This window comes from Kitasatospora sp. NPDC085879, from assembly GCF_040686255.1.
GTDB lineage: Bacteria > Actinomycetota > Actinomycetes > Streptomycetales > Streptomycetaceae > Kitasatospora.
This window is the reverse complement of the sequence record NZ_JBFBJZ010000035.1, coordinates 1-55,750: the sequence shown is the minus strand read 5'-3', so window position 1 is coordinate 55,750 and position 55,750 is coordinate 1. Positions and strand designations below refer to the sequence as shown.

Annotated in this window: 53 protein-coding genes and 2 pseudogenes (1 of these 55 cut by a window edge); 30 read left to right on the top strand and 25 right to left on the bottom strand. The window is 75.5% G+C overall.

Going from position 1 to position 55,750, the window contains the following annotated elements; translation table 11 throughout:
* Positions 1 to 678: the 3' end of a M4 family metallopeptidase gene (locus AB0P35_RS25260; RefSeq protein WP_363514582.1), read on the top strand. The gene continues 954 nt to the left of window position 1, outside the view; only the last 678 of its 1,632 coding nucleotides appear in the window; its start codon lies off the left edge, out of view; the stop codon is at positions 676 to 678.
* Positions 679 to 756: 78 nt separating this feature from the next.
* Here AB0P35_RS25260 and AB0P35_RS25255 read toward each other — a convergent pair whose 3' ends face one another.
* Entirely contained in the window at positions 757 to 1,158 is a 402-nt protein-coding gene (locus tag AB0P35_RS25255) for a PPOX class F420-dependent oxidoreductase (protein WP_363514579.1), read from the bottom strand.
* 107 nt (positions 1,159 to 1,265) lie between these two features.
* Between AB0P35_RS25255 and AB0P35_RS25250 the strand changes: the two genes are divergently transcribed.
* The 3 genes from AB0P35_RS25250 to AB0P35_RS25240 all read left to right on the top strand — a co-directional run bounded on the left by AB0P35_RS25250 (position 1,266) and on the right by AB0P35_RS25240 (position 4,381).
* A complete protein-coding gene (locus AB0P35_RS25250; RefSeq protein WP_363514576.1) occupies positions 1,266 to 2,687 on the top strand; it encodes a DUF2252 domain-containing protein in 1,422 nt (473 codons plus the stop codon).
* 219 nt (positions 2,688 to 2,906) lie between these two features.
* Positions 2,907 to 4,109: a cytochrome P450 gene (locus AB0P35_RS25245; protein WP_363514573.1), complete on the top strand. Its 1,203-nt coding sequence runs from the start codon at positions 2,907 to 2,909 to the stop codon at positions 4,107 to 4,109.
* Entirely contained in the window at positions 4,106 to 4,381 is a 276-nt protein-coding gene (locus AB0P35_RS25240; protein WP_363514570.1) for a ferredoxin, read from the top strand. The genes AB0P35_RS25245 and AB0P35_RS25240 overlap by 4 nt, the downstream gene beginning before the upstream one ends.
* Before the next feature lie 49 nt (positions 4,382 to 4,430).
* Here the strand turns inward: AB0P35_RS25240 and AB0P35_RS25235 are convergent, their stop codons facing one another.
* Both AB0P35_RS25235 and AB0P35_RS25230 read right to left on the bottom strand, forming a co-directional pair.
* Complete coding sequence (locus AB0P35_RS25235) at positions 4,431 to 5,642, bottom strand: MFS transporter (RefSeq protein WP_363514567.1); 1,212 nt, start codon at positions 5,640 to 5,642, stop codon at positions 4,431 to 4,433.
* A 215-nt stretch (positions 5,643 to 5,857) separates the two neighbouring features.
* Positions 5,858 to 7,792 carry an FUSC family protein gene (locus AB0P35_RS25230; protein WP_363514564.1) on the bottom strand — a complete coding sequence of 645 codons (1,935 nt, stop codon included), beginning with the start codon at positions 7,790 to 7,792 and terminating at the stop codon, positions 5,858 to 5,860.
* A gap of 212 nt (positions 7,793 to 8,004) precedes the next feature.
* Here AB0P35_RS25230 and AB0P35_RS25225 point away from each other — a divergent pair, with 212 nt between their 5' ends.
* Together AB0P35_RS25225 and AB0P35_RS25220 are read left to right on the top strand one after the other, a co-directional pair.
* The gene (locus AB0P35_RS25225; protein WP_095876005.1) at positions 8,005 to 8,361 is read left to right on the top strand and encodes a DUF805 domain-containing protein; all 357 of its coding nucleotides are present in this window, start codon (positions 8,005 to 8,007) and stop codon (positions 8,359 to 8,361) included.
* Positions 8,362 to 8,637: 276 nt separating this feature from the next.
* Positions 8,638 to 8,916: an acylphosphatase gene (locus AB0P35_RS25220; RefSeq protein WP_363514561.1), complete on the top strand. Its 279-nt coding sequence runs from the start codon at positions 8,638 to 8,640 to the stop codon at positions 8,914 to 8,916.
* 52 nt (positions 8,917 to 8,968) lie between these two features.
* Here AB0P35_RS25220 and AB0P35_RS25215 read toward each other — a convergent pair whose 3' ends face one another.
* On the bottom strand, positions 8,969 to 9,778 hold the full coding sequence (locus tag AB0P35_RS25215; protein ID WP_363514558.1) for an alpha-L-glutamate ligase: 810 nt from the start codon (positions 9,776 to 9,778) through the stop codon (positions 8,969 to 8,971).
* Entirely contained in the window at positions 9,775 to 10,665 is an 891-nt protein-coding gene (locus tag AB0P35_RS25210; protein ID WP_363514555.1) for a hypothetical protein, read from the bottom strand. The genes AB0P35_RS25215 and AB0P35_RS25210 overlap by 4 nt, the downstream gene beginning before the upstream one ends.
* 404 nt (positions 10,666 to 11,069) lie before the next feature.
* Here AB0P35_RS25210 and AB0P35_RS25205 point away from each other — a divergent pair, with 404 nt between their 5' ends.
* Both AB0P35_RS25205 and AB0P35_RS25200 read left to right on the top strand, forming a co-directional pair.
* Positions 11,070 to 11,735: an AAA family ATPase gene (locus AB0P35_RS25205; RefSeq protein WP_363514552.1), complete on the top strand. Its 666-nt coding sequence runs from the start codon at positions 11,070 to 11,072 to the stop codon at positions 11,733 to 11,735.
* A 166-nt stretch (positions 11,736 to 11,901) separates the two neighbouring features.
* Positions 11,902 to 12,666 (top strand): hypothetical protein, encoded by a 765-nt coding sequence (locus tag AB0P35_RS25200; RefSeq protein ID WP_095876009.1) that lies wholly within the window; start codon positions 11,902 to 11,904, stop codon positions 12,664 to 12,666.
* A 23-nt stretch (positions 12,667 to 12,689) separates the two neighbouring features.
* Here AB0P35_RS25200 and AB0P35_RS25195 read toward each other — a convergent pair whose 3' ends face one another.
* The 5 genes from AB0P35_RS25195 to AB0P35_RS25175 all read right to left on the bottom strand — a co-directional run bounded on the left by AB0P35_RS25195 (position 12,690) and on the right by AB0P35_RS25175 (position 21,107).
* Positions 12,690 to 13,337 (bottom strand): response regulator transcription factor, encoded by a 648-nt coding sequence (locus tag AB0P35_RS25195; RefSeq protein ID WP_363514658.1) that lies wholly within the window; start codon positions 13,335 to 13,337, stop codon positions 12,690 to 12,692.
* 32 nt (positions 13,338 to 13,369) lie between these two features.
* Positions 13,370 to 15,043, bottom strand: a complete 1,674-nt coding sequence (locus AB0P35_RS25190; RefSeq protein WP_363514549.1) for a sensor histidine kinase — start codon at positions 15,041 to 15,043, stop codon at positions 13,370 to 13,372.
* A gap of 161 nt (positions 15,044 to 15,204) precedes the next feature.
* Positions 15,205 to 17,913, bottom strand: coding sequence for a SpoIIE family protein phosphatase (locus AB0P35_RS25185; protein ID WP_363514546.1), 2,709 nt, complete (start codon positions 17,911 to 17,913; stop codon positions 15,205 to 15,207).
* A 128-nt stretch (positions 17,914 to 18,041) separates the two neighbouring features.
* Complete coding sequence (locus AB0P35_RS25180) at positions 18,042 to 19,466, bottom strand: cellulose binding domain-containing protein (protein ID WP_363514543.1); 1,425 nt, start codon at positions 19,464 to 19,466, stop codon at positions 18,042 to 18,044.
* Between the two features lie 123 nt (positions 19,467 to 19,589).
* Entirely contained in the window at positions 19,590 to 21,107 is a 1,518-nt protein-coding gene (locus AB0P35_RS25175; protein ID WP_363514540.1) for a beta-N-acetylhexosaminidase, read from the bottom strand.
* A 211-nt stretch (positions 21,108 to 21,318) separates the two neighbouring features.
* Between AB0P35_RS25175 and AB0P35_RS25170 the strand changes: the two genes are divergently transcribed.
* From AB0P35_RS25170 to AB0P35_RS25155, 4 genes are all read left to right on the top strand, one after another.
* Entirely contained in the window at positions 21,319 to 22,200 is an 882-nt protein-coding gene (locus AB0P35_RS25170) for a GntR family transcriptional regulator (RefSeq protein ID WP_363514537.1), read from the top strand.
* 136 nt (positions 22,201 to 22,336) lie between these two features.
* The gene (locus AB0P35_RS25165; protein WP_363514534.1) at positions 22,337 to 23,272 is read left to right on the top strand and encodes a polysaccharide deacetylase family protein; all 936 of its coding nucleotides are present in this window, start codon (positions 22,337 to 22,339) and stop codon (positions 23,270 to 23,272) included.
* A 144-nt stretch (positions 23,273 to 23,416) separates the two neighbouring features.
* Complete coding sequence (locus AB0P35_RS25160) at positions 23,417 to 23,767, top strand: hypothetical protein (RefSeq protein ID WP_363514531.1); 351 nt, start codon at positions 23,417 to 23,419, stop codon at positions 23,765 to 23,767.
* 69 nt (positions 23,768 to 23,836) lie between these two features.
* Positions 23,837 to 24,403 (top strand): alpha/beta fold hydrolase, encoded by a 567-nt coding sequence (locus tag AB0P35_RS25155; RefSeq protein WP_363514528.1) that lies wholly within the window; start codon positions 23,837 to 23,839, stop codon positions 24,401 to 24,403.
* Here AB0P35_RS25155 and AB0P35_RS25150 read toward each other — a convergent pair.
* Positions 24,394 to 25,056 carry a methyltransferase domain-containing protein gene (locus AB0P35_RS25150; protein WP_363514525.1) on the bottom strand — a complete coding sequence of 221 codons (663 nt, stop codon included), beginning with the start codon at positions 25,054 to 25,056 and terminating at the stop codon, positions 24,394 to 24,396. The two genes, AB0P35_RS25155 and AB0P35_RS25150, sit on opposite strands and share 10 nt — an antisense overlap.
* Positions 25,049 to 25,678, bottom strand: coding sequence for a TetR family transcriptional regulator (locus tag AB0P35_RS25145; RefSeq protein ID WP_363514522.1), 630 nt, complete (start codon positions 25,676 to 25,678; stop codon positions 25,049 to 25,051). The genes AB0P35_RS25150 and AB0P35_RS25145 overlap by 8 nt, the downstream gene beginning before the upstream one ends.
* A 122-nt stretch (positions 25,679 to 25,800) precedes the next feature.
* Here AB0P35_RS25145 and AB0P35_RS25140 point away from each other — a divergent pair, with 122 nt between their 5' ends.
* The 5 genes from AB0P35_RS25140 (at position 25,801) to AB0P35_RS25120 (ending at position 30,395) form a co-directional block, all read left to right on the top strand.
* Positions 25,801 to 27,324: an APC family permease gene (locus AB0P35_RS25140; protein ID WP_363514519.1), complete on the top strand. Its 1,524-nt coding sequence runs from the start codon at positions 25,801 to 25,803 to the stop codon at positions 27,322 to 27,324.
* A gap of 3 nt (positions 27,325 to 27,327) precedes the next feature.
* Positions 27,328 to 28,185 carry a carbon-nitrogen hydrolase family protein gene (locus AB0P35_RS25135; RefSeq protein ID WP_363514516.1) on the top strand — a complete coding sequence of 286 codons (858 nt, stop codon included), beginning with the start codon at positions 27,328 to 27,330 and terminating at the stop codon, positions 28,183 to 28,185.
* 74 nt (positions 28,186 to 28,259) lie between these two features.
* The gene (locus AB0P35_RS25130; protein WP_363514513.1) at positions 28,260 to 28,988 is read left to right on the top strand and encodes a leucine-rich repeat domain-containing protein; all 729 of its coding nucleotides are present in this window, start codon (positions 28,260 to 28,262) and stop codon (positions 28,986 to 28,988) included.
* A 49-nt stretch (positions 28,989 to 29,037) separates the two neighbouring features.
* Entirely contained in the window at positions 29,038 to 29,883 is an 846-nt protein-coding gene (locus tag AB0P35_RS25125) for a hypothetical protein (protein WP_363514510.1), read from the top strand.
* A gap of 116 nt (positions 29,884 to 29,999) precedes the next feature.
* On the top strand, positions 30,000 to 30,395 hold the full coding sequence (locus AB0P35_RS25120) for a DUF3224 domain-containing protein (protein WP_363514507.1): 396 nt from the start codon (positions 30,000 to 30,002) through the stop codon (positions 30,393 to 30,395).
* Between the two features lie 112 nt (positions 30,396 to 30,507).
* On the opposite strand, the pseudogene AB0P35_RS25115 reads toward AB0P35_RS25120, so the two are convergent.
* A pseudogene (locus tag AB0P35_RS25115) lies at positions 30,508 to 30,894 on the bottom strand (transglycosylase family protein); the annotation flags it as partial.
* Between the two features lie 412 nt (positions 30,895 to 31,306).
* Positions 31,307 to 31,921, bottom strand: coding sequence for a LysE family transporter (locus AB0P35_RS25110; RefSeq protein ID WP_363514504.1), 615 nt, complete (start codon positions 31,919 to 31,921; stop codon positions 31,307 to 31,309).
* A gap of 284 nt (positions 31,922 to 32,205) precedes the next feature.
* Here AB0P35_RS25110 and AB0P35_RS25105 point away from each other — a divergent pair, with 284 nt between their 5' ends.
* Both AB0P35_RS25105 and AB0P35_RS25100 read left to right on the top strand, forming a co-directional pair.
* Positions 32,206 to 33,819 (top strand): sigma-70 family RNA polymerase sigma factor, encoded by a 1,614-nt coding sequence (locus AB0P35_RS25105; protein ID WP_363514501.1) that lies wholly within the window; start codon positions 32,206 to 32,208, stop codon positions 33,817 to 33,819.
* Positions 33,820 to 33,898: 79 nt separating this feature from the next.
* Positions 33,899 to 34,030: a DUF6126 family protein gene (locus AB0P35_RS25100; protein ID WP_257019380.1), complete on the top strand. Its 132-nt coding sequence runs from the start codon at positions 33,899 to 33,901 to the stop codon at positions 34,028 to 34,030.
* 100 nt (positions 34,031 to 34,130) lie between these two features.
* Here the strand turns inward: AB0P35_RS25100 and snpA are convergent, their stop codons facing one another.
* Positions 34,131 to 34,775 (bottom strand): snapalysin, encoded by a 645-nt coding sequence (gene snpA, locus AB0P35_RS25095; protein WP_363514497.1) that lies wholly within the window; start codon positions 34,773 to 34,775, stop codon positions 34,131 to 34,133.
* Positions 34,776 to 34,991: 216 nt separating this feature from the next.
* Between snpA and AB0P35_RS25090 the strand changes: the two genes are divergently transcribed.
* Positions 34,992 to 35,972, top strand: coding sequence for a LysR family transcriptional regulator (locus AB0P35_RS25090; protein WP_363514494.1), 981 nt, complete (start codon positions 34,992 to 34,994; stop codon positions 35,970 to 35,972).
* 24 nt (positions 35,973 to 35,996) lie between these two features.
* Here the strand turns inward: AB0P35_RS25090 and AB0P35_RS25085 are convergent, their stop codons facing one another.
* On the bottom strand, positions 35,997 to 39,605 hold the full coding sequence (locus tag AB0P35_RS25085; RefSeq protein ID WP_363514655.1) for a hydantoinase B/oxoprolinase family protein: 3,609 nt from the start codon (positions 39,603 to 39,605) through the stop codon (positions 35,997 to 35,999).
* Positions 39,606 to 39,742: 137 nt separating this feature from the next.
* Here AB0P35_RS25085 and AB0P35_RS25080 point away from each other — a divergent pair, with 137 nt between their 5' ends.
* Complete coding sequence (locus tag AB0P35_RS25080) at positions 39,743 to 40,822, top strand: NAD(P) transhydrogenase subunit alpha (RefSeq protein ID WP_363514491.1); 1,080 nt, start codon at positions 39,743 to 39,745, stop codon at positions 40,820 to 40,822.
* Between the two features lie 142 nt (positions 40,823 to 40,964).
* Positions 40,965 to 41,855, top strand: coding sequence for a hypothetical protein (locus AB0P35_RS25075; protein ID WP_363514488.1), 891 nt, complete (start codon positions 40,965 to 40,967; stop codon positions 41,853 to 41,855).
* Between the two features lie 51 nt (positions 41,856 to 41,906).
* Here the strand turns inward: AB0P35_RS25075 and AB0P35_RS25070 are convergent, their stop codons facing one another.
* The 7 genes from AB0P35_RS25070 to AB0P35_RS25040 all read right to left on the bottom strand — a co-directional run bounded on the left by AB0P35_RS25070 (position 41,907) and on the right by AB0P35_RS25040 (position 46,604).
* Entirely contained in the window at positions 41,907 to 42,533 is a 627-nt protein-coding gene (locus tag AB0P35_RS25070; RefSeq protein ID WP_363514485.1) for a hypothetical protein, read from the bottom strand.
* Between the two features lie 99 nt (positions 42,534 to 42,632).
* Positions 42,633 to 43,262, bottom strand: coding sequence for a hypothetical protein (locus AB0P35_RS25065; protein ID WP_363514482.1), 630 nt, complete (start codon positions 43,260 to 43,262; stop codon positions 42,633 to 42,635).
* Entirely contained in the window at positions 43,262 to 44,257 is a 996-nt protein-coding gene (locus tag AB0P35_RS25060; RefSeq protein ID WP_363514479.1) for a WXG100 family type VII secretion target, read from the bottom strand. Before AB0P35_RS25060 ends, AB0P35_RS25065 begins: the two co-directional genes overlap by 1 nt.
* A complete protein-coding gene (locus tag AB0P35_RS25055; protein ID WP_363514476.1) occupies positions 44,254 to 44,571 on the bottom strand; it encodes a hypothetical protein in 318 nt (105 codons plus the stop codon). The genes AB0P35_RS25060 and AB0P35_RS25055 overlap by 4 nt, the downstream gene beginning before the upstream one ends.
* 201 nt (positions 44,572 to 44,772) lie before the next feature.
* Positions 44,773 to 45,795, bottom strand: a complete 1,023-nt coding sequence (locus AB0P35_RS25050; protein WP_363514473.1) for a nitroreductase family protein — start codon at positions 45,793 to 45,795, stop codon at positions 44,773 to 44,775.
* Positions 45,796 to 45,922: 127 nt separating this feature from the next.
* Complete coding sequence (locus AB0P35_RS25045; RefSeq protein ID WP_363514470.1) at positions 45,923 to 46,279, bottom strand: S26 family signal peptidase; 357 nt, start codon at positions 46,277 to 46,279, stop codon at positions 45,923 to 45,925.
* 40 nt (positions 46,280 to 46,319) lie between these two features.
* Positions 46,320 to 46,604, bottom strand: coding sequence for a hypothetical protein (locus AB0P35_RS25040; protein ID WP_363514467.1), 285 nt, complete (start codon positions 46,602 to 46,604; stop codon positions 46,320 to 46,322).
* Positions 46,605 to 46,747: 143 nt separating this feature from the next.
* On the opposite strand from AB0P35_RS25040, the gene AB0P35_RS25035 reads away from it, so the two are divergent.
* Entirely contained in the window at positions 46,748 to 47,464 is a 717-nt protein-coding gene (locus AB0P35_RS25035; RefSeq protein ID WP_363514464.1) for a hypothetical protein, read from the top strand.
* A gap of 352 nt (positions 47,465 to 47,816) precedes the next feature.
* On the opposite strand, the gene AB0P35_RS25030 is transcribed toward AB0P35_RS25035, so the two are convergent.
* Positions 47,817 to 48,080 (bottom strand): hypothetical protein, encoded by a 264-nt coding sequence (locus AB0P35_RS25030; RefSeq protein ID WP_363514461.1) that lies wholly within the window; start codon positions 48,078 to 48,080, stop codon positions 47,817 to 47,819.
* A gap of 79 nt (positions 48,081 to 48,159) precedes the next feature.
* Here AB0P35_RS25030 and AB0P35_RS25025 point away from each other — a divergent pair, with 79 nt between their 5' ends.
* The 5 genes from AB0P35_RS25025 (at position 48,160) to AB0P35_RS25005 (ending at position 53,530) form a co-directional block, all read left to right on the top strand.
* On the top strand, positions 48,160 to 48,741 hold the full coding sequence (locus AB0P35_RS25025) for a sigma-70 family RNA polymerase sigma factor (protein ID WP_363514458.1): 582 nt from the start codon (positions 48,160 to 48,162) through the stop codon (positions 48,739 to 48,741).
* Between the two features lie 226 nt (positions 48,742 to 48,967).
* A complete protein-coding gene (locus AB0P35_RS25020; protein WP_363514455.1) occupies positions 48,968 to 50,308 on the top strand; it encodes an MFS transporter in 1,341 nt (446 codons plus the stop codon).
* 30 nt (positions 50,309 to 50,338) lie between these two features.
* Entirely contained in the window at positions 50,339 to 51,613 is a 1,275-nt protein-coding gene (locus tag AB0P35_RS25015; RefSeq protein ID WP_363514452.1) for a cytochrome P450, read from the top strand.
* A gap of 127 nt (positions 51,614 to 51,740) precedes the next feature.
* Positions 51,741 to 52,781, top strand: a complete 1,041-nt coding sequence (locus tag AB0P35_RS25010) for an isocyanide synthase family protein (RefSeq protein WP_363514449.1) — start codon at positions 51,741 to 51,743, stop codon at positions 52,779 to 52,781.
* A gap of 38 nt (positions 52,782 to 52,819) precedes the next feature.
* A complete protein-coding gene (locus AB0P35_RS25005) occupies positions 52,820 to 53,530 on the top strand; it encodes a DUF6215 domain-containing protein (protein ID WP_363514446.1) in 711 nt (236 codons plus the stop codon).
* Between the two features lie 20 nt (positions 53,531 to 53,550).
* On the opposite strand, the gene AB0P35_RS25000 is transcribed toward AB0P35_RS25005, so the two are convergent.
* Positions 53,551 to 54,501 (bottom strand): replication-relaxation family protein, encoded by a 951-nt coding sequence (locus tag AB0P35_RS25000; RefSeq protein ID WP_363514652.1) that lies wholly within the window; start codon positions 54,499 to 54,501, stop codon positions 53,551 to 53,553.
* Here AB0P35_RS25000 and AB0P35_RS24995 point away from each other — a divergent pair.
* A pseudogene (locus tag AB0P35_RS24995) lies at positions 54,455 to 54,580 on the top strand (IS5/IS1182 family transposase); the annotation flags it as partial. The gene AB0P35_RS25000 and the pseudogene AB0P35_RS24995 overlap by 47 nt on opposite strands.
* Positions 54,581 to 54,817: 237 nt before the next feature.
* Positions 54,818 to 55,750: IS110 family transposase (locus AB0P35_RS24990; protein ID WP_363514649.1), on the top strand; the 933-nt coding region annotated here is incomplete at its 3' end.

Below are 55,750 nucleotides of genomic sequence, written 5' to 3'. Positions count from 1 at the left end.
TACGGCAGCAACTACAACAACGCCTTCTGGCAGGACAGTTGCTTCTGCATGACGTACGGCGACGGCGACGGCTCGATCTTCGGGCCGCTGGTGTCGCTGGACGTGGCCGGGCACGAGATGTCGCACGGCGTGACCTCGCGCAGTGCCAAGCTCAACTACTCGGGCGAGTCCGGCGGTCTGAACGAGGCGACCTCCGACATCATGGGCACTCTCGTCGAGTGGTACGCGGCGAACGCCGCCGACCCGGGCGACTACCTGATCGGCGAGGAGATCGTGAAGTCCGGCTTCGGCAAGCCCGCGCTGCGCTTCATGGACCAGCCGTCCAGGGACACCAAGTCCGCGGACTGCTGGAGTTCGGGCGTCGGCAACCTGGACGTGCACTACTCCTCGGGCGTGGCCAACCACTTCGCGTACCTGCTCGCGGAGGGCAGCGGCGCCAAGGTGGTCAACGGGGTGTCGTACAACAGCCCGACCTGCAACGGCTCCACCGTCTCCGGCATCGGCCGGGACGCGCTGGGCAAGGTCTGGTACCGGGCGCTGACCGTCTACATGACGTCCACCACGAACTACTCCGGTGCCCGGACGGCCACCCTCAAGGCCGCGACCGACCTGTACGGCGCGGGCAGCACCGAGTACGCGGCGGTCGCCGCGGCCTGGTCGGCGGTCAACGTGGGCTGAGCAGCCGAGCAGGCAGGCGCCCCGCTCCCCCGGATCCTGGCCGGCGGAGCGGGGCGCCGCGCGTTCGGGGCGGCGCGCTCAGGCCCGGCCGAGCGCGCGGTCGACCCGGATCTCGATCACCACGCGGTCCGGGTTCACCCGCGGCGGACGGTACCGCTCGGTGTAGCGGGCCACCGCGTCGGCGACCGCGTCCGGGTCCTGGCTGACCGTCGCCACGCCCTCCAGGGTCGCCCAGCGCGCCCGGTCGACCTGGCAGAGCGCCACCCGCGCCCCGCCCTCGCCGGCCTCGGCCACATTGCGGGCCTTGCGGCTGGTCCGGCTGCTGATCACCCGGGCGGTCAGCGTCTCCGGGTCGAAGGTCGCGCCGACCGGCACCACGTGCGGCGTGCCGTCGGGGCGCAGCGTGGTGAGGGTGCACAGCTGGTACTCGCGCCAGAAGGCGAGGTAGGCGTCGTCGAGCGCGCGCAGGTCATGGGCCATGACCCGCATGTTACGGACCCGGTACGCCCTCGCTGCCTGCCGGGGAGCCTCCGGCGGTAGCGTGCTGGGCTGCAGTAGCGTGATCGACCAGAGGAAACGGAGTGCCGGTGGTGGGGTTGGCCGAGCAGACGGCGGGTGGGGCGATCTTCGGGCCGGTGGTGCCGGGCTTCGCGCCGTGGCCCCCGCAGGGGGACGGCAAGCAGCGCGGCAAGGCGCTCCGGGAGCGGGCGCCGCGGGCGGCGCACGCCCGGTTCGAGGTGTCGGCCGACCGGCCGACGGTGGCCGAGGCGGTGGCGGAGGCGAACATCGGGCGCCTGGAGCACCTGGTGCCGATAAGAGTGGGCCGGATGGCGGCCTCGCCGTTCGCCTTCCTGCGCGGATCGGCCGGGCTGATGGCCTTCGACCTGGCGGACAGCCCGGTGTCGGGGGTGGTGGCGCAGCTGTGCGGTGACGCGCATGCGGCGAATTTCGGCCTGTACGGGGACGCCCGCGGCCGGCTGGTGATCGACATCAACGACTTCGACGAGACCGCGCCGGGCCCGTGGGAGTGGGACCTGAAGCGGCTGGCGGCGAGCCTGGTGCTGGCGGGCCGGCAGGCCGGCGCGTCGGAGGACGTGTGCCGGCAGGCGGCGTTCCACGCCTCGTCCTCGTACCGGAGGACGGTGCGCAAGCTGGCGAAGCTGCCCGCGCTGGACGCCTGGAACGCGATCGCCGACGAGCACCTGGTGGCCTTCGCCGAGGCGCACGACCTGGCGGGGGTGCTGGAGGCGGTGGCGGAGAAGGCTCTGCGCAACACCAGTGCCCGGTTCGCGGCGAAGTCGACGGTCCGTCAGGAGGACGGCAGCTGGCGGTTCACGCCGGCGCCGCCGGTGCTGAGCCGGGTGCCGGAGGCGGAGGCCGCGGCGGTGGCGGGCTCGCTGGCGGCGTACCTGTCGACAGTGGCGCCGGAGATGCAGCCGCTGCTGAGCCGGTACAGCATCCAGGACGTGGCGTTCCGGATCGTCGGCACGGGCAGTGTCGGCACCCGGGCGTACGTGGTGCTGCTGGTCGACCAGCGGGAGCAGCCGCTGGTGCTGCAGGTGAAGGAGGCGCGGCCGTCGGTGCTGTTGCCGCACCTGGCCCGGGCCGGTTTCGCGGTCTCCGGCCTGCCGGGGCACGAGGGGCAGCGGGTGGTGCTCGGTCAGCGGCGCATCCAGGTGGTCTCCGACGTGCTGATGGGCTGGACGACCGTCGACGGCCTGCCGTACCAGGTGCGGCAGTTCCGCAACCGCAAGGGCAGTGTCGACCCGGCCGCGCTGCGCCCGGACCAGTTGGACGACTACGGCCGCCTGACCGGCGCGCTGCTCGCCCGGGCGCACACGCACACCGCGGACGCGGCGGTGCTCGCCGGGTACTGCGGCAGGAGCGAGGAGCTGGACGAGGCGATGGCGGCGTTCGCGGTGGCCTACGCGGACCGCAGCGAGGCCGACCATGCGGAGCTGCTGGCCGCGGTCCGGTCCGGGAAGCTCCCTGCGGAGAACGGAATCTGACGATTCGTTGGCCATCGGCGGACTCCGGTCCTCCGATGGCCGATTCGCGTCCTTCCGGCGCGTTCGTCGTACCCGTACGGTCGGGTGTCGGGACGGGTGCCGCGGCCGCGGTGCCCGCGCCACGGCCCGCACACACCTGCACGAGTGAACGCCCGGACCCACGCGTCCGCCTGCGGTCCACGCGGGCGGACGGCCGGGCGCCGACGCCTGGAGGACCGGATGACCACCGCGCGCCCCGCGGCCCCCGACATGCCCGCCCTCGTCCCGCTGCACTGCCTGCGCCACGCCGAACCCGGCCCGCCGCGGCTCGCCGCGCTGCCCACCGGCACGCCGGTCTGGGTGGTGACCCGGCACGCCGACGTCCGCCAGCTGCTGGCCGACCCGCGGCTGAACCGGGCCTCGCTGTTCGCCCCGGACGCGCCCGCCACCACGCTGGTGCCGAACCTGCTGGACGACCCGCAGGCGATGCTCAACCTGGACGGCGAGGAGCACCAGCGCCTGCGCCGCACCGTGCAGCGGGCGTTCACCCCGCGGGCGATCGCCCGCTGGCGGCCCTGGGTGGGCTCGGTGGTGGAGGACCTGCTCGACGGCCTGGAGGCGGCCGGCTCGCCCGCGGACGTGATCGGCGCGTTCAGCCGTCCGCTGCCGGTCGCGGTGATCAGCCGGCTGATGGGCCTGGACGGCCTCGACTACGAGCGGCTCGGCCGCTGGAGCGACCACGCGCTGTCGGCCACCGCGTACACGGCGGAGGAGATCCGGCAGGCGATGCAGGAGTTCGGCCGGTTCGGGCAGCAGGTCGTCGACGAGCGGCGCAAGGACCCGGGCGAGGACCTGGTGAGCAGCCTGGTCGAGGCCGCCGACCGCACCGAGGGCGTCACCGAGGCGCAGCTCGTCTCGCTGGTCTGCGGCCTGGTGGTCGCCGGGCACGAGACCACGATGACCTCGCTCGGCAACGCCCTGGTCTACCTGCTGTCGGACGGCTCCGGCGGCTGGGCCCGGATCGCGGCGAGCGAGGCGGAGGCGTCCGCGGCGGCCGAGCAGTTGCTGCGGGCGGTGCCGCTCGGCGACCAGCAGACCGCGCCGGGGCTGCTGCGCCGCGCGGTCGAGGACGTGGAGATCGGCGGGGTGCTGATCCCGGCCGGCAGTGTGGTCGCCGCGGACGCCCGCACGGCCAACCACGACCCGGCGGTCTACCCGGAGGGCATCCCGCTGTTCGAGCCGCTCGGCACGCCCAGCCTGACCTTCGGCGCGGGCCCGCACCACTGCCTCGGCGCCTGGCTGGCCCGGATGGAGCTGGAGCTGGCCCTGCACGGGCTGGCCCGACGCTTCCCGTCGCTGCGAGCGGTCGACGCGCCGGAGGCGATCGAGTGGCGGCGCGGCCTGCTCACCCGCAGCCCGCTGCGGCTGGCGGTGGCCTGGTGAGCGGAACGGCACAGGACGGGACGGCACAGGACGGCACGGCACGGAGCGACGGCCTGGAGGTGCGGGTGGACCGGGTCCGCTGCGTGGGCACCGGCCTGTGCGCGGCGGCCGCCCCGGGCGACGTCCTGCTCGGCCCGGACGGCAGGGCGCAGCCCCGGCACGCCACGGCCGAGGCCTCGGCGCGGCTGACCGACGCCGCCGAGATGTGCCCGACCGAGGCGCTGACGGTGCACCGGGTGGCGACCGGGGAGCTGGTCGCCCCGCTCGACTGAGCGCCGCGGCCGTGCCGGAGCCCTCCGTGGCGGGGGCTCCGGCAGGCCGTCAGTTCGGCTGCGGCTGCGGTGCCGTCCCGGCGGCGGTGGCGCCCGCGACGACGGCGGAGGGCCCGCCGCCGCGCCGGTCGGCCACCCAGGAGAGGGTGGCGATCGCGCAGCCGGCCAGCGCGAGGCCGGCGCCGACCAGGGTGGGCGAGGTCCAGCCCCAGCCGGCGCTCAGGGCGAGGCCGCCGAGCCAGGCGCCCTGGGCGTTGCCGAGGTTGAAGGCGCCCTGCACGGTGGCGGAGGCCAGCGTGGGCGCGTTCCTGGCCTTCTGCAGCACCAGGGTCTGCACGGTCGGCACCACGGCGAAGCCGAAGACACCGATCAGCACCACCGTCACGGCGGCCGACCACGCGGCGTGCGCGGTCACCGCGAAGACGCCGAGCGCGAGCGCCATCAGCAGGAAGGCCGCGCAGATGCTGGGCCGCAGCGCCCGGTCGGCGGCCCAGCCGCCGAGCGCGTTGCCGATGGTGAAGCCGACCCCGAACAGGGCGAGGACGAGCGTCACCGAGCTGTCCGCGAAGCCGGTGACCTCGGTGAGCAGCGGGGTGATGTAGCTGTAGCAGGCGAACAGGCCGGCGCAGCCGACGACGACGGTGGCCAGGGCGAGCCAGAGCTGTCCGCTGCGGAAGGCGGAGAGTTCGTGCCGCAGGCCGGCCTGCGGGTGGCTGGGCAGCGGCGGGACGAACCGGGCGATCGCCGCCGCGCCGAGGCCGCCGATCGCCACGACGACGAGCATGGCGGCGCGCCAGCCGAGCTGTTGGCCGAGCAGGGTGGCGGCGGGCACGCCGAGGATGTTCGCGACCGTCAGCCCGGAGAACATCACGGAGACCGCCCGGGCCCGCAGGTGCGGGGCGGCGAGCTCGGCGGCGGCGACCGCGCCGGCGCCGAAGAACGCGCCGTGCGGCAGGCCGGTGACCAGCCGGGCGGCGGCGAGGAAGGCGAAGTTCGGGGCGATCGCGCACAGCAGGTTGCCGACGGTGAACAGACCGGTCAGGCCGGTCAGGACGGCCTTGCGCGGCAGCCGGGCGCAGAGCACGGTGAGCAGCGGCGCACCGATGACCACGCCGAGCGCGTACAGCGAGACCAGCCAGCCCGCCTGCGGGATGGAGACGTGCAGGCCGTCGGCGATCTGCGGCAGCAGTCCCATCGCGGCGAACTCGGTGGTGCCGATGGCGAAGGCGGTGACGGCGAGGGCGACGAGCGCCAGGGGCATGAGGGGCTCCGGGGTGCGCCGGCGGTGCGGCGGCTTCGCTGGATCGGCGGGCGGTCGCCGCTGACCGTCCCGGGGCCGCGCCGATCCCGGGGGTGACGGCGGGGCGGGGAGGATTTCCCCCGGTCCGGTCGGGATCGGGCGTGTTCGTACCGGATGCTAGCGTCCGGCGCCCGGCCGCCCGGCGCCGGGGTGCGACCGGCCGGGCGGGCCCCGGGTCAGGCGGCGGTGGTGATCTCCCGGATGCGGCGCAGTTCGGTGACGATGTCGTTGAGGGTGAGGCAGTCGGGCGGCAGGGCGCCGAGGGAGGGGCGGTCGGAGGGTGGTTCGCCGCGGCCGTCGAGCGCGTCGGCGACGGCCTCCAGGGCGTCGGCGACCTGACGGGCCGCCGGTGCGGCCGGGCGGGCGGCGCCGTGCTCCAGCCGGACGGCGCAGGCGGTGGCGGCGTCGACGATCCGCTCGGCGCCGGTGGTGACGCGCAGCCAGTCCGGGGTGGTGCCGGCGTGCAGTTCGACGGCGGCGGTCTCGGCGGCGGCCCGTGCCTCGGCGAGCGCCCGGTAGGCGGCCCGGCGCAGTTCCGACCGGTGCCGGTCGGCGGCCTGCTGCGCTGCGGGCCACTGGGCTGCCGTGGCGTGGCCGGGGTCGGCCAGGACGTGCTGCAGGTAGCGGCGGGTGTGCCGGAGGGCGTGCGCGGAGCGGTGGCCGACCCGTGCCTGGGTGTCGGCGAGCCGGGGCAGGTGGCCGACGAGCAGCACGAGCAGGCAGGCGACGGCGGTGTCGGCGAGCCGGGAGGCGGCGGCCTGCCGGTCGCCGCCGACCGACACGAAGGTCAGCACGGTCACCGTGACCACCGCGGTCTGCAGCGCGAAGTGCCGTACGGCGAGCGGCACCAGGGCGCCGCCGAGGGCCACCGCCGCGGCCGGCCACCACGGGCCGGTGAGCAGGCCGGCGAGCGGGACGAAGGCGAGCACCCCGGCGGCGGTACCGGCGAAGCGGCTGACCACGCGGGAGAACAGCGGCCCGAAGTCGGGCTTGACCAGGAAGGCGGCGGTCGCCGGCAGCCAGTACCAGTGGCCGGTGTGCAGCAGCAGGGCGACCGCGGTGCTGACGGCCACGCAGGCGGCGACCCGCAGGCCGTACTCGCGGCCCGCCGGGCCGGCCGGGTGCACCAGCGGGCGGCCGGGGAGGCGCGGCGGCGTGGCGGGGGCGGCCGCGCCGAAGGCGACGCCGGCCTCCAGGACGGCGCGGTCGAAGGCGCTGCGGGCCGGGGTGTCGGAGACCGGTGCGGGCAGCGCCCCGGGCGCGGCGTCCCGGCGGACGGCCTCCGCCAGGCGGCGCGGGCCGTCGGCGACCCGGGCGGGCAGCGGCTCGCCCTCCCAGAGCAGGGCGACACTGGCCTCGCAGAGCGCCGCGGCGGTGCCGAGCCGCGCGCCGAGCCGCCGGTCGGCCGCCGACCTGCGACGCAGCGGCAGCCGGATCAGCGCCCGCAGCCGCAGTGCCTCGTCGGCCCGGTCGAGCGCCGCGGTCAGGGCCCGGCGGGCGGGTTCGGCGGCCGGGGTGCCGACCGCCTCCAGCGCGTCGGCGAGCGCGTCGTACACGCCGGCGACGGCCGCCCGCTCGTCGCTCAGCAGGCCGCCGGGCCGGCGGACCGTCAGGCGGAGCAGCAGCAGCCAGCCGGCGCCGGCCAGGAAGGCCGAGGCGCCGAGCCAGGCGGGGACGGTCAGCGGCATGCCGCCGCCGACCGCGGTCAGCACCAGCAGTTGCAGCCCGGCCAGCGACCAGACCGGGCCGGCCACGCTCACCGCGCCGGAGACCAGACCGACCAGGGCCAGCACCGGCAGGGCCCAGCCGGCGGGTGCCCCGCCGGTCTGCCCGACCAGCAGGCCGAGCGCGCCCGCGAGGGCCGGGACGGCGATGTGCAGCACCCCGCTGCGCCAGGTGCCGGGGCGGTCGTTGATGCCGGCGAACATCGCGCCGAGGCCGGCCAGTACACCCGCCTGCGGCTGCCCCGCGGCGAGGCACACCGCCAGCACCGGGCCCATGCCCAGGGCGCCGCGCGCCGTCGCCGCCCAGGGCACCGGCCCGCGCTGCCAGCGCAGCGGGTGGAGCAGCCAGCCGGGTGCGGTCGGGGGGCGGGGCGGGGGGCGGCGCACGGTCCTCCTCGGGGTACGGGGCGTGGCCTTGTGACGGGTGTGCCGCCAGCGTAGTGGGGCCGCTTGTCGGGGCCGCTGCGGCAGGGTTACAGCCGGGTGTCCGGGCCGTCCGAAATGCTCCCCCCACCCCGTTGAAAAAGTTCTTGACCGCCCATCACCGCCACCACTACATTCCCCCCAACCCAATCGGCACGAAAACAGGGACAACTGACGTGGACTGGTACTTGGCTGTGCTCAAGAATTACGCGGGCTTCGGCGGCCGGGCACGCCGCAAGGAATACTGGATGTTCGCACTCGTCAACATCGCGATCTACGTCGTCCTGGCGATCGTCGGCAACCTGCTCGACACCGCGCTGCTGACCGGGCTGTACGGCCTGGCGGTGCTGGTCCCCTCCCTCGCCGTGGGCGTGCGCCGCCTGCACGACACCGGCCGCTCCGGCTGGTGGCTGCTGATCGGCCTCATCCCGCTCATCGGCGGGATCGTGCTGATCGTCTTCGCCGCGACCGAGGGCCAGCCGGAGGTCAACGCCTACGGCCCGAGCCCGAAGGCGATCCCCGCCGCGGCCTGATCCCCCCACCTGCACCGACGCACGGGTCTGGGCAGCCGGAACGGCTGCCCAGACCCTTTTTCCTTTCCGCCGCCGCGTTCAATTGCCGACCGCCGGGTGCGGTCCCGGTGAATTTCCGATCACCGTCCGGACAATTTCCGGCGCACCCCCCGAAGCGGCCGCCGGAATTCCGCGGGCCGGCCGGCCGTACGCGGCACCGCCCCTGACGGACCGTCGGTGCGCGGGCGGCGCGGCGGCGCCTCGGACACAGACCGGCATCGGGTATACCTGGCAGGCGTGATCCGTAGACGTGTGGTGGTGGCCGGGGTCGTCCAGGGCGTGTTCTTCCGCGACACCTGCCGACGGGAGGCCGCGGCGGCCGGGGTGGCCGGCTGGGTGCGGAACCTGCCGGACGGGCGCGTGGAGGCCGTCTTCGAGGGCGAACCGGCGGCCGTCGAGCGGCTGGTGGCCTGGTGCGGGCGCGGCCCGAGCCGCGCGGTGGTCGAGGAGCGCCGGATCTCCGAGGAGGCCCCGGAGGGCCTGACCGGCTTCGAGGTCCGCCCGACCACCTGGTAGCGGCCGCCGGGTGCCGCCCCGGCCCGCGGCGCCGGTCGTTCCCGTGGCGGCGTCAGGCCGCCCGGGCGGGCGCCGGTCGCCGGCCCGCCGCGGTGGCCGCGGTGAGGGCGGCGAGCGCCTCGGGGGCGCCGGCCTGCCCGCGGATGCCGGGGAAGGCGTTGATGTCGACGATCAGCGGGCCTGCGGCGGTGTCGAGGATGTCGACGCCGTACACCTGCAGCCCGAAGACCTCGCCCGCGGTGCGGACCAGGTCGGGCCAGCCGTCCGGCAGTGCGGCGAGCGGCAGTGCCTCGCGGGCGCCGGCCGGCGCGGCCGCGAGTTCGGAACGGCGGCGCTCGGCGAAGAGCCGGCCGTCGACCGCCCAGAGTTTGCGGTCCCAGCCGTCGTTGGGCGCCAGCGGCTGGACGACCACCGGCTCACCGGGCCAGGCGGCGGCGAGCCCGCGGGCGGCCGCGGTGTCGCGGACGGCCGCCACCAGGTCGCCCCGGCGGCTGTGCAGGCTCTTCACCACGACCGGTTCGTCCACGGCCAGTTCGGCCAGTTCGGTGAGCGCGGCCGTCCGGGTCGGCGCGAAGGGCAGTCCGGCCGCCAGGGCCAGATCGGCCATCCGCTGCCGGTCCTGGCAGCGCGCCGTGGCGGCGACCGGGTTCAGCACCGGCACCCCGCGCTCCTCCAGCCGGGCGGCGAGGGCGAGCGCCTGCGGGGTGCGGGCCTTCAGCAGGCAGACGTCCGGCAGCCCGGGCCGCTCGGGTGCCTGCGGGTGCTGGGCGTCGACCGTGTGGCCCTCGGCGCGCAGCAGCGCCGCGGTGGCGGCCAGCAGCGGATGGTCCGGGTCGGCGGTGAGCAGCCGGACGTGGCTCACGCGGCACCGCCGATCGCGGCCGGCACGGTGCGGGCGACGCCCTGCGGGGGCACCGCGGCCACCGAGGGCCAGGACGAGCCGGTGCGGGCCAGCCGGAGCACCGCGCGGGACACCCGGGCGACGGCCTGCGGCACCGCCCGGAAGCTCGGGAAGTCGTTGACGTCGACCACGACCGGCCCGTCCGGGCCGAGCAGGATGTCCACGCCGTACAGGTCGAGGCCGAAGACCTCGCCGACCTGGGCGGCGACCGCGGCGACCTCCGGGGCGAGCGCGACGGGGTGTTCGCGGTGCGGGTGGTGCGGGTGCAGCGGGGAGGTCCGCTCGGTGGCGAACAGTTCGCCGCCCGCGCAGTAGACCTTGAGGTCCACGCCGGTGTTCGGCACGTACGGCTGGGCGATCAGCAGGCCCTCGCCGCCGAGTTCGGCGCCGAGCCGGGCGAGTTCCTCCGGCCGCTCGACGAGGTGGACGGCGCGGCCGGAGCTGCCGTCGGCCGGCTTGACCACCAGCGGGTAGTGGGCGTCGGGTATCGCGGCGAAGTCCTCCCAGCGGGCCGCCGCCCAGGTGGTCGGGGCGGGCAGGCCGCGGTGGGCGGCGATGACGGCGGCCTGCGCCTTGTCGCGGACGGGGCGGATCGCCCGCGCGTCGTTGACCGTGGTGAGGCCGACCGCCGCGGCGGACTCCAGGAGGCCGAGCCCGGGGCCGCCGGACACGGTCTTGAGCACCCAGGCGTCGTGGTCGCCGGCCCGCACGAGTTCGCCGAGGTCGAGCAGTGAGCTGCCCGGGCGGACCACGTCCACGCGGTGGCCCCACGCGGTCAGCTGGCGCACCACGTCGAGCGGCATGCCGTCGTTCCGGTAGTGCTCCTCGACCAGGAAGCAGAACCTCATCCGCACAACTCCCCTCCCCCCGTCGGGCTCCGTCGGCCCGGCGCAGCGCTCCAGGATGCCACGAACCATCCGGGCAAGATCGCCCAAGTCGTCCGCGAACGGCTACAAGCGGGTCACAGCCGACGGCCGGTGCGTCTGCGGAGCATCCCCGCAGGGCCGGTCGCCCGAGGCCCGCCCGGAGCGCGTCTCGGCCCGCCCGACGGGATGTCACCGAGCCTGCGGGGCACGGGGTCCGGGCCGTACGGGGTGCGGATGTCGCCGGGGTGTACCGAAGCCGTTCCAGCAGACCACAGCCGGGTCACGGAGCGGAACGGCGCCCCCGGGCGTCGGATGATCGCATTACCCTCTCTTGGTGAGTCCTTGTCCCGTTCCGGGTAGGGCACGGGTACCGGAAGGAGGGGGCGGTGCGCGAAACCGTCAGTACCGGGCCCGTCGCGGGGGCCGGGATCGAAGCTCCGACCTCGTGGGCGGTACCGGGTGTGCTGCGCCCGGCGGGCCTGCACGACCTGCGCGGCCGGCCGGTGCCCGGCGTGCTGCGCTACCCGGACGAGGACGTGGTGGTGGTCTCCGGCCTTCCCGGCAGCGGCAAGTCCACCCTGATCCGGCGCTGCTCGCGCGCCCCCGTGATCGACTCCCAGCAGTCGCGCGAGCAGTACGAGGAGCGGCTGCCGGGCCTGCCGTACGCGCTCTACCGGCCGCTCGTCCGGCTGCACCACTACCGCGGGCTCCAGCGGTCGCTGCTGGCCGGCGGGCCGCTGGTGGTGCACGACTGCGGCACGCTGCCGTGCGTCCGCTGGTGGATCGCCCGCACGGCGGCCGCGCAGGGGCGCCGGCTGCACCTGCTGGTCCTGGACGCGAGCCCCGAGCAGGCCGCGGAGGGCCAGCGCGAACGGGGCCGCAAGGTCTCGGCGTACGCCTTCGCCCGGCACCGCTGGGCCACCGGCCGGCTGCACCGCCGGCTCTCGGCCGCCGACGGCCCGCTCGCCGGCTGCGCCTCCACCGTGCTGCTCGACCAGGCGGGCGCGCTGCGGCTGCGCGACATCGACTTCGCCGACGCCGCCGCGGACTGAGCCCCCGGCGGGAACGTGTCCCGCACGCGTGCAACGCCGTACGGGGGGCAGGAGGATACGGCGCGGCGCGGGCGTTCACCCCTCGGGCCGGGCGGGGGGCGCCCAGCGGGGTGAGGGGTCGCGCGCGTCGCGTCGCACGCCGGTGCGTGCTGGCTACTGTGCAGCCATGCCCACCCCCTCCTCCCGGCGCAGGCCGCGGCTGCGCCGGCTCGCCGACCGGCTCGGTGCGCAGTACCGCACCGCGTTCGAGCCGCAGTACGACGCCGTTCGCCGCAGTTGGACGCTGCGCTGGTACGACGGCCCCACCCCGGCCACGGTGCAGGCCGCCCTGCGCCGGCTCGGTCCGGACTCCGACGGCGTCCTCGTCCGACGCGACCTGACCACCCGGGCGCTCGCCCTGGCGGCGCTCCGGGAGACCCGGGCCGGCGCCATGCACCGCTGGGTCGGCAGCTGGGGCCAGCGCTACCACCTGGCCCAACTCCTCGCCGACCAGGAGCATCCGGACCGGACGGCCGGGCCCCGCGAGGCCGCGATGCTGGACCGGCTGCTGGCCGCCTCCACCGCCGGCACCGGGCCCTGGGCGGCGCCCGACGAGTCACGGGCCTTCGAGCTGATCGCCCGGGACGGCATCGCCTGGCTGCTGCCGAGCGACCGACTGGCCGGCCCCGGCGACACCGACGGCCTCGCCCTGACCCCGCTGGAGTACCTGACCTCCCGGTACTCGGCCGGGGTGCACCGCGCGGCCTGGGAGACGGCACTGACCTCCATGCCGCTGCGGGCCGCGGTCACCGCCGCCGAGGCCGACCCGGAACCCGGCGCGGACGCCGCCCGCGCGGCCCTCGCGCTGCTGCCGGCGCTGCGGGCGCAGCTCAACCGCGACCTCGACCGGGCGCAGGCCCGGCTCTCCGCGGTCCTCCAGCCGCAGGTCTGAGCGCGGCCGGCGGGGCGGCGCGGTCAGAGTCCGGCGTCACGGGCGAGCAGCGCGGCCTGCACCCGGTTGTCGCACTCCAGCTTGGCCAGGATGCGGCTGACGTAGGTCTTCACGGTGGCCTCGCTCATGTGCAGCCGGGCGCCGGCGTCGGCGTTGGACAGGCCCTCGCCGAGCAGGTCGACCACCGCGCGCTCGCGCTCGGTGAGCACGGACAGCCGGCGGCGGGCCTCCTCGCCGCGGGCGGTGGCCGGGCCGGCCGCCAGGCTGTCCACGATGTGCCGGGTGGCGGCGGGCGACAGGAAGGCGTTGCCGCCGGCGGCCGCCCGGACGGCCTGGATGAGCTCGCCCGGGGCGGTGTCCTTCAGCAGGAAGCCGGCGCCGCCGGAGGCGATCGCCCGCAGCACGTTCTCCCGCTCGCCGAAGGTGGTGAGCACGATCGCCCGGGCCCCGGGTGCGACCCGCGGCAGCTCGGCGAGTGCGGTGAGGCCGTCCATCACCGGCATCTGGATGTCGAGCAGCACCACGTCCACGACGTGGGCGCGGGCGAGTTCGAGCGCTTCGCGGCCGTCGGCGGCCTCGGCCACCACGTCGATGTCGTCGGCCGAGGTCAGGATCATCCGGATGCCGGCCCGGATGAGCGGCTCGTCGTCGGCGACGAGGACCTTGATCACGTCTGCGGTCTCCTGGGAGAGGTCACGGTTGGTCACCTGGCAGGGTAGTGCTGCTTCTCGACCAGGTGGCCGTCGCGGAAGCAGAGGCGCAGCACCGTCTCCGTCTCCAGGGCGGCGGAGTCCTCGCCGGAGATGAACCAGGAGCAGGACGCGCCCGCCGGCACCGGCGGCCCCTGGCCGCGGTAGTCACTGGTCATCAGGTTGCTGCCGGCCGGCAGTTGGCGGCGCACCTCCTGCTCGGAGCTGCCGACGGCCAGCCGGTCGAAGGTCTCCCTGGGCAGGGTGGCGTTGTCGAGGACGTGGAAGAAGGTGGCGACCGCCCAGACCAGCGCGCCGAGCGAGGCCAGCAGCACGAGGCCGGCGCCCAGGGCGCAGCCCAGGGCCGGGCTGCGGCGGGCCGCCGGGTCGGGCGGCACGGGCAGGCCGAGGCCGAGGTCGTCGGGGAGCCCGTCCTCCGAGCCCGTGCCCTCCGCCCGGCCGGCCCCGTCGTAGGGCAGGACGCCGGCCAGCCGGAACCCGCCGTCGGGTACGGGGCCCGCGTGCACCATGCCGCCGAGCAGCCGGGCACGCTCGTGCAGGCCGGTCAGCCCCTGGCCGCCGCGGACGGCCCCGTCGGCGCCTGCGGCCGGCGGCCCGTTGTGCACCTCGACCACCAGGGCGTCCGGCTCGTACCGCAGGGCCACGGTGATCGCCGCGCCGGGCGCGTGCTTGTGGGCGTTGGTGAGCCCCTCCTGGACGATCCGGTAGGCGGCGTGGCCGGTGGCGGCCGGCAGCGGCCGGGGGTCGCCGGCCCGGTCCAGGGCCACCTCGGTGCCGGCGGCCCGCGAGGCCTCGACGAGCCCCTCGACGGCCTCGACGCCGCCCGCCTCCGGCAGGGTGTCGTCGCGGAGCAGCCCGACCACCTCGCGCAGTTCGCGCATGGCGCCGGTGGCGGCCTGGCGCAGGACGCCGACCGCCTCGCGCTGGGGTGCGCTGAGGGTGCGGTCCACCTCCAGCGCACCGGTGTGCACCGAGATCAGGGCGAGCTGGTGGCCGAGGCTGTCGTGCATGTCCTGGGCGATCCGGTGGCGCTCGCGCAGCCGCGCCTGGTGGGCGATCATCGCGCGCTCGCGCAGCAGTTGGGCGTTGCGCTCCTGCAGGGCGGTGAGCAGGGCGCGGCGCTGGGCGCGGTACCGGCCGATGACGGCGGGCAGCACGGCGAGCAGCAGGAAGCCGACCGCGGTGACGACCAGGTTGGCCCGGACCGGCAGGCCCTCGTTGTTGATCCCCAGGGACGTGGCGATCACGGCGGCGAAGGCGAGGCAGGAGGCCGCGGTCAGCACCAGCGGCCGGGCGATCCGGTACCCGGCGGACCAGCCGGCCAGGACCAGGACGGGCATGAACCCGCCGTACCCGCCGAGGGCCGCGGCGGCGAGCACCAGGACGGGCCCGGGCAGGCCCCGGCGCAGCAGGCAGAGCAGGGCGGCCGCGAGCCCGACGGCGAGGGCCCCGGCGGGGCCGGAGTCGGCGAGCTGGACCAGGCCGCCGAGCCCGCCGACGAGCAGGGCCGCGACGCACTCCTGCACGATGCGGCGGGCGCCCCAGGGGCCGGGCAGGACTCGGCGCACCAGCGCCCGCGGCGTGAGGTCCGCCCTGGTCAGGGTGGTCGGGAGGACCGCTCCCTGCAGCACTCCGGACAGCCGCAGGGCAGTCGGTTTGGTGGTCACGCGCAGAGGCTAGCGGTCCGGCCCCCGGGGTCCGCCACCACCGTCCGTCGCGATCCGCCGCGACCAAAGTCGAGGATTCGGTCGTCCCCGCTCGCCGCGGGACGGGCGGCGCCCCGACGAAAGGTGCGCCCGTACCGGACGTCGCCCGGCCGCGCCGGCGGTCACTCCCGGCGCACCAGCAGCAGGGCGATGTCGTCCAGCCGCTGCGCCGTTCGACGGGCGCGGCTGACCAGGGCGTCGGCGAGGCCGTCGAGGGTGCCGGGACGGCCCGCGCGGCCGGCTCCGAGCGGGCCGCCCTCGGAGGAGGAGGACACCACCGGTACGGCGTGGGCGAGCGAGCTGCGGAGCTCGTCGATGCCCTGGTCGATGGCGGTGGACGGGGTCTCGACCAGCCCGTCGGTGTACAGCGCGAGCACCGAGCCGACCGGGAGGTGCAGCCGGGTGGTGGGGTAGTGCGAGGCGCGGTCGACGCCGAGGAGCGGTCCGCCCTCGAGGTCGACCAGGTCGGTGCGCCCGTCCGGGCGGCGCAGGATCGGCGGCGGGTGGCCGGCCCGGACACCGTGTGCGCGGCCGTCGGTCGGATCGAGGTGGATCAGGCAGCAGCTGGCGAGCAGCCCGGGGTCGAGGTCGACCATCAGGTGGTTGGTGCGCACCAGGACCTCGGCGGGCGGGCTGCCGCCGGAGGCGAAGGCGCGGACGGCGCTGCGCAGCTGCCCCATGGTGGCGGCGGCGCCGACGTTGTGGCCCTCGACGTCGCCGATGACCAGGCAGAGTCCGTGCGGGGTGGCGATGACGTCGTACCAGTCGCCGCCGATCTCCATGCCGCGGGTGCCGGGCAGGTAGCGGGCGGTGATGGCGATGCCGGGCACGCTGGGCAGCCGGTGCGGCAGCAGGGCCTGCTGGAGGCCGCGGGCGAGCTCGAACTCGGCGTCGTAGAGCCGGGCCCGCTCCAGGGCCTGGGCGATCAGGCCGCCGAGCGCGGTCAGCTGGACGCGGTCCTCGGGGGTGAAGGTCCTGGGCTGGTCGAAGCCGAGGATCAGGCTGCCCACGGGGTGGCCGGAGGCGATCAGCGGCAGGAAGGCCCAGGCGCGCATCTCGTCCTGCGGGATGCCGGGGTAGGCGCTGAGGAGCTCGCGGGAGGACTGGAAGAAGAGCGGCGAGCCGGCGATGAGGGTCTCGGTGCCGGGCAGCCGGGCGCCGAGCGGGGTCGCCTCGAAGCGGTCGAGGAAGCCCTCGGGGTAGCCGCTCTGGGCGACCAGGTGCATCCGGCCGTTCTGGGCGAGGTAGAGGGCGAGCTCCTGGCCGCCGTAGCCGGGCAGGATCTGCTCGAGGACGGTCGCGCAGACCTCCTGGACGGAGACCGCCTCGGTGAGGGCGCTGGCCAGCTGCAGGAGGTGGTAGGTGGCACCGAGGCTGGCCGGGGCGGCGGGCGGGGCCTCCGGCAGCGCCGCGGTGCGCGGGTCGGCGGGTTCGGCGGCGGCGACCACCCGGCCGGTGACGCCGTGGGCGTCGGGGTAGAGCGAGAAGGCCAGCCAGTGGTCGGGGGGCCGGCAGGCGAGGAAGGCGGTCGGGCGCCGGGAGAGCATGGCGGCCCGGTAGCGGTCCTCGTAGGCGGGGTCGCCGAGCCAGGACAGCACGTCCCAGGGGTGCCGGCCGAGGAGTTCGTCCCGGCGGGCCTGGAGGTACATCTCCGCGGTGCGGTTGACGTAGGTGACCATGCCTTCGGCGTCGAGGGCGAAGACGCCGTCGCGCAGCCGCTCGACGGCGGCGACCGCGGCGGAGCCGGCCGAGTCGTCGAGGACGACGACCACCAGGTGGGTGCCGTCGGCGACCCGGCGGCCGCGGAGTTCGAGGGTGCGGTGGCCGCCGCGCGGGTCGCGGACCCGGACCTGCCGGTCGAAGGGGCGGCCGTCCAGGGCGGCGCGCCGGGCGGCCTCGCGCAGCAGCGGCATGTCCTCCGGCGAGAGCCGTTCGACCAGGGTGGCGAGACGGCCGTCGAAGGCGCCGCGGGCGAGGCCGAGGATGGCTTCGAGCTCCTCGTCCACGGCGATGGTGCGACCGGGGATGTCCCAGTCGAAGACGCCGACCCTGGTCGCCGGTCCGGAGGGCGGCGGCAGCTGGACGACGGTGGGTTCGTCGGTGGCGACCAGTTCGTCGAACGGGGCGAGCGAGGCGGCGATCCGGTTGGCGGAGGAGCGCAGCTGGCGCCGGGCGCCGCCGGGCAGTCCGGCCTCGGTGCTGGGCCACAGCACGCACAGCACGCCGAGGGTGCCGTCGCGGGTGGCGATCGGCGCGGCTGCGAAGGAGAACGCGTACGGCAGGCCGACCGCGAGGCGGGGGAAGCGCCGCATGGTCTCGTCCGGGTCGGCGAGGACGATGGTGCGGCCCGTGCGGTAGGCCTCGGCGGGGGGCAGCGGGGCGACCACGGCGATCCGTCGGAAGGCGCTGAGCAGCGGCAACGGTACGCCGACCACGGTGCTGAGCACCAGCGAGCGGTGGTCGGAGGACGGCAGGTAGACCAGCCCGCCGTAGCCGGAGGTGAGCGCGACGGCCCTGGTCAGGCCCTCGGCGAGGAGTTTCTCCATGGCGTCGCGGTGGGCCGCGCCGGGCACGGCTCCGGGCGGTTCGATCACTGGCGGTCCGGGTGGTCCGGGCGAGCCGGTCCACGGAAGGTCGGCGGGGGCGGGCGGGTCGGCCGCGCCGGTGTCGGCGGTGGCTCCCGTCGAGGGGTCGCGGTCGGGCGGGTCGCCGGGGGGCGGGTCGTGGTCGGTGTCGGCCGGTGACCGGTCAGGGGCGTCGCTGTCCCTGGGGGCGTCCGGATCCTCGACTGCCGCCCCCGGTTCGCCGTCAGCCGGCACGCCCAGGCGCATTCTTTCTCTCTAGTCCCGGACCTCCGGAGGTGTCAAACGGAGGCAAAGTCTCCGCCCCGGCCGGGTCGGGCCGGTCGGGGCGGAGAGGCCGGGCTCCGCGCGGGGCGGAGCGGGTCGGGCCCACCGGATCAGCCGGCGGGCACCGTGTCGGTGAAGGAGGTGCCGGCCGCGCGGTAGCCGGCGACCTTGGCCGCGACCTGCGCCGGGGTGAGCACCTGGTCCTTGACGAAGTACACGTAGTCGACCTGCTGGTCGTAGGAGCGCGGGGTGCTGCCGGTCTGCCCGTTGAGGTCGATCAGCCAGTGGTTGAAGTCGATCCACTGCGGCGTCTCGGGCAGGTAGGGCTCGCCGTGCACCGCGAAGACCCGGCCGTCGATGTAGTAGGTGATGGCCGTGCCGTCGATGGTGATCTGGAGGTCGTGCCAGCCGTCGAAGGACGTGCGGCTCTCGGTGTGGGTGTTGACGGCGTTCCACGGGTCCGGGTTGTAGGTCTCCCAGGACGTCGTGTACATGATGTTGCCCTGCTCGCCCCAGCCGCCGTTCGGCAGGTACTCGAAGTCCTGCTCGCTGTAGTTCGGGTCCATCGGCTGGTCGAGCGGGGTGAACGCGAAGAACGTCTGGTTGACGTGGTCGCCGTCGGGCCCGCCGCTCGGCGTGTCGTCGAACTTGACCCGGGCCGCGTAGGTGCCGTTCTTGAACTTGCGGGCGGCCGTCTGGATCTCCGTCTCCCGGGTGCCGGCGGCGGTGCCGTCGGTGGTGAGGCGGAGGTTCATCACCGAGTTGGCGAAGGTGACGTCGGACGGCGACCAGGTCGCGCCGGGCACGCCGGGGCCGCCCTGGCCGGACTTGACCGTCCAGCCGTGCTGCTGGAGCGCCGGGTCGCCGCTGGAGGTGTAGCCGAAGTCGTCGAACAGGGCGGGCGCGTTCGGGTCGGTCGGCGGGGTCGTCGGGGGTGTGGTGGGCGGGGTGGCCGGGGTGTTGCCGTCCGGCGCGGTGCCCCAGACCAGGGCGCCGGAGCGCTGCAGGGTGACCTTGTCCCAGTTCGCGTAGGTGGTGCGGGCGGCGCCGAAGGAGTAGTCGTCGGACTGGGTCAGGGTCTGCCAGTCCGCGCGGTAGAACCGCAGTTGCATGTCGCCGGTGTTCTGCCCGGGGGCGAGCGAGCCGGCGCCGGCGGTGAAGCCGATCTCCAGGTAGCGGTCGGCGGTCGCGGTCGGGTTCGCGAGGGTGCCGAAGGTACCGGTGATGTTGCCGCAGCCCTTGACCGCCCAGGAGCAGGCGAAGCGGTAAGCGGTGTTCGGGCCGTCGGACTTGAAGTAGTAGCGGAGCTTCAGCTCGCTGAGCGGCACGGTGGTGGAGCCGGTGTTGACCACCTCCAGCCAGGGTTCGACCTGGTCGGCGGTGGCACCGGTGGCGCTGGTGCGGTACTGGACGCTGAGCGCGTCGGTCGCGGCCGAGGCCGGCGGCGTGAGCAGCGCGGCGCCGGCCAGGCCGGCCGCGAGGCAGACGGCCGTCGCGGCGCGCAGGCGGCGCGGGATGCGGGGCTTTCCTGACACGGTGATCCCTCTCTCCGGTGGGGACGGTGGTGCGGGACGCGGGCGCCACGGTCGGCGGGCACCCGGGCGGTGCAGGGAGCGGTGCGGGGAGCCGTTGGGGGTGCGGTGCGGCTGGTGGGGAGGTCAGCGCCCGGTCGGCAGGCCGAGGGCGGCCAGCCGGGGGCGGTGCCCGGCGAGGGCGCGCTCGAAGGCGGGCCAGTCGGTGTCCGGGTTCCACACCCGGTCGGCGAGGGCGGCCAGCCGGGGGTGGAGACGGCGGTCGGCCTCCTCGGGGCCGGGGACGAACTCCGTCCACAGCTGGGCCTGGGCGCCGAGGACCCGGGCCCGCACCTCGTCCGGCCAGTGCGCCGGGGCCGGGTCGAGCCCGTGGACGGCGCGCAGGTCGACGACGGCGCCCTCCTGGCCGAGGGGTTCGTCGGGGTGGTCGGAGGCCGGGTAGTCGAGGTAGGTGGCCCGGTAGGGGGCCATCACGATGTCGTGGCCCCGGCGGGCGGCCTGGAGGCCGTGGTCGGCGTCCCGCCAGGGCATCACGGTGAACTCGGGCGGCAGGCCGGGGCTGCTGCCGTCCTCGGCCCAGCACACCGGGCGCCGGCCATGCGACAGCAGGTGCTCGCCGACCCGGCCCAGGAACCATCCGTGCAGTTCCTTGGGGGAGGCGAGGCCGAGTTCGGCGGCGCGGCGGCGGGCGGCCGGGGCGGACTCCCACTCGGCGGTGGGGCACTCGTCGCCGCCGAGGTGGATGTAGGGGGAGGGGAAGATCTCCATCACCTCGTCGAGCACGTCGGCGCAGAAGGCGAGAACCTCGTCGTGCACCCCGAGGACGTTCTCGCAGACACCCCACTCCGTCCAGACGTCGAGCCGCCGCCCGGGGACGTTGCCGAGCCGGGGGTAGGCGGCGAGGGCCGCCCGGGCGTGGCCGGGCATCTCGATCTCCGGGACGACGGTGACGCCGCGCTCGGCCGCGTACCGGACGAGGCCCCGCAGGTCGGCCTTGGTGTACGTGCCGCCGTGCGGCCGGTCGTCGAAGCGCCCGCTGCCGGCCCGGCCGGTCATCGTCCGCGCCCGGACGGAGCCGACCGCGGTGAGTCGGGGGTGGGCGTAGACCGGCATCCGCCATCCCTGGTCGTCCGTCAGGTGCAGGTGCAGCACGTTGAGTCCGTGCAGGGCGAGCAGGTCGACGGTGCGGTGCAGGTAGGAGACCGGCAGGTAGTGCCGGGCGACGTCGAGCATCAGGCCGCGCCACGGGAAGCCGGGCCGGTCGGTGACGGTCAGGCAGGGCAGCTCCCAGCGGACACCGAGCGCCGGGCCGTCCAGCAGAGCCTCGGCGGGGAGCAGTTGGCGCAGCCGCTGGATGCCGTGCAGCAGGCCGGCGACGGCGGCGGCGTGCAGCCGGACGGCCTCGGGGGTGACGGTGAGCCGGTACCCCTCGGGGCCGAGTTCGGCGGCGGTCGCGGGGTCGACGGCGAGCAGCACGGCGCCGTCCGGGGAGGGCGGCAGCGGTAGGCCGGTTGCGGGGCGGAGCAGGGTGCGCAGCAGCTCGGCGGCGGGGGCGGCCGGGCCGACGGCGTGCACGGCGGTGCGGTGGTCGAGCGTGAACCGGCCGGTCGCGGGGACGATGCGGCGGGGCGTCGGAAGGAGCACGGCGGGGGCCACCTCAGGGGACGTGAACTTACCACTTGCGGACTGGAGCACCACTGGTAAGAGAAAGTGGCATAGACCACTTGGCCCGTCAAGGACCTTCGGGAAAAGAAACACCGGGCCCGACCTGGCAAACGGCGCCCCGACTCCGGCATACTGGTAAGGCACTGGTCAGCCACATCCTCGGCGACCAGCGGGGACGAGGGGAGCCGCCATGTCCGGCGAGAGACCGGCTGCCGCACTGAAGCGGACGCGGGTGCGCGACCATCTCCGGGATCTCGTGGAGGCCCGCAGTCCCGGCGACCCGATCCCGTCCGAGCGGGCGCTGTGCGAGGAGCTCGGGGTTTCCCGGCCGACCCTGCGCGCGGCCGTCGACGAACTGGTGGCCACCGGGCTGCTGGTCCGCGAGCACGGGCGCGGCATGTTCGTGGCACCGGAGAAGGTCGTCCAGGAGATGGCCATGGCCTCGGAGGGCAGCGCCTTCAGCGTGCCGCGGGCCGCGGGCAGTTGGGCGGGGCGGGTGCTGGAGTTCGCGACCGTGCCGGCCGGGGCGCGGCTCGGTCGGCGGCTGCGGATCTCCCCCGCCGCCGAGCTGACCCGGATCGCCCGGCTGCGGCTGGTCGACGGCGAGCCGATGGCCATCGAGCACCTGCACATCCCGGCGGCGCTGGTGCCCGGGCTGGCCCCCGCCGACATGGAGTCGGGCGACTTCTACGACCTGCTGCGCGAGCGGCACGGCGTCCGGGTACGGGAGGCGGTGCAGTCGATCGAACCCACCGTCACCAACGAGGCGGAGTCCCGGCTGCTGGGTGTGCCGGTGCTCTCCCCCGCGCTGCTCTTCGAGCGGCTGACCAGCGACGCCGGCGGCCGGCCGGTGGAGTACGTGCACTCGGTGTACCGCGGCGACCGGTACCGGATCGTGTCCCGGATCGCCTTCGACGACGGCCCGCCCGGCCGGAACAGCGGCCCGACCGGCCCGAGCAGCGGGACGGACGTCGGAGGCACCGCGCACCACCCGGGCTTCCCGCCGGGGGGCCTGCCAGGCCGACCGGGCGGGCGGAGCACGACGACGGGCGACGTCCAGCCGCCGGGCTGACGCCGGGCAGCACCACGGGCGGGCACTATCACGGGGCCTGTCCGGCGCCCGGGCGACACCCCGGCGTTGGGCCGTCCGTGCGGCCCCGCGGTGGCGAACGATTGACCCCCTAGCGACCCGGGGATCATCCGCCGGCATGAAGAGCGGATTATCGGGATGTCATTCTCGGATCGGCCAGGCGCTCTGGGCCGGTCTCGCCGTCGTCCTGACGGCCTGTGCGACGGCACCCGCCCGGACCGCCGCTCCCCCGGCCACCCCTGCGCCGGCCGCCCTGCCGCCGCTGGCCGCCGTCGAACCGCGCGAGCACCACGAGCCGCAACGGATCGATCCGCTGGTGGCCGCGCAGCAGTCCGCCGAACGGCAGGCCCGCGAGAAGGCCGCCCGCTGGGGCCTCGTCCGGCTGCCGGCCACCGCCCCTCCCCCGCCCGAGCAGCGGCCCGTGCTCGCCGCCTGGCAGTCCGGCGTCGCGCTGCGCGCCGTGCTGCCGCCGGTCGTCCAGCGCGTCCCCACCGAGGACCGGGTGGTCTTCCTGACCATCGACGACGGCGCCGAGAAGGACCCGGAGTTCGCCCGGATGACCGCCGAACTCGGCATCCCCTACAGCACGTTCCTCACCGGCTACCTGGCCCGCCCGAACTGGGGGTACTTCCGCGGCCTGCTGGCGAACGGGCACGCCGCCGTCGGCAACCACACCCTGAACCACCGCGACATGCGCAGGCTCAGCCCCGCCGAGCAGCGCACCGAGATCTGCGGCCAGCAGGACGAGCTGGCCCGCGAGACCGGCACCCGGCCGCCGCTGTTCCGCCCGCCGTACGGCGAGTACACCGACGACACCCTGCGGGCCGCACAGGAGTGCGGCATCCGCGCCGTCGCGCTGTGGAACGAGGAAGCCTTCCCCGACCGCATGGAGTACCGGTACACGGACCACGTGCTGCACCCCGGCGACATCATCCTCACCCACTTCCGCGGGCGCGCGGAGTGGGCCGGAACGATGACGGACGTGCTGCGGCGGGTGCTGCGCACCGTCGACGAGCAGGGCTTCGCGCTGGCGCTGCTCGACGACTACCTCTGACGGCTCCGAGCCGTTCCCGGCCGCCCGGCGCGCCCGGGCCCGTTCCCGAAGGGCGAGAACACCGTCCCAGCATGCGGAAACGCTGGCAGCGTCGGCCGCCGCCGTGATCGACTGGGCGCCCCCGCACGGAAGGAGCGGCCGCCCATGCTGCCATCACTCGACGGCCTGGTCTTCTCCCCCACCGGACGCGCCGAGCACGGCGAGGTCGACGCAGCCACCAGCTTCGCCTACCGCGAGCAGGACGGCCGGGTCTGGGCCTCCTACCAGGGCGGCGACATCGTGCACGGCCACCTCGTGGGCACCCGGACGGGCGACAGCCTCGAGTTCCGGTACGTGCAGCTCAACCGGGCGGGCGAGACCAGCAGCGGGCACTGCGTCAGCGCCCTGTCGCGGCTCAGCGACGGACGCCTGCGGCTCGACGAGTCCTGGCGCTGGGAGTCCCGCCCGGGCGCCGGGACGAGCGCCGTCGAAGAGGTCCTGCCGCACGCGGGCTGACCACCGCACCCGTCCGCGCTCCGCACCGCGTCCAGGCCCCGCACCCGCTTCCGATCAGAGGAGTACGCCGTGTCCCCCGCCGCACCCCTGTACCTCGTCCTGCCCGGTTACCAGAACTCCGGCCCCGAGCACTGGCAGAGCCGCTGGGAGGCCGCCGGCGCCGGCTTCGTCCGGGTCGAGCAGGCCGACTGGGACGCCCCGCAGCGCACCGACTGGGTCGCCGCGCTGGACGCGGCCGTCGCCGCCGCCGACCGCCCGGTCGTCCTGGTCGCGCACAGCCTCGGCTGCATCACCGTGGCGCACTGGGCGGCCGGCCGCACCGACCTCCCCGGGGTGGCGGGCGCCCTTCTGGTCGCCCCCGCCGACGTGGACACCGCCGAGGTGCCGGAGCTGGTGAACTTCCGCCCCGTCCCGCTGCGCCCGCTGCCCTTCCCGGCCACCGTGGTCGCCAGCACCGACGACCCGTGGTGCACCGCCGAGCGGGCCGCCGCCTTCGCCGACGCCTGGGACGCCGAGCTGGTGGAGCTCGGCGCGCACGGGCACATCAACAGCGCCTCCGGGCTCGGGGACTGGCCGGAGGGCCGCCGCCTCCTCGCGGACCTCACCGCCGCCGCCGGGCGCGGCGCTCAGGCGTAGTACGAGGCCACCGCCGGCTGGCCGGTCCAGTTCGGGCCGGCCGCCGGGTCGGCCCCGAGGTACCGGAAGCCGGGGACGCCGGCGGGCAGCCGGCGCCGCCCGTGCAGGGTGAGCAGCCGGCGGCGCGGGCTGTACGCGAAACCGGCGGCCCGCAGGGCGGCCAGCACCGGCCGGGCGGCGCTGCGGCCGTCCGGCCGGCGGACGGACGCGGGGTCGAAGGTGGCGGCGAGCAGGCCGTCCTCGGTGAGCGCACCGGCCCAGCGGGCAAGCAGGCCGAGCTTGTCGCCGAGGTAGGGCAGGCCGTGCACACAGGTGACGAGGTCGTACGCCCGCTCCGGCTCCCAGTCCGCGACCGAGGCCGTCACCAGGCGCAGCCCGGGCGCGGCCGGCACCGGCCCGAGCGGGCCGACCAGGTCCACGCCGGTGAGGTCGCTGCCGTCCGCCACCACCGCGGCCGCGGCGAGCAGGGCCAGCCCCTCGCCGCTGCACAGGTCGAGCCAGGCCCCGGGCCGGCCACGCAGTCGCTCGGCCGGGTCGAAGCCCAGCTCCCGCGCGTAGCTGTTCACCCCGGTGAGGGTCCGCCCGCGGTTCATCGTGCTGTTCGCCACCACGCCGGACGCAGCGAGTTCCGCGTCCCCGACCAGATCAGCCATGCCGGCCGTCCTGCGGCGGCGTGCCGGCCGACGGGTCGTGGCCGGTGGTGGCCCGGACGAAGGCGTACAGGGCGGCGATGACGTCCTCGCGGGTGCGCCGCCCGGCGAGGATCTCCATCTGGAAGCCGTCCTCCATCGCCACCAGGCTCGCCGCGAGCAGCCGGGCCGGTTCGGCGAGCGTGAAGTGGCCCTGGGCCTGCCCCAGCACCAGGACGCCGTAGTAGACGGCGACCTGGCGCTCGGTCAGCGCACTGTCCAGCGCGGCGGCCTTCGGGTCGCGCAGACTGCGCGGCCAGTACTCGAACAGCAGCCGGGGCAGCAGGTCGTCCGGGCCGGCGGCCACCCCGGAGTCGACGCACACCCGCAGGCGGTCGCGGGCGTCCACCAGCGTCTCCACCGCGTCCTCGCGCTGCCGGCAGAACCGCTCGATGGCCTGCTGGAAGGTCTCGTACATCAGCTCGTCGAGATCGCCGTAGTAGTACAGGACGGCGGCCGGGGTGATGCCGGCCTCCTCCGCCACGTCCTTCAGGCGCAGCCCCTCCAGGCCGCGTCGCAGGAGGGCGCGCTGCGCGGCCTCGCCGAGCGCCGCCCGCCGGGTCTCCTGGTCCTTGCGCCGGCCCACCGGCCCCGCCTCCTCGCCATTCGCTGAACGTGGCGTCAACGATACCCGACGAGCTCTTGACTATCGGCAGCCCATTTTCTTAAATCTGCGCTTAACGAATCCTTCGGCTCCGGGAGTACCGCATGACCACCGGCACGAGACTCGACGGACCACCCGCCCCCACCACCGGCAAGGGCCTGCGCGGCGGCTCGGTCGGCCTGCTCGCCGCGACCGCCCTGGGCCTGTCGTCGGTCGCACCGGCGTACTCGATCGCCGTCACCCTGGGCTTCGTCACGGTGGTGGCGGGCACCGCCGCCCCGGCGGCGCTGCTGCTCGGCTTCGTCCCGATCCTGCTGACGGCCTTCGCGTTCCGGGAGCTCAACCGGGAGATGCCGGACTGCGGCACCACCTTCGTCTGGACCACCCGGGTCTTCGGCCCGTTCGCCGGCTGGCTGTCCGGCGGCTGGGTCGTCCAGTTCGCCACCCTGATCGCCATGACCGCACTGGCCAAGGTCGGCGCCGGCTACCTGCTCGGCCTGGTCGGTCCGGCCTCGCTCGCCGACAACGGCCCCGCCGTCACCGCCACGGCGGTCCTGCTGCTGGCCGGCGCGACCGCCGTCGCCCGCCGCGGCCTCCACCTGGCCGCCGCCGTCCAGTACGCCCTGCTCGGCCTGCAACTGCTGGCGCTCGCGGCCTTCGGCGTCGCCGCCCTCACCGCCGACGGCGCAGCCGCGCCCTCGCTCTCCTGGCTCGACCCGCGCGGCTTCGACGGCTTCGGCCCGTTCGCCGAGGCCGTGGTGCTGTGCCTGTACATCTACTGGGGCTGGGACGCACTGATCACCGTCAACGAGGAGACCCGGGACAGCGCCCGCACCCCCGGTCGGGCCGCGGTCATCGCCACCCTGGTGCTGCTCGCCACCTACCTCTTCACCGCCTTCGCGGCGATCTCCTTCGCCGGCGCCGGCACCGACGGCACCGGCCTCGGCGATCCGGACAACGCAGCCGACGTCCTGGCCGGACTCGCACCCGCCGTCCTGGGCGACGCGCTCGCCCCGCTCGTCCGGGTCGCGGTCTGCGTCTCCGCCGTCGCCGCCCTGCTCACCTGCCTGGTCGGCAGCTCGCGGGCCACCCTCTCGATGGCCTCGCACGGCGCGCTGCCCGCCCGCTTCGCCCGGATCCACCCCCGGTACGACACACCGGACTTCGGCACGGTGTTCTTCGGTGCCGCGGCCGCCGCGCTCCTCGTCCTGCTCACCCTGGTCTCCGCCGACTTCCTCGGCGACGCCATCCTCTCCGTCGGCCTGCTGATCGCCCTCTACTACGGCGTCACCGGGCTGGCCTGCGCCTGGTACTTCCGGCGGCGGCTTCGCCGCTCCTTCCGCGACCTGATGCTCCGCGGCGTGCTGCCGGCGGCGGGCGGCCTCATGATGATCGCCGCCTTCGTCCGGACCACCGCCGACACCGTCGCCCCGTCCTACGGCGCCACCTCCGTCGGCGGCGTCGGCGGCGTCTTCCTGCTCGGCATCGGATCCGTCCTGCTCGGCGCCGTCGCCGCCGCCGTCGCCCGCACCCGCTTCCCCCGCTTCTTCCGCGACGGCCGCACCGCCGTCGCGGCAGCTCCCGCCCCCGTCACCGCCCCCGTCACCGCCCCCCTCACCGAGGACTGAACCGTGCGCACTCTCGCCGTCGCCGCCCTGCAGACCACCCCCGTCCCGCACGACCTGGAGGCCACCTGGCAGCGGTACGCCGACCGGGTGCGGGCCACCCGCGACGCCTTCCCCCACGTCCGGCTCGTCGTCGTGCCGGAGCTGATGCTCGCCGCCGAGGCCCCGCTGCTCCAGGCCCGCGCCGAGTGGATGCGCGAGGCCGCCGTCACCGTCCCCGGACCGCTCACCGACCGGATCTGCGCACTGGCCCGGGAGACCGGTCTGTGGCTGGTCCCCGGCAGCCTGTACGAGCGGGCCGAGGACGGCCGGATCTTCAACACCGCCGTCGCCGTCTCGCCCGCGGGCGAGATCGTCGCGTCCTACCGCAAGGTCTTCCCGTGGCAGCCCTACGAGGCCACCGAGCCGGGGACCGGCTTCACCGTCTTCGACCTGCCCGGGATCGGCCGTGCCGGCCTGGCGATCTGCTACGACGGGTCCTTCCCGGAGACCGCCCGCCAACTCGCCTGGATGGGCGCCGAGGTGGTGATCCAGCCGACGCTGACCACCACCCGCGACCGCGAGATGGAGCTGGTCTGCGCCCGGGCCAACGCGTGGACCAACCAGGTGTACGTGGTGAACGTGAACGCCGCCGACCCGGCGGGCGTCGGCGGCAGCGCGATCGTCGACCCCGAGGGCATCGTCCGCCAGCAGGCCGGCGGCGGCGAGGAGATCCTGGTCGACGTCCTCGACCTGGACACCGTCACCCGGGTCCGCGAGCACGGCAGCGCCGGTCTCAACCGCCCGTGGGCGCAGCTCGCCCGCTACGGCCACACCCTGCAGCTGCCCGCGTACGGCGGCACGTTCGTCCCCAGGCCGGCCTGACCGCCCCCAGCCCCCCGGCCGTCACGCCCGGCCCCGCCAGGGGCCGGGCGGGCGACGCTGCCTAGGGTGGTCGCATGACGAACCGTCCGCAGGAGCCCGCCGTCCTCGACGCGCGGAGCGCCCGGCAGGACCGCTGCCGGTGCTTCGACCAGCACTTCGCGACCAACCGGCGGCGGGTCGCCTTCCACACCGAGCAGCAGGACACCTCCGCCCCCGGCTGGCTGCGGCTGCTGGAGCTGGTCGAGGAGGCGGCCGCGGACGGCCGCGAGGAGTTCCACCCGCTGCACGGGCTCACCGCCGAGGAGCGGCGGCAGATCGTCACCCTGCCACCGACGATCGCCCGGCTCACCGCCGTCCGCGAACTCGGGCTGTACGGCAGCAACCTGGTGCGCCTCCCGCCGGAGATCGGGGCGATGAGCGCGCTGGAGTCCTTCGACCCGTACACCTCGTACCGGCTGCACTGGTTCCCGTACGAGCTGACGCGCTGCCCCCGGCTGCGGCGGAGCCGGGTCAGCACCCGGGCGCTGTACGGGAACGAGAAGATCAGGCCGCCCTTCCCGCCGCTCGACCGGCAGGTGCGGGAGGCCGCCACCGGGACGGAGTGCAGTGTGTGCCGCGGGCCGGTCGCACGGCTGCGCCGGGTGTGGATCTCGCTGCGGGTGGCGACCGATGTGCTGCCGCTGCTGGTCAACGCCTGCTCGACGGCCTGCGTCGAGGCGCTGCCCACGCCCGCGGAGGGCTACGTCCGCCGGCCGCACGGCGGCGGCCCCGCCGTCCGGCAGCCGACCGCCGACTACTGGTGACCGGCCGCACACCCTCGTTCCACCCGCACCGAGCAAGGAGAACCGCCCCATGACCGCGACCCCCGCCGTGGCCTACGTGACCAGCAAGGACGCCCCCGACCAGGAGGTGGACGCGGCACTGGCCGCGTTCGCCGCACAGGGGCTGGCAGCGGAGCCGGTGGTGTGGGACGACCCGGCGGCCGACTGGCGGCGGTACGACGCGGCCGTCGTCCGCAGCACCTGGGACTACACCGGGCGGCGCGCCGAGTTCCTGGCCTGGGCGCGGCGGGCGGCGGAGCTCACCCGGCTCTGCAACCCCGTGCCGGTGCTGGAGCGGAACACCGACAAGACCTATCTGCGGGACCTCGCCGGGGCCGGGGTGCCGGTGGTACCGACCGCCTGGGTCGCACCGGGCGGGCGGCTCACCGAGGGCACCGCGCCCTGGCCGGAGCTGGTGGTGAAGCCGACCGTCTCCTCCGGCGCCCGGGACACCGTGCGGACCGCCGACCGGGCGGCGGCCGCGGCGCACGCCGACCGGCTGACCGCGGCCGGCCGGACGGCCATGGTGCAGCCGTACCTGCCGGCGGTGGACGGGGAGGGCGAGACCTCGCTGGTCTTCCTCGGCGGCGAGTTCAGCCACGCCGTGCGCCGCGGGCCGATGCTGTCCGGCCCGGACGGCCGGTTCGCGGACGAGGCCCGGCAGCCCGACGCCGACCAACTGGCCGTGGCCGAGCGGGTGCTGGCGGCCGTCCCGGAGCGCGCGGAGCTGCTGTACGCGCGGGTCGACCTGGTGCGCGGCCCGGACGGGACGCCGCTGCTGATCGAGCTGGAGCTCACCGAACCGCGGCTGTTCCTGCAGTACGACGCCGGGGCCGCGGCGCGGCTGGCGGCGGCGGTGCGGGCACTGGCCGGCTGAAGCCGGACCCCGCGGCGGCGCTCCGCCTGTCGCCGCTCCCCCTGTCGGTGCGGCGTGCCAGGCTGACCGCAGCGGTCCGCAGCACGCGGCCGCGCCACACGAGGGGACGGACGGGCATGGACGGGCTGGCCGAGGGCGGGTTCACGGTGGACGGCTGGGAGCCGGAGGTGCTGGACGAGCGGCCCGGGGCGGCACTCGCCCGGGTGAGGCTGACCAAGACCTTCCGGGGCGGGCTGACCGGCACCAGCACGGTGCACATGCTCAGCGCGGCGGACGGCGAGGGGCAGCCCGCCGCGTACACCGCCTTCGAGCGGTACACCGGCGAGCTGGACGGCCGCAAGGGCAGCTTCGTGCTGCAGCACTGCGCGCCGGGCAGCCGCGGCGAGCGGCTGGTGATCACCGTGGTGCCGGGCACCGGCACCGAGGAGCTGGCCGGGATCACCGGCGGGTTCGAGATCCGGATCGACGACGCGGGCGTGCACACCTACACCTTCCGTTACGCCCTGGCCTGAGCCGGGCACGGCGACGGCCCGTTCCCGGGGTGGGGGAACGGGCCGTGCGGTGGCGTGTGCCGGGCCGGGGTCTCCGGGCCGGCGCGCCGTGGGTGACGCGGGGGTCCTACTTGGTCAGGCCGGCCTTCACCGAGCAGACCGGCCAGGCACCCGGGCCCTGCGCGGCCAGCACCTTCTCGGCGACGGCGATCTGCTGCGCCTTGCTCGCCTGGTGCGCGTTCGCCGCATAGGCGTGGCCGCCGAACGCCGCCCACGTGCTGGACGTGAACTGCAGACCGCCGTAGAAGCCGTTGCCGGAGTTGACCGCCCAGTTCCCCGACGACTCGCACTGCGCGACCCTGTCCCAGGTCGAGGCCGGCGCGGCCGAGGCCGACGTCGCCGTCACGAGGCCGGCCACCGGCAGGACGGCCAGCGCGCCGCCCATCACCGCCATCCGCACACGCCTGCTGCGCTTGGTGGCGGTGGACGTGGCAGCGGCGGTCTCGTTACGGAAGATCATGCGGTTCCCTTCGGGCGAACCCGGAACAGCTCCCGGGCACGGGTCAGCAGACCCGATCGGCCTGCGGTTCATGGAGTGAGCCGGCATCCCCAGCACCGGACCATCGGGCCCGGCGGTGTGCCGCACTGGTTTCGAAGCTACGGACCACCCCGACCCGAATCAAGGTTCGAGCACAAACCAGCAGGTCAGAGCCCAGTTACCGCAGGTATCCCGGCCCCGCCGGCCCCCATTTCACGGGCCCGACACCCGCCCCGCACCCGCCGATGTGACCCGCACCACCGCAAACCGTCCGTGAACCGGACCACACGGTCGACACCGTGTGAACCGGTGGGCCACAGAGCGCCGACCTCACCGGCCCCGCATCGCGCCGCACGTGTGGCGGCGGCCACACCGTCCGTCGGAGGAGCCGTCGTCAGCCGGCCGGCCAGGCGAGCCGGACGGCGAAGCAGAGCACCAGTCCGTAGCCGAGCGCGTACGTGACGCGCCTGGTCCGCACGGTGAGCCGGGTGCCGGCGAGGGCACCGGCCGCGGCCAGCAGCTGCTGCCAGACCAGCGAGGCCGCGAACACCGCGACGGCGAACACGGCGGCGACGGTCGCACCGGCGGCCGCGGCGCCGCGGGCCGCGGTCAGCGCGGTGAAGTAGAGCGCGGTGGTCGGGTTGACCAGGGTGAGCAGGGCGAAGCGGACGAAGGAGCGGCGGGCCGGGCCGGCCTCGCCGGCAGTGGCCGCGGTGCCCGGTGCACCGCCGCCGCGCAGCGACAGCAGCCCGCGGACGGCGATCGCGGCCAGCACCGCGGCGGCGACCGCCCGCACCCAGGCCTCGCCGCCGCCGAGCAGCCCGACCAACCGCGGGCCGACCAGGACCGCGACCGCGGCGTACACGAAGTCCACCAGCGCCACCGCAGTCGCGGCGGCGGCTCCCTGGCGCAGGCCGCGGCCGCCTTCCTGCAGCAGCAGCACGCCGACTGCGCCCAGGGGCATCGCCACGCCCAGACCCGCCGCGGCACCTGCCACAGCCGTACTCACCAGGGAATCCACCATCGCGCCAGGGTGGCGGACACCCCGTCCCCCGCGCGAGCGACTTTTCTCCGGGGCCGTCGGGGCGGCCGGCGTCCCGTCCCACGGGTGCCGGGTGCCGGGCGGGGTGGGCTACTGTCCCTGCGCACCGCGGTCTGGAGGACTCGTACAGAAACTCGCACGAGAAACCGGTGTGATTTTCCGTTATCCGGAACGCGGTGAACGATCTCCCAGTACGACAGCAGCACAGCACGGGGCCGCGCCGCGGCCCGACCGAGAAGGTGGACCACGCCATGGACAGTGACCGCGCAGCAATGCTGGTCGTGCAGGCCCGGGCCGGCGACCAGTACGCCACGGACGAGCTGATCAGCGGGCACCTGCCTCTGCTCTACAACATCGTCGGCCGGGCGCTGGGCGGTCACTCCGACACCGACGACGTCGTCCAGGAGACCCTGCTGCGGGCCATGGACGGCCTGCACGGCCTGCGCGAGCCGGCCGGATTCCGGTCCTGGCTGGTGGCGATCGCGATGAACCAGATACGCCGCCGGCACCACGAGCGGATGCAGCACGCCTCCGGCGCCGGCCTGGGCGACGCCTACGACGTCGCCGACCCGGGCGCGGACTTCGTGGACCTCACCATCGTCCGGCTCGGGCTGTCCGGGCAGCGGCGCGAGGTCGCCGAGGCCACCCGGTGGCTGGACGAGGCCGACCGCGAGCTGCTCGCCCTGTGGTGGCTGGAGGCGGCCGGCGAGCTGACCCGCGCCGAACTGGCCGGCGCCATGGAGCTGCCGCCGCAGCACGCCGCCGTGCGGGTGCAGCGGATGAAGGGCCAGCTGGAGACCGCCCGGGTGGTCGTGCGGGCACTCGCGGTGGCCGACCGCTGCGGCCCGCTCTCCGAGCTCACCGCCCGCTGGGACGGCGTGCCCAGCGCGCTGTGGCGCAAGCGGATCGCCCGGCACGCCCGCGAGTGCGCGGTCTGCTCGCGCCACTGGAGCGGACTCTTCCCGGCCGAGGGGCTGCTGGCCGGCCTCGCCATGGTGCCGGTCTCCGCGGGCGACCTCGGGGCGCTCGGCGCGTACCTGTCCCCCGCCCCGGCCTCCCACGTACCGGCGCCGGCCCACGACACGACCGTCACGCACACGCAGTCGCTGCCCCGCTCGCACCGGCGGGGCGGCAGCCGCAGCGGTGGCCGCGGCGCTCACCGCGGGGTGAGTGCCCGGCCGCGGATGCCGCTGGCCGTCGGTGGGACGGTCGCGGTGACCGCCGCCACCGCGGCGATCATCGCGGTGGCGATGCCCGGCCCCGGCACCCGGACGACCGCCGAGCCCCCGGCAGCGCCCGCCCAGGTACAGGCCGAGGTCTCCACCCCGCAGCCGCCCTCGCCGTCCGCCTCGCCCACGCCGTCGCCGAGCGCCAGCCCGACCCCGACGCCCTCCGCCAGCCCGACGCCGACCCGCACCCCGAGCCCCAAACCGACGCCGACCGCCACCCGCAGCAAGAGCCCGGCGCCCGACCCGAGCACCCTCAGCATCAAGCAGCAGGTCGTCCAGCTGGTCAACGAGGAGCGCAGCAAGGTCGGCTGCACCCCGGTCAAGTCGGACGACAAGCTGGAGCTCGCGGCGCAGCGGCACTCGGACGACATGGCGGCGCGGAACTTCTTCGACCACACCAACCCGGACGGCCAGGGCCCGCAGCCGCGGATCGACGCGGCGGGCTACAAGTGGAGCAGCTGGGGCGAGAACATAGCCCGCGGGCAGCGCGACGCCGCGGCCGTGATGAAGAGCTGGATGGACAGCCCCGGCCACAAGGCCAACATCCTGAACTGCGGCTTCACCGACCTGGGCGTCGGGGTGCACCTGGGCGACGGCGGCCCGTGGTGGACGCAGGACTTCGGCTCGGCGCCCTGACCGGCCCTGCGGCGCCGGCGCGGCGCCGTGCACAATGGACGGGGCCCGGGGCGTCCGGGCACCGACACCGGGAGCTGCTGTGAGCGAGGCCGTCCGCGACGAGAAGAGCAAGCGCAGGGCGATGCTGATCCGCGCCTCGATCTACATTGCGGGGACGCACCTGTTCGCGGGCTTCGTGATCCTGCTGTTCACCCTCGGCGGGCGCCGCTGAGCGCCGCCCGAACGTGCTGGGCCCGGTGGCTCGGCCCCCTCGACGGGGCCGGGCCACCGGGCCGTTGCTCGCGGGCCGTTGCTCGGCCCGCTGCTCGGGGTCAGCCGGCCGCGGCGAAGCCGTTCGCCCAGAGGCTGTTCACCCGGCGCTTCTCGGCGGAGTTCGGGTAGGGGTTGGTGCAGGAGGTGCCGGGGCCGCCGCCGGACATCAGCTCGCTGCACGGGCCGGAGTAGTGGTCGGGCAGACCGAGCACGTGACCGGTCTCGTGGGCGGTGACCCGCAGCGAGCTGTACTGCCGGTTCTGCGCGTAGTCGAGGAAGATGTAGCCGCTGCCGTGGCCGTCGGTGCTGGCGTAGGAGCCGCGGGAGTCGTTGCCCTCGTAGTAGCGGAAGTCGGCGTTGCTGCCGGAGCGGAGCTGGACGTTGCCCACCGAGCTGTTCCAGATCTGCGCGCTCTGCGAGATCACGCTCGAGAAGGACGGCGCCCGACTGGCGTCGTAGGTGACGACGACGGCCTTGAGGTACGGGTGGGCGGCCTGCTTGGCCAGCGCCGACTTCATCACGGCCTGGTAGAACGCCTTGTTGCCGGCCTCCTCGGCGGCCGTGCCGGCGTAGCCCGCGGCGGCGGCGGTGTAGCCCTGTGCGCCCTGCTGGACGGGGGCCGCCGAGGCGGGTGCCGCAGCTGCGGTGCCGGCCGCCAGGGCCAGGCCGAGGGCAGCGGCGAGCACGGTCATGGAGCGATTCATGTGGGGGACTCCATTCGCGGGTCCCGGGCCGTGGGGAGGCCCGTTGGGACACGGTGACGGTTGATGCACCGAGCTTGGGCCAGCGCAGGCGGGTCGCGGAGATGCCAACCGGCGATAGCTCGGAGCAATACCCCGCAGCCCGGGCGGCTTTGACGTTCCGTGAGCACTTCTTGACATGCACTTGGCGGACGTCGGTCCTCTGGTTATGCTCCCGTCGTGGAGCTCGACGTCCGACACCTGCGGGTGCTGTGCGCGATCGCGGACACCGGCAGCGTCCGGAAGGCCGCCCGCCGGCTCGGCATGACCCAGCCGTCGCTCACCACCCAGCTGCACCGCATCGAACGGACCATCGGCGGAAGGCTGTTCACCCGCGAGCAGACCGGCAGCCGACCGACCGCGCTCGGCCACTCGGTGCTCTCCCGAGCCAGACCGGTGATCAGCGAGATGGACGCCCTGGTCGCCGCCGCCCGCGAGGAGGCCGCCGGGCCCGGCCGCCGTCGGCTGCGCATCGGCAGCGTCGGCAGCCGCGCCGTCGCCGCCTGGCTGCGCCGCGTCCACGACCGGCTCCCGGACACCGACACCACCATCCACATCGACATCTCGGCGATCGCCCTGCTGCACATGGTCGCCGCCGAACAGCTGGACATCGCCTTCGTGCACGAGAGCGAGGGCTTCCCGCTGCGCGTGCCGCCCGGCACCGAGCACCGGGTGCTGATGGCCCGCGAACCGCAGTTCGTCGCCCTCGCCGAGGGACACCCCGCGGCCGGCCAGCCGGAGGTCAGACTCGCCGACCTCGCCGGCGACACCTGGATGGTCGATCCGACCGCCGACCACGAGTACGCGGCGCTGCGCCGGGTCTTCGCCGAGGCAGGTCTCGACCCGCGGGTCGTCCAGGTCCGGGACAACGCCACCGCAGCCGAACTCGTCGCCTCCGGCGAGGCCGTCCGCCCCTGCCAGCCCACCTCGCCGCCAGGCCCCGGCACCGTGCTGCGGCCCGTGCACGGCGACCCGCTCGCCGTCCGGCTGCTGCTCACCTGGCGGCCCGGCGCGATCGGCGGCCCGGCCCTGGACGGGCTCTGGACCGACCTGCGGCGCGCCTACCTGGACCTGGCCAGCGTCAACCCCGCGTACCGTGCCTGGCTACGCCGGCACAACCGGTCGCTGCGGCACCTGCTCGCCCCCGCCGGGCCGCACTGACCGCCGTCGCCCCGGCGGGTGCGGTCACTCCGGCGGGCCGTACCCACCGCCGCCCGGGGTCTCGACCACCAGGACGTCGCCGGCCGCGACCTCCGCCACGTCGCAGCCGGCCAGCCGCTCGACCGTGCCGTCGGCCCGCTCGATCCGGTTGGCGCCGAGCGCCCCCGGTGCGCCGCCCGCCAGGCCGTACGGCGGGACCCGGCGGTGGCCGGTCAGCAGGCTGACGGTCATCGGCTCGCGGAAGCGCAGCCTGCGCACCGCGCCGTCCCCGCCGCGCCACCGCCCGGCGCCGCCGCTGCCCGGCCGGACGGCGAACTCCTCCAGCAGCACCGGCAGCCGCCACTCCAGCACCTCCGGGTCGGTGAGCCGGGAGTTGGTCATGTGCGTCTGGACGACCGGGGCGCCGTCGAACCCCTCTCCCGCGCCGGAGCCCGAGCCCAGCGTCTCGTAGTACTGGTGGCGGCGGTTGCCGAAGCTGACGTTGTTCATCGTGCCGGAGCCCTCCGCCTGCACCCCGAGCGCCGCGTACAGCGCGCCGACCAGGGCCTGCGAGGTCTCGACGTTCCCGGCGACCACCGCCGCCGGGTGCTCCGGCGCCAGCATGGAGCCGGGCGGCACCACGATCCGCAGCGGGCGCAGGCAGCCGTCGTTCAGCGGGATGTCGTCGTCGACCAGGGTGCGGAAGACGTAGAGGACCGCCGCGGTGACCACCGCCGAGGGCGCGTTGAGGTTGCCGGCCAGCTGCGGCGAGCTGCCGGTGAAGTCCACGGTGGCGGTGCGGGCCCGCCGGTCCACCGTCACCCGGACCTCGATCACCGCCCCGGAGTCCGTCTCGTAGCGGCAACCGCCCTCCTCCAGCCGGTCGACGACCCGGCGGACGGCCTCGGCCGCGTTGTCCTGGACGTGCCGCATGTACGCCTGCACCACGTCGAGGCCGAAGTGGTCGATCATCGCACCGACCTCCTCGACTCCCTTGCGGTTGGCGGCGATCTGCGCCCGCAGGTCGGCGAGGTTGGCGTCCGGATTGCGCGACGGGTAGCGGCCCGCGGTGAGCAGCCGCCGGGTATCGGCCTCGCGCAGCCGGCCGTCCTGGACCAGCAGCCAGTCGTCGAGGAGCACGCCCTCCTCCTCGATCCGGCGGCTGGCGGCCGGCATCGAACCGGGTGTCAGGCCGCCGATCTCGGCGTGGTGACCGCGGGATGCGACGAAGAAGAGGATCCGCTCACCGGCCCGGTCGAAGACCGGGGTCACCACGGTGATGTCGGGCAGGTGCGTGCCGCCGTGGTACGGGTCGTTGACGGCGTAGGCGTCGCCGGGGCGGAAGGAGCCGCCGCGGCGGCGCAGCACCTCCTTGACGGTGGTGCCCATCGAGCCGAGGTGGACGGGGATGTGCGGGGCGTTGGCGACGAGGTTGCCCTCGGGGTCGAAGAGCGCGCAGGAGAAGTCCAGCCGCTCCTTGATGTTGACCGACTGCGCGGTGGACTCCAGCCGGGCGCCCATCTGTTGGGCGATCGCCATGAAGAGGTTGTTGAAGACCTCCAGCAGCACCGGGTCGGCCGCGGCGGTGGCGTCGGCGGCCTCGGGCGCGGCGGCGCGTTCCATCAGCAGGTGGCCGAGCGGGCTGCGGGTGACCCGCCAGCCGGGGTCGACGACGGTGGTGGAGCCGGATTCGGTGATCACGGCCGGGCCCGACACCGGCTGCCCTGGCCGGAGTTCCTCGCGGCGGAGCAGCGCGGCCCGCTGCCGGCCGCCGCCGGTCCAGAGCCGCACGTGCTCCGGCCCCGAAGTGGCACCGGCACCGGTGTCGAGGTCGGTGTCGGCGCCGAGCGAGGCCAGGTCGGGCGGGTCGGTGAGACCGGTGGCCTCCACGGCCAGCGACTCCACGACGATCGGACGGTCCATCAGGAAGGAGTACAGCGCGCGGTGTTCGGTCTCGAAGGCGGCGGCCATGGCGTCCGCGCCGGCAAGGTCGACGGGGACGGCGGTGTCCGTGCCGTCGTAGCGCAGATGGGCCCGACGGACGGTGCGGATGCGGTCCTCCGGGACGTCCTCGGCGAGCAGTTCGGCGCGGGCGGCCGCGGTCAACTCCTCGGCGAGCTCCTCGATCCGCGGCATGGCGGCGGGCTCCAGCACGGCCTCCACCGACTGCTCGCGCAGCACGGCGGTGTCGGCCAGGCCGATGCCGAGGGCGGAGAGCATCCCGGCCATCGGCGGGACGATCACCGTGCGGATGCCGAGCGCGTCGGCGACCGCGCAGGCGTGCTGCCCGCCCGCCCCGCCGAAGACGGTCAGCGCGTACCGGGTGACGTCGTGGCCCTGCTGGACGGAGACCCGCTTCACCGCGTTGGCGATGTTGGTGACGGCGATCCGCAGGAAGCCCTCGGCGACCTCCTCCGGGCCCCGGTCGTCACCGGTGCGGGCCCGGATCTCCGCGGCGAGCTCGGTGAACCGCCGCCGGACGGCGGCCAGGTCGAGCGGCTGGTCGCCGTCCGGCCCGAACACCCGTGGGAAGCGGTCGGCCTGGATCCGGCCGAGCATCAGGTTGGCGTCGGTGACGGTGAGCGGGCCGCCGCCGCGGTAGCAGGCCGGGCCCGGCACCGCGCCGGCCGAGTCCGGGCCGACCCGGTAGCGGCTGCCGTCGAAGTGCAGCACCGAGCCGCCGCCGGCCGCCACCGTGTGGATCGCCAGCATCGGGGCGCGCAGCCGCACCCCGGCCACCTGGGTGGTGAACACCCGCTCGTAGGCGCCCGCGTAGTGCGAGACGTCGGTCGAGGTGCCGCCCATGTCGAAGCCGATCACCCGGTCGTGGCCGACGAGTTCGGACATCCGGGCCATCCCGACGATCCCGCCGGCCGGGCCGGAGAGGACGGCGTCCTTGCCGCGGAAGTGCCCGGCTTCGGCCAGCCCGCCGTTGGACTGCATGAACATCAGCCGCACCCCTCGCAGCCGGTCCGCCACCCGGTCGACGTAGCGGCGTAGCACCGGCGAGAGGTAGGCGTCCACCACCGTGGTGTCGCCGCGCGGCACCAGCTTCATCAGCGGGCTGACCTCGCTGGAGAGCGAGACCTGGGTGAAGCCGGCGGCGCGGGCCGCCTCGCCGATCAGCCGCTCGTGCCCGGGGTGCAGGTGGCTGTGCAGGCAGGCCACCGCGACCGAGCGGATGCCGTCCCGGTGGACGGCGCGCAGCGCCTCGCCGAGGGCGGTCACGTCGGGACGGCGCAGCACGGTGCCGTCGGCGGTGATCCGCTCGTCCGCCTCGACCACCCGCTCGTACAGCTGCTCGGGCAGCACGATCTCGCGGGCGAAGATGTGCGGGCGGTTCTGGTAGCCGATCCGCAGGGCGTCGCCGAACCCGCGGGTGACCACCAGGGCGGTGCGCTCGCCGGTGCGTTCCAGCAGGGCGTTGGTGGCGACGGTGGTGCCCATCCGGACGGCGTCGATCGGCACGCCGTCGAGCGGATCGTCGGGGCCGAGACCGAGCAGTGCGCGGATGCCGGAGACCGCCGGGTCGCGCCGGCCGCGGTCCTCGGAGAGCACCTTGCAGGTGACGATCCGGCCGTCCGGGCGCCGGGCGACGACGTCGGTGAACGTGCCGCCCCGGTCCACCCAGAACTGCCAACCCGGTGCCGCCACGACCGCCTCCCAGCGGGGAACCCCGAGCACGTTCCAGTCTCCGGCCGGGGCGGCGGCCACCGCAAACAGGGGATAAGCAGGGGATGCCGCGCAAACAGGGGATACTGGGGGTGGACAGGGCAGGTCGGAGCGTGGCGATGTCGGCCGTGGTGTTGGGGATCTGCCGCGAGAGCCTTCCGGGCGAGCGGCGGGTGGCGCTCGTGCCGCGCGCGGTGCCGGCGGTGCGCGAGCTGGGGGTGGACGTCCTCGTCGAGGCCGGTGCGGGCACGGCCGCCGGGTTCCCGGACGCGGCCTACGCGGCGGCGGGCGCCGCACTCGTCGGCGGCGGGGAACTCGCCGCCCGCGCCCACGTGCTGGCCGCGGTACGGCGGCCACCGGCGGAGACCGTCGCCCGGCTGCACCGGGGGCAGCTGCTGCTCTGCCTGCTGCGGGCCTGGCGCGCACCGCACCTCGTCCGGCGCTGGGCGGACGCCGGGCTGACCCTGATCGGCACCGACCCGCCCGGGCGGCCCGGCCTGCCGCCCGGACGCCTCGACGCCGGCGCCGGGCAGGCCTCACTGGCCGGGTACAAGGCCGTGCTGCTCGCCGCGGATCGTCTGGGCCGGGAGCTCGCGGGCGGCGTCACCGAACCCGCCCTCGTCCTGGTGCTCGGCGCCGGCCCGGCCGGGCTCCGGGCGATCGACACCGCGCGCCGGCTCGGCGCGACCGTCCACGCCTACGACACCGGCCAGGCCGCGCAGGCGGCGATCGCCGCCCACGGCGGGTTCGTGCTGCCGCTCGGCTCGTGGGACGTCCGGCGCCGGGCCGCGGTGCTGTCCCGCTTCGAGGTCGTGGTCAGCAGCACCGAGACCGCGCCGATGTCCATCGACACGGCGGCCGTCCGCTCGCTGCGGCCCGGCTCGGTGGTCGTCGACCTGGTCTGCGACGCCGACGGCCGGAGCGTCGAACCGGCCGTGGCCGGAGCCGAACGCATCGTCGGCGGCGTTCTGGTGATCGGCGCCGGCGACCTGGCCGCCGCGGTGCCGGCCACCGCCTCCACCGCCTACGCGCAGGCGGTGGCCGCCCTGCTCGCCGTCCTCGTCCCCGACGGCCTCCTCACCGTCGACCCCGCCGACCCCGACCTCACCGGCCTGCTGATCGCCCACGCCGGCACCGTCACCGACCCGCGCACCGCCGGACTGCTCCGCGACGCCACGGCCGCCGCGGGCCTGCCGTAGCCGCCGGCTGCCGGAGCCGGTGGTGGCTGCCGGAGCCGTGGCTGCCGGAGGAATCGGCTTGCGGGACGGCGGGTCGCTGCGGTGGGATCGGGCGGACCGAGCGGCGGGCGGGTGCCCGCGGCCGGCCGGGAGGGAGCCGTCCATGGACGGAACGACAGCGCTGGACCGCGTGCTGCACCAGGCACATGAGGTCCGGGTGGCCCCGGTGGACGGCTTCGGCGCGGGCGCCGCCACGGCGGCCGGGGAGCTCCGGGTGGATCTCTCCGGCCCGGCGGAGTCGACGCGGCTGCGTACCGCCATGGCCGTGGACGCGCTGCCCGGGTTCCACTGCATGTGCCTCGGGGACGTCCGGTTCGAGTTCCTCGCCCCGGACGGCCGGCAGCTCGCCGTCGTCGTCCTCCACCACGGGGCGATGCTGCGGTGGGCGCGGTGGGACGGCGACGCCGTCCTCACCGACGGCCGCCTGCTGCTGGACTGGCTGGACGGGCACGGCATGCCGGGTCCGCTGCGGCAGTTCGAGGCCGACCGGCGGCAGGCGGAGGAATGCGACGCGGAGGAGCGCGGCTGGCTGGCCGCGATGCCCGCCGGCCTGCACGGCCTCGCCGACCGGATCCTCGACCTGTCGCGAACCGGCGGCGCGGCCACCCCCGAGTTGCTCGCGGACCTCGAGGACCGGCTGCGGCGGGCGGTCCCCGACCGGGTCGAACGGGCGCTGGCCCTGCTGGCCTGGCACGGCGCCGGCAGCGGCCGATGCTCCGGCTACCCCGTCCACGAGGGCGTGCCCGACGAGTTGCTCGGCCGAGTGCCCGTCGCCGACCTCCTCGCCGGCCTGGCCGACCCACGCGCCGACGACCGGCACGACGCCGGGGCCGTGCGGCACCTGGTGGGCTGGAGGACCCGCCCGCACCAGCAGCAGGACGTCGCCGCCCTGTCCGAACCACTGCGTGCCCGCCTGCTGGCCCACGCCCGCCGGTCCGGCGACAGCGACAAGCGGGGCCGCGCCGAACGTCGGCTCGGGCCACGGCGGTCCTGAGGCCCGCCGCACGTCGCGTCACGGGCATGGTTCATCGCCGGATGCGGGGCGTCACCGGCCCGCGAAGAGGGCGGCGTGGCGGGCGGCGGAGAGGGCATGGTGGGCGCAGCGGTCGTAGTGGCCGGCGAGGAGGGTCGCGTCGACGGTGTCGGTGCGGTCGGCGGGCGGGTCGGCGTCGAGCAGGCGCGCGTAGAGGCGGGCCTGGTGGCGGGCCATCTCGGTGCGGTCGCCGTGCAGCTCGGCCAGGTCGTCGGCGCGGGGGTCGCGCAGGCTCCGTCCGGCGGTGGCGAGCATGGCGAGGCCGAGGACGGCCATCTCCCCGAGCGGGGTCCGCAGGTCGGCGGGCAGCGGGCCGCGGGTGCTGCGCGCGGCGGCGATCTCGGTGATCCGGCGGGCGAGTTCGCCGAGCTGCTGGACGTCCGCGTCGAGGTGCACCTCGGCCAGCAGGGCGCGGGTGCCGTGCGGCTGCGGTTCGGCGCCGGCGAGCAGCGCGGAGGCGTCGTCCTCCAGGGCGTCCTGCAGGGGCCGCAGGGCGCGTTCGGCGGCCGTCACGGCGCTGTCCGGCGGGCTGCCGGGGCTGGTCAGGGCTGCGGCGGTGGCGCACCGCAGCGCCTCCTCGGCGAGTCCGAGCAGTGCGGTGGGCCGGGCGGCGGCCGGCAGGTCGGTGTGCTGGGCCATGGTGGTCTCCCTCCGCCGCTTCCCATCGTTCTCCGCCGCGGCGGGCCGCGCAGCCCCCGGACGGGGTGCCGCGCGGCCCCGCGGGGTCAGCGCGGGCCGTTACCCCTCGACCAGGGCGCGCACACCCCGGGCGTACTCGTGGGAGCGGGCGACGACGGCGACGAGTGAGCCGTCCGCGAAGACCAGGTCGACGCGCTGCGGCTGGCGGGTGCGGACCGCGCCGGTGCGGGACAGTTCGGTCCGGGGGAAGTCGGCCATGAGTTCGCCGTGGTCGTGGTCGACCAGCAGGATCCGCCGGTCGGTGACGGCGAGCAGGGTGCGGCCGTGCCGGAAGCGGCGGTGCGTGCTCGGTCCCGTCCGCACGGCGACGACGAACCGGCCGGCCAGGCTGCCCCAGCCGCCGGCGAACGGGCGTCCGTGGAACGCCCGCCGCAGCCCGCGCACGGTGGACTCGCCGATCGCCTCGACGAAGCCCTCCAGGTCGAGGAGTTGCAGTGGCAGCAGCAGGACGGCCGGCAGGCAGCCGCGCCGGCGCCCGGCCGCGGCCTCCGGCGGGCGCTGCGCCGTCCGGTGGCGCCTGGGCAGCCGGCGGCGGACGTACCTGTCCAGGCCGACGTCGGCGACGCCGTGCAGCCGTTCGCCGGGCTGCAGCCAGGGCAGGGGCAGCTGCGACCAGCGGTGGAACCGCTCCCGGTAGGCCTGTTCGAGTTTCGGGTTCGCCGGCGCCATCAGCCGAAGGCCTCCTCGATCCGGCTCTTCGGCACCCGGTAGGCGGGCGCCGCGGGCCGGCCGTCCACGTCCCGGGCGATCGCGTCGATGTTGATGTCGCTGTTGAAGGCGTCGCCGATCGGCGCGGTGGGCGAGCCGGTGAGCCCGGTGGCGCCCTCCAGGAGCGGCTCCGCGACCGCGCCCTGGAATCCCTTGAGCGCGGTGGAGGTCAGGAAGCGCTCCGGCGACTTGTACGGGTTGGCCCAGCTGCCCGGGTTGAACGCCGACTTGCCTCCCTTGCGCATCCGGCCGACCATCTTGCGCGCGGAATTGGCGCGCTTGATGGCGGCGCCCGCCTTCTCCGCCTCCCGCATCTCCTTGATGAGGCGGCGCAGGGTGCGCAGTTTGCGGGCCAGGCTGACCGAGACCTTTTCGACGCGGGCGATGAAGACCAGCATTTCGGCCTCGACCACGAGGGCGTCGACGACGGTCGCGAGTCCCAGGGTCAGGATGTCGGCGACCAGGCCGGCCGCCAGGGTGACGGCGAGCCATTCGATCGTCTCGCGGATGATCTCGACCACCAGGTCCTCGGCGAGCCGGCATTCGGCGGCGGCCTGGCTGAGGATCTGCGCGGTCTGCGCCATGTCCTCGGCGGTGGCGTCGATCGCCTCCACGACCTGGCCCATGTGGAGTCCGAACGCGGCGGAGGCCTGCCCGTGCCAGTCGGCGGAGAGCGCCTCGCCGCCGCGGCGGAGCTCCTCGGCGATCTCGCGGGTGGCCCGGGCCTGGTCCTGCCACGTCCGGGCGGCGGCGGTGAGGGCGTCCGCGTCACCGGTGACCTGCTCCAGCCACCCCATCAGCCCGGACTTCTCCAGGGCCCAGCGGACGGTGTCGTCCAGTCCCCGGTCGATGGCGCCCTGCGCGGGGTTGTGGATCTCGGGGAGCGGGAGCAGCGGCTCCTTCATCCAGTCGCGGGTCCACTTGTAGGCGCCCGCGACGTCGGCGGCAGTGGTCATCGGGCCCCGCCCCCGACGCCGCGGGCTATCTCGTCCTCGCTGTCGCGGTAGGCGAACGCGGACTCCTGCAGGCCCCCGCTGACGTGGTCGAGGACCTCCATGAGGTCGGCGAGGTTCTCCTGCTCGGCCTGCGCGTGCTCGAAGTAGCCCTCGCGGAGCTCCTCCGAGTCGGGCAGGTGGCCGAACGCGCCGGCCGGGACCTCCACTCCGGCAAGTGCGCCCTGTACGGCCGCCAGCCGTGCGCTCTGCTGTTCCACCAAGGCCGCGTAACGCTGCAACGCGTCCGGACGCACCCGGAAATCCGGCTCACTCATGAATGCCCAAGACCCTCTGACCGTTGTGTTGTCGAGAGGACCTTACTGGGCGTCCGCCGGGGACGATTCCCGGGGCCCGTTCCGGACCCCGGGCGTCAATTCGCCGATAATCGCCGACCCGTCAGACATTCAATTCCGCGGCATATATGGCGAAGCGTCAGGCGAGACGGTCGATCCATTCACCGATCGCCTGCGGATCCGTCACATTCCCTGCTCGATTCCCGGCGGGGTCGGGAGGTCGAGGATCTCGCCCACGGGGCGGCGCGGGGTGGCCGGGCCGGGCGGGCCGTAGCCGAAGCGCAGCACCAGCTGGACGTGGCCCGGGCCCCGCTCGGGGTCGCGGAGCAGCAGCCGCGTGTCGGGCCACTCGACGGCCTGGTGGAGGACGGAGGCCCGCAGGCCGTGGACGGTGGCGAGCAGCCAGACCCGCTCCATCGCCTGGCCGGCCCGCAGCCAGTCCGCCGCACGGTCGCCGCGGGTGGTCAGGGTGGCCAGCTGCGGCAGAGCCTCGAACCGGCGGGTGGGCGGCGGGGCGAGGACGGCGGGCGCGGGCGGGCGGCCGGTGAAGCTCCGCATCGGCACCCGGGCGTCGTGGTCCTGCGGGCCGAGGGCGGCGGCCGGGATGCCGTCCACGGCGGGCGCCTCGGGCCGCAGCCAGGAGCGGGTCTCCGCCTGGCGGGCCACGTCGGCGGCGATCCGCGCCTCCGCCTCCGCCGTCAGATCGAGGACCCGCCGGACCTCCGACTCCTCCAGCGCCGTCATCACGGTGCCCTCGGCCCGGGCGGCGTCGAGGAGTTCACCGATCACCGCCTCCGGCACGTCCCGGTTGGCGAAGGGCTCGCGGCTCGAGTGCCGGCGGAACACCGCCGGGTAGAGGTCGCGGCCGAACGGCTCGGCCCCGGCCGTCCCGGCCTCCGTCAGGTCGAGTTCGGCCAGCGGCTGCCGGCCGAGGTGACCGGGCAGCATCCGGACCACGGGGGTGCGCCCGAAGTGCAGGGCGGCCACCCGCAGGTTGAACAGCGCGGCACCGATCGAGATGTGCAGCGCCCGCCCGTCGGGGTCGGTCACCGGGACGGCCCGGCGGTAGTCCGCGAACACCTCCAGGCGGCGCAGGTCGGCGCTCGGCCGGAACCGCCAGGGCTGGCTGTTGTGCAGGGACGGTGCGGCGCCGCCGGCGGCGGCCAGAGCGCGCAGCTCGTCACGGGTGAGGGCCGGCTGGATCATGGTGGATCACTCCTTGCCGCCGAGTGCCGTCGGTACTTCGAGCGTGCGCCGCCCGCACCGGCCCCGGTAGGGCCCAAGGGCCCCGGCCACCCCGGCCGGGAGTCCCCTGTCCCGCGGGGTCGCCGATTCAGCGGGGCCGGTCCGCCCGCACCTTCGCCGCGGCGCCCGCCCTCGGCACGCCGTCCACCGACACACAGATGCCGAAGACCCGGTCGTACCCGGTCCAACCGTTCACCCGGCCGCGGTTGTTGCTGATCTGCGCCCGCCTCCTGGCCGGCTCCAGCGCCGACACCAGATGCAGGTAGACCGTCCCGGCGACCCGGGCCAGCACGATGTCCCCGACCTCCAGCTTCGCCGGATCCACCGGCGCCACGACCACCGCCTGCCGGCTGCGGACCAACGGCACCATCGACGAACCGCTCGGCCGGAACTCCACCGTCGCCCCGCCGGCGACCCGCCCCGCCACCCCGTCCAACACGCCCATCCGCCGATCGTGGCAGACCGCCCCGGGCCGGCCCCACCGATTATCCGGCGACCGGCACGCGGACGAAGCCCTCGGTCCACTCGTCGCGGTCGACCGGGTGCTCGGCGATCAGGAAGCAGTCCGGCTCGTCGGCGAAGCCGGGCAGCAGGCGGGCCCGGCGGATCCGGTCCTCAGCCGCCGCGCGGGTGGAGTAGACGCCGAGGAGCTTGGCGTCGTCGCCGTCCTGCTCGTCGAGGTACACGTCCTCGCCCTCGAGGTGCAGCGCGCCGCCGTCCTCGGCGGCCTCGTTGTGGTGGGCGACGTGCCAGAGCAGGTGGACGATCACGGCCGCAGACTACCCGGCGTCATCGGCCCGCCGGCTCGTGGAGCACCCATGCCGTCAGACTCGGGGACGGCACCGTCACCAAGACGTTCCCGCCCGGGGGCGGTGCGGGGCGGGGTGCGGGTGGATGCGAGGATGGCCGGGTTGTGATCGTCTGTCAGCTCCGGCTCCTGCGGGTCTCGGTCTTCGCCACGGTGTGCGTGGCGCTGGCCGCGGTGGGGCATGCCGCCGTGTCCGGTGACGCGGTTTCGGCGCCGGTGCTCGGCGCCGCGACGGCCGGGACGGCGGTCGGGACCTGGGTGCTGGCCGGGCGGCAGCGCGGGATCGCGGCGATCGCCGGCTGGATGACGGCGGCCCAGGCCGCGCTCCACCTGCTCTTCGAACGAACCTCGGCGGCGCCCGCGGCGCCCTCCACCGACCTGGTGCGGCTGCTGCTGTGCGTGCACGGCGAGACCCCGGGCGGGGTCGATCCGGTGGAGCTCGCACGGGCGGCCGGGCTCGACCCTGCCGTGCTCGGCGCGGCCGCCGGCCACGGGCACGCCGTCCACGGGGCGGCCGCGCACACGGGCGGCCACGCGCTGCTGCACGGCATGTCGCCGGGGATGGCAGCCGCGCACCTGGCGGCGGCGCTCGCCTGCTCGCTTCTGCTGTGGCGCGGCGAGGCCGCGCTGACCGCGCTGGCGGCGGCGCTGCGGACATTGGCCGAGGTCTTCGCGCCGCTGGTGCTGCTGCCGGCGCCGTACCGGCCCGAACCGCCGCGGACCCTCCGTCCCGCGGTGCGCCGGGTGCGCCGGCCGCGGCAGCCCGCGCTCGCCCACGCGGTGGGTCGGCGGGGTCCACCGGCGGCGGTACCGACCGTCTGAACAGCCCGCCGCCCGCCGGGTGTCGCCCGGCGCGGCGGCGGGCAGGTCGCCGCTGCCCGCTCCGGTCCGCCGGTGCGGGCGGCGGCCGGGCCGGCGCACCGCCGGGCCCGTCCCAGGACCCGACGCACCCGTGGAACCACCCCTGCAGTCGCCAGAGTTCGCGGCAGCCGGGTGGGTGGCGGGTTGTGCCCGGGGACGGGCGGGCGGCGGCGCCGGCCGGTACCAGGTCGGCGCGCCCACGGGCGTGTCCTACGGATCGGGCCGGACCGTCGCACGAGGTCCGGGCACGATCCGTCCGCCGCGACCCGGGGCGCGCCACGCACGCTCCATGCCGTCAGGACCCTTCATGAGTTCACTTGTCCGTGTCCGTACCGTCCCCCGACCGGGGGGCTCCGCCGCCTCGGAGGCCGAGGCTTCCGAGCAGCCGTTCCGTCCAGTCCGGCGAGGGGCCCGGCGCGGCCCGCGTCAGGGCCTGCAGCCGCCGGGCGGCGGCCAGCCACTCGGCGCAGTCGGCGCAGTGCGGTGCGATGTCAGCGTCGGCGTCGGGGTCGGGGTCGGCGGGTGTCTCGCCGTCGAGCTGCGCGGAGATCGCGTCGCGGTAGTCGGCACAGGTCATCCGCCCATCGTCCACCACCGCACGGCACCGGCGGTAGCGCCGTCCGCCCCGGGAGACCGGGCTCGACGGGGGGTGCGCCGTGGATGACGCTCTGCTCACGGAACTCGCCCTCGCCGCACGGCACGGCCGCAGCGAGGACGTCGAGGCGTTCGTCCGGGCCACCCAGCGCGACGTGTGGCGTTTCGTCGCCCACCTCGCGGGCACCGACGCGGCCGACGACCTCGCCCAGGAGACCTTCCTGCGGGCCCTGCGGAGCCTGCCGGGCTTCGCCGGCCGTTCCTCCGCCCGCACCTGGCTGCTGTCGATCGCCCGGCGCACCGTGATCGACCGCTACCGCAGTGCCGCGGTCCGTCCCCGGTGCGCGGACGTGCCCGACTGGGAGGAGGCGGTGGAACGCCACCGACCGGCGGTGACCGGCGGATTCGAGGACGGGATAGCCCTCGGCGACCTGCTGGCCCGGGTGCCGGAGCAGCGCCGCGAGGCCTTCGTTCTGACCCAGGTGGTCGGGATGAGCTACGGCGAGGCCGCCGAGGTGGCGGGCTGCCCGATCGGCACCGTCCGCTCCCGTGTCGCCCGCGCCCGGGAGCAACTGGTGGCCCTGCTCCGGGAGGCGGAGGCCGCGGCGGACCCCCGGGACGAGGCGGTACCGGTCCCGGCCTGATCGGACGGCCGATCCGGTGGTCGGCCACCACCGGGGCCGGGCAGTCCGGTCCGCACGGCCCCACGGACTCGGTGGGGTCCGCCGTGCCGTGCGGCCGGGGAACCCGCCCGGTCCGCGGGCGGTCGAAAATCCTCCGCGTGTTCGGGAACCCGGTGCGGGTCGCGGCCGACTGGTGGGGCGGGCGTCTCCGACCGGTGGTGTCCGTCCCGCCTCGGAAGGATCTGTGATGACCGGCACGGCCGACCCGGCGGCTCCCCCGCAGCAGGACCGCTGGGGGCTGGTCGCCGTCGCCGGGCTGCTGTCGTTCACCGCGCTGTCGGACATGAACGCCGTCAACCTGGCGCTGCCCTCGGTCGCGGACGACCTCGGGGTGGCCCAGAGCACCGCGCAGTGGGCCGCCCTCGGTTACCAAGTTCCGTTGGTGGCGCTGCTGCTGCCGGCCGGGCGGTGGCTGGACGGGGCGGGGTTGCGGGCCGCGGTGCAGCTGGCGGCGGGCGGGTTCGCGCTGGGCGGGGCCGCTGCGGCGGTGACGCCCGGCGCGGCCTGGCTGATCGCCGCGCGGGCCGTGCAGGGGGTGTTCGGCGCACTGCTGTTCGTGCTGATGCCGGTGCTGGCGGCGCGGGCCGTCCGACCGGCGCTGCGGGCACGGGCGTTGAGTGTCCCGGCGACGCTCGGTCCGCTGGGCGCGGTGACCGGCCCCGCGCTCGGCGGGCCGCTGCTGGACGCGGCGGGCTGGCGGGCCGTCCTGCCGGCCACCGTCCCGGTCTGCCTGGCCGCGCTGTGGGTCGTGCGGCGGGTGTCGCCGCCGGGCGAGCCGTGGGACGGTCCGCTCCGCGTGCCGGACCGGGCGGCGCTCGCCGACGCGGCGCTGATCGGCGGCGCGGTCGCGGCGGTGCTGCTCGCCCTCACCCTCACCCCCGGCGGGTGGACGCTGCTGCCACTGGCGGCGGCCGCGGCCGTCCCTGCGGCGCTCTGGCTGCGCCGGCCCGCCGGACGGGCCACCGTCGCGCTGCTGACGCCGGTGCACGGCGCGGTCGCCGCGCTCGCGGCAGGGGCGGCCGCCATGCAGTACCTCACCGCGCTGCACCTCCAGCGCGGTGCGTCGGCCAGTGCCACCGCGACCGGCCTGGCCATGCTCTGCTTCCCGTTCGCCATGGCCGTCACCGGCCGGGCCGGCGGGCGGCTGGCCGAGCGGCTCGGCACGCGGCCGACCGCCTGCGCGGGCGCCGTCCTCACCGCGGCGGGTCTGCTGCTTCTGCTCGGCTCCGCCTGGACACCGCAGGACACCGCGTGGCGGCTGGCTCTGGCCGGCTGCGGCATGGGCCTGTACGGCGGCCCGGTGCAGGCCCTGGCGCTGGCGGGTGCACCGCCGGGCCGGCTGGGCGCCGCGGGTTCGGTCGTCCAGCTCGCCCGCAGCCTGGGCTTCGCGGTCGGCCCGGCGCTCGCCACCGCCACCGCCACCGCGGGGCCTGGCGGTCTCCGCACCGGGCTGGTGGCGGCCGCCTCCTGCGTCGGCTCCGCGGCCGTCCTGCTCGCCGCCTCTGGGCGCCACCACCGAACTGCCTGACGCATCGTCACCTCTCAAGGAGTCGCCAGCATGTCCGCACCCGAGCCGATCTGTCCCGTGACCGGCGCCACGGCCCTCCCCGAGCCGGTTCCGCTGTACGGCCGGGAGTTCAAGCGCGACCCGTACCCGCTCTACCGGCGGCTTCGGGAAGAGGGACCGGTGCACCGCGTCCGATTCCCCAGCGGGATCGCCGCGTGGCTGGTCACCGGCTACGCGGCCGCCCGGGACACCCTGACCGACCCGCGGCTCGGCAAGAACCACGCCCTCGGGAACGACACGTGGCGCCGGCTCGCCTCGATCATGCCCGAGCCGCAGCACTCCCAGCTGCAAGTCCATCTGTTGCACCAGGACGCGCCCCGGCACACCGCGATGCGCGCCCTGCTCGGCGACGCCTTCGCCCCGCGCCGGGTGGCGGAGCTCCGCCCGCGGTTCCAGCGCCTCGCCGACGCGCTGGTGGACGCACTGCCCGCCACCGGCGGCGCCGACCTGGTGGCCGGTTTCGCGGCCCGCTTCCCGTTCCAGGTGCTCGCCGAAGTGATCGGCCTGCCGGAGGAGTTGGCGGCGCGCTTCGACCGGGACTGGGGCAAGGTCGTCCAGCCGGTGGGCCCGGCCGACCCGGGCCGACCCGCCTACGAGGCCCGACTGCGCGCCCTACAGGGGTACATCGCCGAGGTGGTGGACGCCGAGCGGGGCCGGGCCGGCGACGTGGACGGGAACCTGCTCGCCCGGCTGGTCGCCGCCCACGACGACGGCGAACTGACCCGCGCGGAACTGGACTCGATGGTGTTCCAGCTCCTCGTCGCCGGCCAGGAGCCCGTCACCAACCAGATCTCCACCATGGTGATGACGCTCCTCCGCCACCCCGGGCAGCTCGACCGGCTGCGCGCCCAACCCGACCTGCTGCCCCGCGCCGTGGAGGAACTGCTGCGCCACGACGGCGCGTTCGAGCTGACCACCTGGCGGTTCCTCGCCGAGGACGGCGAGTTGCACGGCACCCGGATCCCGGCCGGCGACTCGGTGATCGTCTCGCTGGCGGCCGCGGGCCGCGACGGGTCCCACTCCCCCGACGCCGACACCCTCGACCTCGACCGCACCCCCAACGCCCACCTGGCCTTCGGCCACGGCGCGCACTTCTGCCCCGGCGCCGCGCTCGCCCGCGCCGAACTGCAGATCGCGCTCGGCACCCTGATCGCCCGGCTGCCGGGCCTGCGCCCGGCCGGGGACCTGGACGCCGTCGAGTGGATCCCCGCCGTGCTCGCCCGCGGCGTCGACCGCCTCCCGGTGGCGTACGACCGCCGGCTCTGAACCGGCCCGCACCCGCCGCCCCGCACCCGACCCGCCACCGACGCGTCCGCCACCGGCCCGTCAGCCACCGACCCGTCCGGCAGCGACCGGACCGCACCCCACCCGACCGGACCCCAGGAGTACCCGCATGCCGCCCGCCGGCACCCTCACCGCGCCGCACCGCACCCAGCTCCCGCCCGCCGTGGAGCGCACCAGCACCGCCGTCCTGGAGGTGCTGCTCCCCCACCGGCGGTCCGCGGACGGCTCCCGCGACCTGCCGGCTGCCGCCTTCCCGCTCCAACTGCGGCGGATCGCCCCCTTCGTGGCCGCCGGCGAGCCGGTGGTCCTCACTCTGCCCGGCTTCCCGTGCAAGTCGCCCAGCCCGGCGAAGGTGCTGGGGCACCTGCCCGACGAGGGCGAGCGGCTCTCGCTGGCCTTCCTGGACGGGCTGTGCGCGGAGGTGGCGCGGGTGCATCCGCCGGGTGCCCGCATCGTGGTCTGCTCCGACGGCCATGTCTTCGGCGATCTCGTCGGGGTACCGGACGGGCACATCGACGAGTACGCCGACGGGCTCGCCGCCGTCGTCCGCCGTGACGGGCTCGCCCGCCTCTCCTTCTTCGACCTCCGCGACGTCCTCGGCGACCTGCCCTACGAGGCCAAACGCACCCTGGTCGAGGCCCGGTACGCACCGGACCTGGCGGCCCTGCGGGCGGAGGTCCGCAGCGACCCGGACACCCTCGCCCTCTACACGGGCATCACCCGCTTCCTGCTCGACGACACCGTCGGGTTCACCGGCACCAGGTCGGCCCTGCAACGGGACTGCCGGCGCCGGGCCTACGAGGTGGTCCGGCGCAGCCGCGCCTGGGGCGCCCTGATCGAGGAGCACCATCCGCGGGCCGTCCGGCTCTCCATCCACCCGCAGCGGGCCGGCGCCGAGAAGTTCGGCCTGCGGCTGCTGGACGCCGCCGACCCGTGGACCACCCCGTGGCACTCCTGCGTGGTGCACCACGCGGACGGCAGAACGGAGTTGATGCATCGCGCGGAGGCCGAGCGGATAGGCCGCACGGTGCTGCGGGAGGGCCGCCCCAGCCACATCGAGGCGCACGGCGCCGGGGACGGCCCGCACCGGCCGATTAATCGGCGTCTCGCCGAGGACGGAACGAGTAGGGTGACGCCGCCCGCCCGGTGATCATCGGGGTGCGGGCCCGGTCTGCAGGGGGGACACGCATGGATTCCGACACGGGGGCGCAGCCGGAGCCGGCCGGGCCGGAGAGCCCGTTCGGGCGGGGTTGGCGGGGCGCGGACGTCCAGGCCGCGGCGGCGCTGGTGCTCTCCGCGGCCGTTCTCGCGGGCATGTGGGGGGCGGGCCTGTTCTCCGGCTCCCCGGTTGCAGACGGCGGCAAGCCCGCCGCGTGCAACCCGCCGAAGGCGACCGACTCGCCCGAGTACCCGGCGCTGTGTGCCGCACTCAACCGCCCCGACCTGCCGGCCCTGATCGGTGCGCCGACGGAGCACGTCTCGATCGCACAGTCCGGCGGCGGCCCGATCGTCCACGGGGACGGGACGACGGAGTTCGACGCCTCCGCCCAGGTGCAGATCGGGCCGGTCTGCGTGCGGATCACCCACAACCACGACCTGTCGGTGCGGGACGTCACCGGCCTGACCAGCCTGCTGGCCGAGCCGGCGACCGTGCTCGGCCACCCGGCGGCGACCTACCGCAGCGCCACCCTGGCCCTGGTCTTCAAGGGCGGGAAGACCAGCACCGGCACGGGCGGCGTCGCCCGGAACCTCACCGTCTCCCTGGGCCCCGACCTGGACGGCGAGACCGTCGAGCTCGCCGTCTGGCGCCAGGACGACACCGCTCCGGACGAGGCCGCGCTGTTCCGGATCGCCGAGCAGGTCCTGCCGACCGTGCGGGGCTGGGTACCCGCCTCGTAGCGGCCGAGCCGCCGCGAGGCTCAGCCGCGCAGGATCGCGCAGGTCGTCGTGCCGTGGGCGTACAGCCGGCCGTCGTGGGCGCCGACGACGCGGGCCTCGGCGGTGGCGGTGGTACGGCCGACGTGCAGGGCCCTGCCCTCGCAGCGCAGGGCGGGGGTGTCGGGCAGCACCGTCCGGATCATGTGCACCCCCAGCTGGACGGTGGTGTAGTAGGTGACGCCTTCGTCTCCGTGCCGCATGCCGGCCCAGTGGTCGCTGGTGGCATCCCGCAGGGCCTTCATGCGGCGGCGCAGGGCGTCGGGGGTGAAGCGGGGCCGGCTGCCGCGGGTGCCCGGGTCGAGAACGAACGCGACGGGCGGGCGCACCATGTAGGCCGGGTAGTAGCCGTAGGGCCGGCGGTCGTGTGTGGTGCCGTAGGTGACTTCGAAGATGGTTCGGTCGTAGCCGTCGGTGTCCTTGACGGTCTTGTCGAACCAGCGTTTGTAGTTGTTGAGTTTGGCGGCGACGTCGGCGATGTCCGTCATGGTGCCGCGGTCGAGTTCCAGGAACAGGACGGGGATGCCGAGCTCCGGTGCGCGGAGGACGGCGTCGGGGATGATGGTGTGCTTGCCGGTGATGGTGTGGGGGGCTTCGGTGGCCCAGGCGTCCAGGCCGCCCGGCAACGGCCCGCAGGGCAGGGTGCGGCGGGGCGGGGCCTGGCGAGGGTCGGTGCGGGGCGGCGCGTCGTGGGTGGTGGTGCCGGTGACGGCGTTGACGACGATCTCGTTGACGAGCATCGCGTGTGGGGCGCCGGTCCGGCCGGCGCCGCGGGCGTGGCCGCCCATCTCGCGGTCGTCGCCCAGCGCCTCCGCCGCGGCGATCAGGCCCGCCGCCGTGAGGCCCACGATCTTCTCCGCCCCCGGACCACCCGGAACCGGCCGCCTGCGGTACCCCGTCGAGCGTGGCGTTGCCTCGCTGAAACGCTGGAGGATCTTCCGGCGCGCCCGCTGCAGCCCGAACTGGATGACGTCAGCGGCCAAGGCTGTCCTCACCCTGGAGTTGCATCGCTGAAAAGGCTCCCTACCTTCTTGGTGGGTTCGTTCCGGTCATTCGTACGATCGGGAGGCCCAGGGGCTCCAGGTGTGGCTCAAAAGGCTCACGTCGATGGTGTGGCTTTCACTGATTGGCCGCCCGGTGCCCCGCGACGACACGGCCACTCATTGGGATGCGCGAACTCGATCGCTTCGTAGGGACACGTCGGCGTGGTCGTCTGCAGGGACCAGGACACGGATCGACGAGGAGGCGCGGATGCCTGAGCTGTGGGTGGGGACGGATGCGGGCAAGGCCGAGCACCACTGCACGGTGATCGATGCCGAAGGCAGGCGGAGGCTGTCACGGCGGGTGGCCAACGACGAAGGACCCTTGCTCGAACTGGTCGGCGAGGTATTGCAGTTGAGTGAGGGCGAGCCTGCGACCTGGGCCATCGACCTGAACGCTGGCGGTGCCGCCCTGCTGATCGCCCTGCTTGCCGGGCACGGGCAGAAGCTGCTCTACATTCCCGGTCGCACCGTCCACCACGCCTCCGGCAGCTATCGCGGCGACGGCAAGACGGACGCCAAGGACGCCTTCGTCATCGCCGACCAGGCCCGCATGCGCCGCGACCTGCAGCCCCTGCAGACACCGGACGAGATCGCCGTCGACCTGCGGATCCTCACCGCCCGGCGCTACGACCTCGCCGCCGACCGCACCCGGGCGATCAACCGTCTGCGCGCCCAGATCCTGGAGTACTTCCCGGCCCTCGAGCGCGCCTTCGACTACAGCACCTCCAAAGCCGCCCTTGTCTTGCTGACTGGCTACCAGACACCCGCCGGCCTCCGCAGAATCGGCGAGGCCCGCCTCGCCGCCTGGCTGGCAAACCGAAAGGTCCGAAACGCCAAAGCGGTGGCTGCCGCCGCGCTGGAGGCGGCACATGCCCAGCACACGGTGATCCCAGGAGAGAAGACCGCCGCGGCCATGGTGCACACCTTGGCCGGGGCCCTGATGGCCCTGGACGAGGAGATCGCTGCCATTGACACGGCGATCGAGGCCCGGTTCCGCGAGCACGAGCACGCCGAGGCGATCACCAGCATGCCCGGCATCGGCACCGTGCTCGGCGCCGAGTTCATCGCCTGCACCGGCGGCAACCTGGACGCCATCGGCACATCCGGCCGCCTGGCCGGCATCGCCGGCCTGGCACCCGTT

Excerpts from the sequence above, each read along its gene's own strand:
- AB0P35_RS25060 (WP_363514479.1), bottom strand. The coding sequence starts at position 44,257 with ATGACCACTGCCGCCGACGTCGCGGGCGCCTACAAGTGGACCCGCGAC.
- AB0P35_RS25050 (WP_363514473.1), bottom strand. The coding sequence starts at position 45,795 with ATGATCCAGCCGGCCCTCACCCGTGACGAGCTGCGCGCTCTGGCCGCC.
- AB0P35_RS25010 (WP_363514449.1), top strand. The coding sequence starts at position 51,741 with ATGCCGCCCGCCGGCACCCTCACCGCGCCGCACCGCACCCAGCTCCCG.
- AB0P35_RS25055 (WP_363514476.1), bottom strand. The coding sequence starts at position 44,571 with ATGAGTGAGCCGGATTTCCGGGTGCGTCCGGACGCGTTGCAGCGTTAC.
- snpA (WP_363514497.1), bottom strand. The coding sequence starts at position 34,775 with ATGAATCGCTCCATGACCGTGCTCGCCGCTGCCCTCGGCCTGGCCCTG.
- AB0P35_RS25235 (WP_363514567.1), bottom strand. The coding sequence starts at position 5,642 with ATGCCCCTGGCGCTCGTCGCCCTCGCCGTCACCGCCTTCGCCATCGGC.
- AB0P35_RS25005 (WP_363514446.1), top strand. The coding sequence starts at position 52,820 with ATGGATTCCGACACGGGGGCGCAGCCGGAGCCGGCCGGGCCGGAGAGC.
- AB0P35_RS25020 (WP_363514455.1), top strand. The coding sequence starts at position 48,968 with ATGACCGGCACGGCCGACCCGGCGGCTCCCCCGCAGCAGGACCGCTGG.
- AB0P35_RS25015 (WP_363514452.1), top strand. The coding sequence starts at position 50,339 with ATGTCCGCACCCGAGCCGATCTGTCCCGTGACCGGCGCCACGGCCCTC.
- AB0P35_RS25140 (WP_363514519.1), top strand. The coding sequence starts at position 25,801 with ATGACCACCGGCACGAGACTCGACGGACCACCCGCCCCCACCACCGGC.
- AB0P35_RS25165 (WP_363514534.1), top strand. The coding sequence starts at position 22,337 with ATGAAGAGCGGATTATCGGGATGTCATTCTCGGATCGGCCAGGCGCTC.
- AB0P35_RS25130 (WP_363514513.1), top strand. The coding sequence starts at position 28,260 with ATGACGAACCGTCCGCAGGAGCCCGCCGTCCTCGACGCGCGGAGCGCC.
- AB0P35_RS25070 (WP_363514485.1), bottom strand. The coding sequence starts at position 42,533 with ATGGCCCAGCACACCGACCTGCCGGCCGCCGCCCGGCCCACCGCACTG.
- AB0P35_RS25080 (WP_363514491.1), top strand. The coding sequence starts at position 39,743 with ATGTCGGCCGTGGTGTTGGGGATCTGCCGCGAGAGCCTTCCGGGCGAG.
- AB0P35_RS25185 (WP_363514546.1), bottom strand. The coding sequence starts at position 17,913 with ATGCGCCTGGGCGTGCCGGCTGACGGCGAACCGGGGGCGGCAGTCGAG.
- AB0P35_RS25105 (WP_363514501.1), top strand. The coding sequence starts at position 32,206 with ATGGACAGTGACCGCGCAGCAATGCTGGTCGTGCAGGCCCGGGCCGGC.
- AB0P35_RS25255 (WP_363514579.1), bottom strand. The coding sequence starts at position 1,158 with ATGGCCCATGACCTGCGCGCGCTCGACGACGCCTACCTCGCCTTCTGG.
- AB0P35_RS25150 (WP_363514525.1), bottom strand. The coding sequence starts at position 25,056 with ATGGCTGATCTGGTCGGGGACGCGGAACTCGCTGCGTCCGGCGTGGTG.
- AB0P35_RS25120 (WP_363514507.1), top strand. The coding sequence starts at position 30,000 with ATGGACGGGCTGGCCGAGGGCGGGTTCACGGTGGACGGCTGGGAGCCG.
- AB0P35_RS25210 (WP_363514555.1), bottom strand. The coding sequence starts at position 10,665 with ATGAGGTTCTGCTTCCTGGTCGAGGAGCACTACCGGAACGACGGCATG.
- AB0P35_RS25160 (WP_363514531.1), top strand. The coding sequence starts at position 23,417 with ATGCTGCCATCACTCGACGGCCTGGTCTTCTCCCCCACCGGACGCGCC.
- AB0P35_RS25030 (WP_363514461.1), bottom strand. The coding sequence starts at position 48,080 with ATGACCTGTGCCGACTACCGCGACGCGATCTCCGCGCAGCTCGACGGC.
- AB0P35_RS25245 (WP_363514573.1), top strand. The coding sequence starts at position 2,907 with ATGACCACCGCGCGCCCCGCGGCCCCCGACATGCCCGCCCTCGTCCCG.
- AB0P35_RS25200 (WP_095876009.1), top strand. The coding sequence starts at position 11,902 with ATGCCCACCCCCTCCTCCCGGCGCAGGCCGCGGCTGCGCCGGCTCGCC.
- AB0P35_RS25045 (WP_363514470.1), bottom strand. The coding sequence starts at position 46,279 with ATGGGCGTGTTGGACGGGGTGGCGGGGCGGGTCGCCGGCGGGGCGACG.
- AB0P35_RS25075 (WP_363514488.1), top strand. The coding sequence starts at position 40,965 with ATGGACGGAACGACAGCGCTGGACCGCGTGCTGCACCAGGCACATGAG.
- AB0P35_RS25065 (WP_363514482.1), bottom strand. The coding sequence starts at position 43,262 with ATGGCGCCGGCGAACCCGAAACTCGAACAGGCCTACCGGGAGCGGTTC.
- AB0P35_RS25170 (WP_363514537.1), top strand. The coding sequence starts at position 21,319 with ATGTCCGGCGAGAGACCGGCTGCCGCACTGAAGCGGACGCGGGTGCGC.
- AB0P35_RS25125 (WP_363514510.1), top strand. The coding sequence starts at position 29,038 with ATGACCGCGACCCCCGCCGTGGCCTACGTGACCAGCAAGGACGCCCCC.